The sequence below is a fragment of the Methylobacillus sp. DLP286 genome (assembly GCF_056636515.1).
The window spans coordinates 2,280,442-2,336,858 of sequence record NZ_CM153145.1 but is presented as its reverse complement, the minus strand read 5'-3'; the positions used below and the strand labels follow the sequence as shown (position 1 = coordinate 2,336,858).

Below are 56,417 nucleotides of genomic sequence, written 5' to 3'. Positions count from 1 at the left end.
GCGCTCACCATGAGCTGGCCGACGTCGTCACGCTCTGGCGCAATATGCTGGTCAAGACGCTGGACTTGGTGGTGATACCGCAGCTACAGGAAGTACCCGACGCCCAGGCACGTGCAACCGCCCTTCTGGAAGAAGCACGGCAGGCGCAGAGCCACGAAGAAATACTGGCGCTGGAAACCGCACTGAAAAATATCCTGTTCAGCCTGGAAATGCACCTGGACACCCAGAGCCAGCTGCAATTGCGCCTGCTGCAACTGTTGCGCCTGCTGGTCGTGAGCATGGAGGCCTTAGTGCTGGAAGAGCAGTGGCTGCAGGGCCCGACGGCGGCAGTGCGCGAGATCCTGACCCAGCCATTGAACATGGACTCCTTGTCCAAGGCGGAAGACACGCTCAAGGACCTCATTTTCATGCAGGGCCAACTGCGGCCCGGGCTGATCGAGGCCAAGAAGACCCTGAAGAAAATGGCGGAGATATTCGTGGCGCAGTTGGCGGAAATCACCCTGGCGACCGATGACTACCAAACCAAGCTGAAACATTACCGCGAGGAAATCAGCCATAGCGACGAGATAGAGGACCTTAACCAAGTGTTAAGCCGCTTGCTCGAGGATACCCAGATCGTCAGCAACATCACGCAGCATTCGCGCAACGAGATCATAGAAGCGGAAAACAAGGTGCGGGAGGCGGAAAAGCAAATCTACGAACTGACCTTGCAGCTCGACCACATCAATGAAATCGCGCATGAAGATTACCTGACCGGCACCCTGAACCGCCGCGGGATGGATGAGGCATTGGTCAGGGAGTTCAACCGGGCAGACCGGTTTGGCATGCCGCTCAGCATCGCCATGATGGATATCGACCATTTCAAGCAGATCAATGACAACCTGGGCCATGCCACCGGCGACCAGGCGTTGGCCCACCTCGCCTCCGTCATCAAGGAATCGCTACGCACGACGGACGTGATCGCGCGTTATGGCGGCGAGGAATTCATCATCCTGCTGCCGGGCACCGTGGAACAGGACGCGATCAGCGTCATCACGCGCGCGCAGCGCGAGCTGACACGCAATATCTTCCTGCACAACGACAGCCACATCCTCATTACCTTCAGCGCCGGCGTGGCCGAACGCCGGGAAAGCGAGCCGGCCGACGCCATTATCGGGCGTACCGACCAGGCCTTGTACCGGGCGAAGAACAGCGGACGCAACCGGGTGGTTGGCGCAAGCACGCTGGACCAGCCGGCTGGGCAGTAGGCAACAAACAAGACATGAAAAAGCCCCGCATTGCGGGGCTTTTTGCCAATCGCCAGGCATTTAGAGAGGCTAACAAAACTCAGCGCAGCGATCCTGGCTAGGCGCTCTGCCGCTGACAGTACAACTAGTACGGCAAGGCAGAGCAACGACGGCAGGAGAGTTTTGTTAGCAGCTCTTAGCCGAGCAAGCTCCGGGCACGCCTCAGTGCCTCGCGCACCTGGGCGGGCGCCGTGCCGCCGCGATGGTTGCGGCTTGCCAACGAGCCTTCGAGCGTCAACACCCCGTATACATCCTCGGCAATCTGAGGGCTGAATTTCTGCAGCTGCGGCAAGGAAAGGTCGGCCAGGTCGCAGCCCTGTTCCACGGCATGGCGCACCGCCAGCGCCACCACCTCGTGCGCATCGCGGAATGGCATGCCCTTCTTCACCAGGTAGTCGGCCAGGTCGGTCGCCGTGGCAAACCCCTCTGCCGCCGCCAGGCGCATCGCGTCCTTGTTGACCTTGATACCGCGCAGCATGTCCGCATAGATTTCCAGCGTCACCAGCAATGTATCTACCGTGTCGAACAGAGGCTCCTTGTCCTCTTGGTTGTCCTTGTTGTAGGCCAGCGGCTGGCTCTTCATCAGGGTCAGCAACGCGACCAGGTGCCCGTTGACCCGCCCGGTCTTGCCGCGCACCAGCTCCGGCACGTCCGGGTTCTTCTTCTGCGGCATGATGGATGAGCCGGTGCAGAAGCGGTCGGCAATGTCGACGAAGCCGAAGCGCGGGCTGGACCAGAGTATCAGCTCTTCCGAGAGGCGGGACAAATGCGTCATGATCAATGCCGCCGCCGCGGTGAATTCAATCGCGAAATCGCGGTCGGATACCGCGTCCAGCGAGTTCTCGCACACCGCCTCGAAACCGAGCTCATGCGCGACACGCTCACGGTCTATGGGATAGCTGGTGCCTGCGAGCGCCGCCGCACCCAGCGGCAGGCGGTTGATGCGCTTGCGGGCATCTGCCAGGCGTTCCGCATCGCGCTGCAGCATCTCGAAATAGGCCAGCAGGTGATGGCCGAAGGTCACGGGCTGCGCCACCTGCAAATGCGTGAAGCCGGGCATCACGGTATCGGCATGCTGTTCCGCGAGGTCCACCAGCGAAGCCTGCAATTTGCGCACGCGGCCCAGTGCATCGTCCACCATCGCACGCAGCCAGAGGCGGATATCGGTCGCCACCTGGTCGTTGCGGGAGCGCCCGGTATGCAAGCGCTTACCTGCATCGCCGATCTTGTCCGTCAGGTGCTTCTCGATATTGAGGTGTACATCTTCAAGGTCCAGCAACCAAGTGAACTCGCCATTGCGGATCTCTTCCAGAATCTCGCCCAGGCCCTGTTCTATCTTGGCCACGTCATCCTGGCTGATGATGCCTTGGGCGCCAAGCATGCGGGCATGCGCCAGCGATCCCTGGATGTCGTATTCGGCCAGCCGGTAGTCGAAGCCCACGGAAGCGGTATATTGTTTGACCAGCTCGGCCACAGGCTCGTTGAAGCGGCCGGACCAGGTTTTGGAAGGGGTTTGATTCAAGTGATTGGACTTTTCTGTCATGATGTTGCGTGATGAACTCACGATACCGATAAGTGTGGAAATAGTGCGCTAAACCATGGCTATTATAAAGCAAAACGCCATTCATTCCGCGAAGTCGCCCGACTTCCGCAATCTCGGCATCTGCCTACGCATCCTCGTCGTCGCCAACCTGATGGGCCTGTTCGCCTCATTGGCGGCCACATCCACACTGGCAGACTGGCTGCCAGGCTTCACGCGCTGGTGCGCCTTCATTCAGCCCGTGCTCCTGGCAAGCCTGCTGGCCTTGTACGCGTTGCAGCCATGGCTGGCCCGGCTCGGCGCCGTCGGCAGCTACGCCATTGCATTGTTGCTGCCGGCGGCCTTCAGCCTGCTGGCGCACATGGTGGCCGTCCATGCGCTCGATTTCGACCTGCCGGGCGGCCCCATGCGCAGCATTATGCTTGCTGCAGGCATCGCGTCCATTACCTTGGCCTACCTGCAATTGCGCCAACGCGCCTTGAGCCCAGCGGTGACGGAGGCGCGCTTGCAGGCTTTGCAAGCCAGGATACGCCCGCATTTCCTCTTCAACAGCATCAACGCCGTGCTGTCCATCGTGCGCAGCGACAGCAAGCGGGCGGAAACCGCATTGATGGACATGGCCGACCTGTTCCGCGTATTGATGGCAGACAACCGCGAGCTGGTGCCGCTGGCTCAGGAGTTGGCCTTGTGCAGGCAATACCTGGCGCTGGAGAAACTACGCCTGGAAAACCGCCTCAGCATCGATTGGCAGGTCGACGAGATGCCGCCTGATGCCCTGATTCCCCCGCTTATCCTGCAACCGCTGCTGGAAAACGCGGTTTACCACGGTATTGAACCCCTAGACGAGGGCGGCAGCGTCAGCATCCAGCTCAGCAGCACGCGCGATGAACTGCACATCCGCCTGCGCAACCCATACCAGCCCGGCTCCGGCCATCACCAGGGCAACCGCATGGCGATCGGCAATATCCGGGAACGCCTGCAATTGCATTTCGATGCCGAGGCCGGCCTCAACATCAGCCAGGACGGCAACGAATATGCCGTTCACATCGTCATTCCCTACCGCAAGAGGACCGCATCGTGAGTCATGCCCTGCTCGATGTCGTGATCGCCGACGACGAGCCGCCGGCCCGCAACCGCTTGCGCGAGCTGCTGGCCGATATTCCCGGCGTGACGCTGGTGGGCGAGGCCAGGCAAGGCAATGAGGCGCTGGAGCTGGCGCAACAGCTCCAGCCCCACGTATTGCTGCTCGACATCCGCATGCCCAACATGGATGGCATAGAGGCGGCGGGACATGCGCAAAAACTGCCCCGCCCCCCGGCCATCATTTTCACCACCGCGTTCGACGGCTATGCGATCCAGGCATTCGAAATGAATGCCGTAGACTACCTGCTCAAGCCTATCCGCCAGGAGCGCCTTGAGGCTGCGTTGCACAAGGCGCGCGTATTGTTGCCGGCCCAGGTCGAGGCGCTCAGGCCCCTGCAGCGCGCGCGCACCCATTTCAGCGTCAGCGACCACGGCCGCATCCTGCTCATCCCGGTGCATGAGGTCATCTACCTGCGTGCCGAGCTCAAATACGTCACTTTGCGCACGCAATTCCAGGAATACCTGATCGAAGAGTCGCTCAACAGCCTGGAACAAGAGCTCGGGCACCTTTTTCTGCGCCTGCACCGCAATTGCCTGGTGGCGCAATCCAGCATCAGGGGCTATGAGAAACGCGACACCGATGGCGAAAGCGGCTGGCACGCTATCCTTAAGGACATACCGGAGACGATTGCCGTGAGCCGGCGGCAATACCACCTGCTGCGCAAGCTGGCCTCGCACTAGGTCCTGGTGGTCCTGAGCACGGCACGCCGTATGCTAAAATAGTGCTTTCAATAACAACTGGCCGCTCGGCACAACGCCCGTCGGCCTAATTCGATGAACGCTCCCAAGAAACTGGTGATCGCCTCGCGCGAAAGCGCATTGGCCATGTGGCAGGCGCGACATATCCAAGGCCGACTACAAGCCTTGTATCCAGAAACCGAGGTCAGCATCCTCGGCATGACCACCACCGGCGACCAGATCCTGGATTCGCCCCTGGCCCGCATCGGCGGCAAGGGCCTGTTCGTGAAAGAGCTGGAACAAGCGCTGGCAGACGGCCGCGCCGACCTCGCCGTGCATTCCATGAAGGACGTGCCCATGCATTTGCCGCCCGGCTTCGCCCTGGCCGCGATCGGCGAGCGCGAAGACCCGCGCGATGCGTTCGTCTCCAACGATTATCCAAACCTGGAATCATTGCCCGCAGGCAGCATAGTCGGCACCTCCAGCCTGCGCCGCCAGAGCCAATTGCAGGCGCGCTTTCCCGATCTCAAGGTGGAATCGCTGCGCGGCAACCTGCAGACCCGCTTGCGCAAGCTGGACGAAGGCCAGTACGCCGCCATCATTCTCGCCGCTGCCGGCCTCAAGCGCCTGGGGCTGGAATCCCGCATCCGCGAATCCATCGATCCCGACAACAGCATCCCCGCCGTCGGGCAGGGCGCGCTGGGCATCGAGATCAACGCCGAACGCCTTGACCTGCTGGAGGTGCTGGCGCCGCTCAACCATGCCGCAACTGCCGCCTGCGTGGAAGCGGAACGCGGCATGAGCCGCGCCCTGGCGGGCAGCTGCCAAGTGCCGCTGGGCGCTTTTGCACAGCAACATGGCGATACGCTCCAGATGACCGGTTTTGTTGCCAGCATCGACGGCAAGGACCTATTGCGCGAATCGGCCCAGGGCCCCGCCAACCAGCCCGAAGCCTTGGGCCAGGCGCTGGCTGCCAAATTGGTGGCCCGGGGTGCTGACCGCATTCTTGCCGTGCTTGCGCATGAGTGAGCTCCCACATGGCTGATTGCTCATTGGTCAGTCTGGCACATGGTTAATTTAGCAGGCCGCCATATTGCGATCACGCGGCCGCTCGACCAGGCAACCCGCCTGACCGGCATGATCGAAGCCGCTGGCGGGCATGTCATCGGCTTTCCGCTCATCGCCATTGCCCCGCTGCGGGATTATAGCGGTTTCGAGCAAACCCTGGATGACGCGGCCATGCAGGACTGGCTGATCTTCATCAGCTCCAACGCCGTGCAGCATGCCATGCCAAGGCTGCAGGCAAGGTTCCCTCAATGGCCCGCCAAGCCGCGGTTTGCCGCGATCGGCCCGGTCACCGCGGCAGAGCTCATGCAGTACGGCATCACCAGCGTATTGCAACCCGAGCATCGGTTTGATAGCGAATCCTTGCTGGGCTTGCCCGAGATGCAGGCGGTCAAAGGCCGGCGCATCATGATCGTGCGCGGCGTCGGTGGCCGCGAGCTGATGGCTGACACCTTGCGCGACCGAGGCGCCCAGGTCAGGTTCGCCGAATGCTACCGCCGCATCAATCCGCAAACAGATGCAGGAAAATTGCAGGCGCTATGGCACAATGGGCAATTGGATACTATTGTGGTCACCAGCAGCGAGGCGATGCGCCACTTGCTCGCCATGACCGACAATGGCGACGCGGCATGGCTGCGCGACATCACGATCTGCGTCAACCATGCCCGCATCGCCGAACAGCCATCCAGCCTGGGCCTGCATGTCAGGATCGCTACGGCGCCGGGAGACGACGCCATGCTGCAATGTTTAAGTAAAGCAAACCATGACTGAACAACAACCACCTGAAACCCAGACATCTCCAGCATCGGCCAACACGGCCGGCAAGCCTTCGTTCACAGCCTGGCTCGCCCTGATACTGGCTGTCGGCGCCATTGCCTTCATTTCCTGGCAGTGGCTGAACACGCGCCATCGCTTCAATTCGCTTGAACAGACGCTGACCCAGCGCCTAGAGCAGTTCAATGCCACCAACCAGCAGAGCCTGGCATTGGCCAAGAACGCCGACGAACGCAGCTCCGAGGCCAACAGCCGCCTGATCCGCCTGGAACAGCAGCTCGCAGAATCGCGCGACCAGCAGGAAGCCCTGCAAACGCTCTACCTGGAACTGGTCAATAATCACGACGAACGCGTGATTGCCGAAGTCGAGCAATTATTGGTGATCGCCAACCAGCAATTGCAGCTTGCAGGCAACATCAAGCCTGCGTTGCTGGCACTTCAGACTGCGGATTCGCGCCTGCAGCAGATGGATAGCGTGCCTGCCGTCCAGTTGCGCAAGGCCATCGCCAAGGATATTCAGCGCCTGCAGGAATTGCCGCAGATCGACACCATAGGCATCAGCCTCAAGCTGGAAAACCTCATGGAGAGCATAGGCAATCTCCCGCTGGTGAGCGAGCGCCACCCGAAAACCGCTACCCCTGAGGCCACCATGGCTGAAGAAAACCAGTTCCGCAGGCTATTGCGCGAGATCTGGGACGACCTCAAGCACATGATCCGCCTAGAGCGCGTTGACCGTCCGGAGCCGCCGTTGCTGGCACCCGACCAGACCTTCTTCCTTCGCGAAAACCTCAAGCTGCACCTGCTGACCGCGAGGACAGCCCTGCTGCAGCATGACGAAAGCGCTTACCGCGCCGACCTGCATCAGGCAGAGCACTGGATCCAGAATTATTTCGACCTGCGCGAGCAAAGCACCATTGCAGCATTGGATACGCTGAAGCAGCTGTCGGCCAGCAGCATCGTGATCCAGTTGCCGGATATCTCCGAAACGCTGGGCCTGGCCAGCAAGTACAAACTGACGCTGGAGCGCGCCAACAATTCCGAGCGTGCCACCGACCGTGTCAACCTGGAACGGGGTCAATAAGTGCGCGTACTGATCTGGATTCTGCTGATACTCGCCCTCGCCATCGGCGTGTCGCTGCTGGCGGGCAATAACGCAGGCTATGTGCTCATCGTGCGCCCGCCCTACCGGCTGGAGTTGTCGCTCAACCTGCTGCTCATCCTGGTCGTGATGGCGTTCGCCTCGCTGCACCTGCTGCTGCGCTTCATCCATTACGCACGCGACCTGCCAGCCAACGTCCGCGCCTACAAGGAAAACCGCCGCGTCCGGCTTGGCCATGCCGCCTTGCTCGAGGCCTTGCACGCCATGAGCCAGGGCCGCTACCAGCTTGCCCAGAAAGCGGCCTCCAAGGCGCTCGATTACGGTGAAGACCCTAGCCTGACAGCGCTGCTGGCTGCCCGCGCCTCGCACAAGCTCAAGCAGAAAGGCCAGCGCGACTACTACCTGGCCGAAGCCGAACGCCTGGCTCCCGATGCCGCGGTGGCCAGACTACTATTGCAAGCCGAGCTTCTGCTCGATGACCGCCTCTATAGCCAGGCGCTGGACGTACTGCATAAAATCGAAAAGATAGAGGCTAAATTTGTTCCCGCCATGCGGCTTGAATTGAAGGTGCAGCTGCGCCTCAACAATTGGGAACAAGTGTTGACCCTGCTGCACCAGCTGGAAAAGCACGATGGCATGGAAAGCTGGCAGGCCAGGGAGATCCGCCACCAGGCGCATCAGCACCTGATCGAACGTCACGGCAAGGACTTGAATGCCCTCATGGCCTACTGGAAAAAAGTGCCGGAGGACGACAAACTCAATACGCGTATCGCCACAATGGCGGCCGAAGCCTTGATCGCGCTGAACGCAGGCAACCAGGCGCAGGAAATCATCGAAATGAGCCTGACCAAAAGCTGGGACAGCGAGCTTGCCGGCAAGCTCGGCGACTGTGCCAGCACCAATCCGCATAAGCAGCTGCAACAGGCGGAGCACTGGCTGCTCAGCCACGAGCAGGATGCAAGGCTGCTGCTTTCACTGGGCAAGATGTGCATACGCCTGAGCCTGTGGGGCAAGGCGCAAAGCTACCTCGAGGCCAGTATCAGCGTGCAGCCCTCCGCCGAAGCGCACCTCGCCTTGGCGCGCTTGCTGGAAAGCCGCGGCGAAAGCGATGCGGCCAACTACCACTACCGTCTGAGCGTACAATTCTGCCGCGAAGAAAAATAAAACCGACAAAAGCTGCTAAGGGAAAATCCAACTTTCCTGAAGCAGCCGTTTCTTACTATTGGTCTAGATAGCAGCCTTTGCCGCAGGGTTGGCAAAGGTGAAGGCGTCAGAGAAAAATTCCTGCTCAGGCAAGCCATGGCCCTGGAAATCCCGGTGAGCCGCCTCCACCATTTGCGGGGCTCCGCAGCAATATACTTGGTAGGCTTGCATGTCGGGGTGGTCCTCCAGCACCGCCTGGTGCACCAGCCCCGTACGGCCTTGCCATTCATCCCCCGGTGCCGGGTCGGATAGCACGGGAATATAGCGGAACAATGGGTTTTCTGCCTGCCAGCGCAGCGGCAAACCGTCGAGGTAAAGGTCCTCCCGGGTCCTTGCACCCCAGTAGAGCGTCATCGGGCGCTTCATGCCCAGCTGCAAGGCGTGCTCGACAATACCCTTTACCGGCGCGAACCCTGTACCGCCCGCCACCAGGATGACCGGACGCGTACTATCCTCGCGCAGGAAGAAAGTCCCGAATGGCCCTTCGATGCGCAGGATGGTTTTTTCCTGCATTTCATTGAATACATACTGGGTGAACTGCCCGCCGGGCACCAAACGCATATGCAGTTCGAGGAAACGGTCGCTATGGGGCGCATTGGCAAGCGAGAACGCGCGGCGCCTGCCGTCCTTGAGCAGGAATTCGATATACTGGCCCGCCATGAATTGCATGCGCTCATTGCTCGGCAATTTGAGCGTCATGCCCATGACATCGTGGGAAAACTTCTCGAGCTTCTCCACGCGAACGGGCATGATGCGAGGCGGAATGCCTTCCCCGGCCACCTCGCGGCATTCGATCACCAGGTCGGACAAGGGTTGGGCGCAGCAGAACAGCGCCTTGCCGGTTTTCTTCTCGTCTTCGCTCAACGCGCTGTCGAAATACTCGCCGTAATTGACATCGCCTGCCAGCACTTGTCCCTTGCAGGCGCCGCAAGTGCCGTTGCGGCAGCCGTAAGGCAGGTTGACGCCCGCGTCGATCGCGGCATCCAGCACCGTATCGCCATCTTCTACATTGAATATGCGGTCACTGGGCTTGATAATGACTTGGAAAGACATGGAGAAATCCCGACCTTATGCACCGGCCTCACAATAGGCCGGAAAAAGTTTGCAAGTCTAGCATAGGCTATTCCTCCCGCCGGTACTCCCCTTCGATCACGTCGCCATTGGATTGCCGTTGCCTGCCAGCTTCCTGGCGAGGCTCCTGATAACTGGTTTCACGTGAAACGACGTCATCGTCGTTGGCGGCTTGCTGTAATTTGGCACCGCCGGGCAGCAGAAGCAGGACGACGGCAATCGCGTCGCTGATCACGCCCGGCACGATGAGCAACATCCCCGCAAGCACGTTCTTGGCGCTGCCGAATATGGCGCGCAACGGGGTGCCGCCGGCCTGCAGGGTTTGCGTCATGCGGCCCATCATCGTGAGTTTTTCATCCTGGATCAGGCGCCAACCGAGGATGCCCACCACGATCAAATAAGCCAGCACCAGCCAGCCATATCTTGCAGCCAACTCCACCAGCACCCATACCTCAGCGATAGGGAAAGCGAGTAAAATCAGCAAGAGGAAAAGAAAACGCATGAAACTTCAATCTCCATCATTAGAAAACAGCAGCGCCGTCCTGGTCCTGACCCATATGCCGGACCAGGGCAGTGCCGAAAATATCGCGCGCGAACTCGTCGCTAGAAAACTGGCTGCCTGCGTCAACCTGCTGGCCCCATGCCAGTCGTTCTACCAATGGCAGGGCAAGCTGGAAACCGCAACGGAAATCCCTTTGCTGATCAAGACCACCAGTCTGCGCTATCCCGAGCTCGAGCGAGCCATCCGTGAGCTGCACCCTTACGAACTTCCCGAGATCATCCATGTCCCAGTCATGGGCGGGCTGCCCGCCTATCTTACATGGCTACACCAGGAAACCCGGGATTGAACTCTGCATTACAGCAACGCCTAGCGTCCACACTGGCATCGGTTCTGCTGCTTTGCGCCGCGTTGCTTGCCGGCGCCGTACAGGCCGCGCCCAGCAGCCAATTGGGCGAGTGGCTGAACCAGGGTCGCAGCGCGTTCCTCGGCAACGATACCGATAATATTCTGCCGCCCGAGCAAGCTTTCAAGCTCCAGGTCGAATTAATTGACGCAGACCGCCTGCAGGCGGCATTCAAGATCGCTCCCGGACACTACCTCTACAAGGACAGGATCAAGTTCGAACTGGAGCCTGCCGGGCATGCCGTCAGCGACCTCGACCTGCCGCAAGGCGACTGGAAACAGGACCCCACTTTCGGCCGTACCGAGGTGTTCCACCACGACTTTACCGCGGACATGCGCCTGGCGCCGGCTACCGCTCCTGGCGGAAACCTCAGGCTCAAAGCCACCTATCAAGGCTGCAGCGAGAAAGGGCTGTGCTACCCGCCTACGCATCAAACCATAGCGCTAGGCTCCCTGCATGCGACCACGAGGGATAGCCCAGGTTCCATCGTCCCCGCGCAAGCCGAGCACGACCGGGCTGCCAGCCTGCTCGCAAGCGGCAAGCTCTGGCTGATCGTCGCAGGGTTCTTCGGCTTCGGCCTGCTGCTCTCGCTCACGCCCTGCGTGCTGCCCATGATCCCCATCCTTTCCGGCATCATCGTCGGCAGCCAGCGCAAGCATCGTTTGCACGCCTTCTGGCTCTCGCTGGCATATACATTGGGGATGGCATTGAGCTACACCGCAGCAGGCGTGGCCGCCGGGCTGTCCGGCCAGTTGCTGAGCGCTGCCTTGCAGAACGCCTGGGTGCTGGGCGCAAGTGGGCTGGTCTTCGTCTTGCTGGCGCTATCGATGTTTGGCTTCTATGAACTGAAACTGCCCGATTCCCTCGAAAACCGGCTGGTGAATGCCAGCAACCGCCTGCCGGGCGGGCATCTGCTCGGCGTGTTCGCGATGGGCGTCCTTTCCGCGCTGATCGTCAGCCCCTGCGTCGCCGCGCCGCTGGCGGGCGCCTTGATTTACATCGGGCAAACCCAGGACGTGGCGCTCGGCGCCACCGCCCTGTTCGCCTTATCCATGGGCATGGGCATTCCGCTGCTGCTGGTAGGCGCTTCAGCCGGGACCTTCTTGCCCAAGGCTGGGCCGTGGATGGTGGCCATCCGCCAGGCATTTGGCGTATTCATGCTGGCTGTCGCCGTCTGGATTGTGTCGCCGTTGCTGCCAACCAGCCTGCAACTATTGCTCTGGGCAAGCCTGCTCATCGTGCCAGCCGTATTCATGCGGGCGCTGGACCGCTTGCCCGATAGCGCCACCGCCTGGCACCGCTTCTGGAAAGGCGTTGCCGTGCTCATGCTGCTGGCGGGCACCGCCTTGGTGGTCGGCGCCGCCTCGGGCGCCAAGTCGCCATTGCGGCCGCTGGAAGGCCTGACCCTGGGCCAAGCAGGCTCCAGTTCCGGCCTGCCGTTCCAGCGCATCAAGCGCATCGCCGACCTGGAACAGGTGCTACGACAAAACCCTGGAAAGCCGGTGATGCTGGATTTTTATGCCGACTGGTGCGCAGCCTGCAAGGAGATGGATCAGTTCACCTTCAGCGATGCCGCAGTACGCGCCAACTTGCAGGAATTCGTCCTGCTGCAGGCCGATGTCACTGCCAACGATGTCGAAGACCAGGCATTGCTCAAGCATTTCGGCCTGTTCGGCCCGCCCGGCATCATCTTCTTTGATAGCGCAGGACAGGAAATACCGCATCATAGGGTTATCGGCTATCAAAACAGCAATACATTCCTCGACACGTTGAATGCGGTAAAATCAGTCCATGACACCATCCAATAACAAAGGCTTGAGCAAGCGCGGCTTTTTCGTGCTGGCGTTGGCGCTGGCAGCCGCCATCCTGCTGATCCAGCAATACGCCGGCAAGCCCCGCACCGCGCATCCTGTCGAGACGTTTGCCGCCACCGCGCCATTCTTTGCGGCCCAGGCATCCGACCTTCAGGATACCGAACAGGCACTGTCGCAATGGCAAGGGCAATTGCTGGTGGTGAATTTCTGGGCGACCTGGTGCGCGCCCTGCCGCGAGGAAATGCCAGAGCTCGCGGAACTGGCACGGGAATACGCTGGCAAACTGGTCGTGCTCGGCATCTCCCTGGATAATGTAGAGAAAATGCAGGCTTTCGCCCAAGGCAAGCCCATGCCCTATCCTTTATTGTCAGCCGAGGAAGAAGGCATGAAGCTCAGCGCATCCCTCGGCAACCTGAATAGTGTGGTTCCACATACCGTGATCATCGGTTCCGATGGTAAAATCCTCAAAAGTTATTTCGGTCGGGTGACCAAGGCGCTTTTGCTGGAGACATTGCAGCCAGCGTTCAATTCTTGAGCCTTTCTCCCTAACTGAGCAATATCGAGCAATTTCGCTAAATTTCGTCAATTCTCTAGACAAAATACCCCAAATTACGGCAAACTTGCAGCCATCAAAGTTGCATTGGCGGTCAAACCGCCCCCATTCATGGCCCAACCATCCTCCAAAACCGTACTGGTATTGCACGGACCCAATCTGAACCTGCTGGGATTGCGTGAACCCAACCATTACGGCTCGGACACATTGGAAAGCATCAATCGCCAGCTCGAGCAGCATGCAAACAATGCGGGCATTGCCATTGACACCTTCCAGAGCAACCATGAAGCGGCATTGATAGAAAAAATCCATGCACTGGCGCATGCGCCGGCGGATTTCATCATCATCAACCCCGCAGCTTTCACCCACACTTCCGTGGCTTTGCGCGATGCATTGTCCGCGGTGAAAATCCCGTTTATTGAAGTCCATCTTTCCAATATCTACGCTCGCGAATCCTTCCGGCACCACTCGTATTTCTCCGACCTGGCGGTCGGCGTGATCAGCGGCCTGGGCGCGCATGGATATTCACTGGCGCTGGACTACGCCATCAACCACATTACTCGTGCCTGATCGGCACCCCATATACATCTAGAGGTTAACCATGGATTTACGCAAACTGAAGAAACTGATCGACCTGGTCGAAGAGTCCGGCATCTCCGAGCTGGAACTCACCGAAGGCGAGGAAAAGGTACGCATTTCGCGCCACCTGCCCAGCAGCCAGGCGCCGGTCCAATTTGCCCAGCCTTATATCGCAGCCCCTGCCGCACCGCAGGCAGCACCAGCAGCGCCCGTCGCGGAGGCCAGCGCTGCGCCGGCCATCGAGGGCCATGTCGTCAAGTCTCCCATGGTGGGCACTTTCTACCGCGCGCCTTCCCCTGACGCCAAGTCGTTTGTCGATGTCGGCAGCAATGTCAGCGCAGGCGATACGCTCTGCATCATCGAGGCAATGAAGCTCCTGAACGAGATCGAGGCCGACAAGACCGGCGTGATCAAGGCGATCCTGGTCGAGAACGGCCAGCCCGTGGAATACGGCGAACCGCTGTTCATCATTGGCTAGGAATCAACCCATGTTCGATAAAGTCCTTATTGCCAACCGCGGCGAGATTGCCTTGCGCATCCAGCGGGCATGCCGCGAGCTGGGCATCAAGACAGTCGCCGTCCATTCCGAGGCCGACCGCGAAGCCAAGTACGTCAAGCTTGCCGATGAATCCGTATGTATCGGCCCGGCCCCTTCCGGCCAAAGCTACCTGAACATCCCCGCCGTCATCAGCGCGGCCGAAGTCACCGATGCGGAAGCCATCCATCCCGGCTATGGCTTCCTGTCCGAGAATGCCGACTTCGCAGAGCGCGTCGAGCAAAGCGGCTTCACCTTCATCGGCCCGCGCGCGGAAACCATCCGCCTCATGGGCGACAAGGTCAGCGCCAAGGACACCATGAAGGCTGCTGGCGTGCCTTGCGTCCCCGGTTCCGACGGCGCGTTGACCGACGACAGCGATGAAATCTTACGCATCGCCAGGGATATCGGCTATCCGGTCATCATCAAGGCTGCCGGCGGCGGCGGCGGCCGCGGCATGCGGGTCGTACACACCGAGGCAGCGCTGCTCAACGCGGTCAGCATGACCAAGGCGGAAGCGCAGGCCGCATTCGGCAACCCTATGGTCTACATGGAGAAGTTCCTCGAGCAGCCGCGACATATCGAGATCCAGGTACTGGCCGACCAGCACGGCAATGCCATTTACCTCGGCGAGCGCGATTGCTCCATGCAGCGGCGCCACCAGAAGGTGCTGGAAGAAGCACCGGCCTTCGGCATTACGCCGCAATTGCGTGAAAAGATCGGCACTGCCTGTGCCGAGGCCTGCAAGCGCATCAATTATCGCGGCGCCGGCACGTTCGAGTTTCTCTACGAAAACGGCGAGTTCTATTTCATCGAAATGAACACGCGCGTGCAGGTGGAGCATCCCGTGACGGAAATGGTCACCGGCATCGACATCGTCAAGCAGCAGATCTTGATTGCAGCCGACGAAAAGCTCGGCATCAAGCAGAAGGACGTCAAACTGGCAGGCCATTCGATCGAGTGCCGCATCAATGCGGAAGACCCGTTCAATTTCGTGCCGTCTCCGGGCCGTATCACGACCTTCCATATGCCTGGCGGTCCCGGCATCCGCGTCGATACCCATGCCTATCAAGGCTACATGGTGCCGCCGAACTACGACTCCATGATCGGCAAGCTGATCGCCTACGGCGATACGCGCGAGCAAGCGATTGCGCGCATGCAGATCGCCTTGTCGGAAATGGTGATCGAAGGCATCAAGACCAATGTGGCCCTGCACAAGGAACTGCTCGCTGATGCGGCATTCCATCAGGGCGGCACCAGCATCCACTACCTGGAACACAAACTGGGTATTGCAAGCAAGTAATGGCTTGGATCTCACTCAAAATCGAGGCCCAGGACGACAACGCCGAACTCCTGAGCGACACCCTGATGGAGCTTGGCGCCCTCTCTGCGAGTATTGAGGACGCCAATGCCGAAACACCGGACGAGCAACCCATCTTCGGCGAGCCTGGCGACCCGCCTCCCGGCATCTGGCAGCAAAATGTCGTCAGCGCATTGCTGGATGAGGACGCAGACCTGGATGCCTTGTTAAAGGAACTCAGTGCGGCGACAGGCATCGCGGATTTCCGCTATAGCACGGAGACCATCGCCGAGCAGGACTGGGTGCGCGCGACACAATCGCAGTTCGAGCCCATCCGTATCCGCGATGACTTGTGGATCGTGCCTTCATGGCATGATGCGCCCAACCCGGACGGCCTCAACATCGTGCTGGACCCCGGCTTGGCGTTCGGCACCGGCAGCCACCCGACCACCCATTTGTGCCTGAGCTGGCTTGCCGATACGGTGACGCCGCAGGCCAGCGTGCTGGATTACGGCTGCGGTTCCGGAATTCTCGCCATCGCGGCGCGCAAGCTGGGAGCCGGCAATGTGGTTGGCGTGGATATCGACGCCCAGGCCATCCAGTCCAGCGTGTACAACGCAGGGCAGAATGAGACCGATGCCAGCTTCTACCTGGCCAGCGACCTGCCCGGCGGGCAATTCGACATCGTCGTGGCGAACATCCTTTCCAGCGCGCTCTCGGTGCTTGCGCCTGCCCTTGCACGCACAGCAAAACCTGGTGGCAAAATTGCGCTATCCGGCATCCTGCGTGAACAAGCCGACCAAGTCGGCGCCATCTACCAGGAGTGGTTCGACATGAACCCGCCTGTTTTCATGGATAGCTGGGTGTTGCTCACAGGAAGCAGAAGGTGACCACCTGATATGCGGCTAGTGACCTCCTGCCCAGCGTGCGATACCCGATTCCACGTCAAGCCGGAACAACTGGCGGCCCATGGCGGCGACTTGCGCTGCGGTCAATGCCGGCATCTCTTCAATGCCGGCTCGCGGCTCTATGAAGTCCTGGAGCCGCAAACCCTGGCACCATTGCCGCCCGCTCCTGCAAGCGAGGAATCTGTCCCCGATCAGATTACCGCTGAGGCGGAAGAGGCAAGCCATGCCCTGCCTCACGAAACGAACTTCACCTCCGGCGAAGCGGACAGCGGAACAGCGGAGTCGCCAGGGCCGGAAGACATTCTCCCTACCGAGGAATTAATCACCGCCCCTGAGCCGGAATCGGCGGATACTGTTGAGAGCGACCGCGGGGAATCGATAGATACTGAAACGGAACCCCTCAGTGCAGGTGTATTCAGCGAACAGTATGCAGACGAGCAGGCAGCAGAAATTCCCGAAGCGGATGAGCAACCCGTTGCCGCCAGCTTCCTCGCCCCGGACAAACCCGTGCGTCAACGGCGCTTTCCCCTCTGGCTGACAGTGCCGCTCAGCCTGTTGCTCCTGTTGGCGCTGCTCGCTCAATCGATCTATTTCTTCCGCACCCCGCTGTCGGGATACTGGCCCGCCAGCCGGCCGGCCCTGGAATCCGCCTGCCTATGGCTGGGCTGCACGGTGCCGTTGCCGCGCAACGCGGAATTGCTGGCGCTGGACGATTCCGACCTGCAGGAGGATTTCGAGCATCCCGAGGTCATCCAGCTTTCCACCAAGCTGATCAACAACGCAAGTTATACGCAGGCTTATCCCATGCTGGAGCTGACGCTGACCGATGATGACGACCAGCCCAAGCTGCGCCGTATTTTCAAGCCGGAGGAATACCTGCCATCAGGCATGGATATCCAGGCGGGCTTGGCCGCCAATGGGGAAATCCAGGTCAACCTGGCATTCTCCACCAGCGGCGAAGCGGTATCCGGCTACCGGGTGTTCGTCACTTACTAACCCGGTTTGCCCTTTCAAGGTCGCTTTCAGCGTCTCCATACTAATGAAAATCATGAGGCGCAGATCATGATGCTGCGCATGGCATTAAAAGGCGCGCGCTATATGATGGGAACCATGGATTGCGCGGTAAGGTTGATGACCGTGCGGCCTCTACCCCAAACTTAAAGGAGATACATCATGTGGACCAAGCCAGAAGTCACCGAAATGCGTTTTGGTTTTGAAGTAACCATGTACGTTTGCAACCGTTAAGCTGTTGCTCATCTCCGTACAAGAGGGGCCGCCAGGCCCCTTTGCTTTTTCCGTTTCCAATTCCACCCCCACGCATTGTTTCTCTTGCACTGTCCGCGTTATCGCACCCAGGCTTGCGCTGAATTAAAAACGGATTATTCCGCTATGGATTGCAAACAAGGCGATTTGAGGGCCCTGACCGCCTGCAACAGGCAATCAATGGCTTTCTCCCTGGTGTAGCCCTTGCGCCAGGCTAGTGCCATGCGGCGGGTCGGGACCGGGTCTGCAAACGGGATCGTCCTGATCAGCGGGTTCTGGTAGCGCTCCACCGCCGCGCTGCACGGTAACACGGTAATCCCCAGGTTGGAAGCGACCATATTGCGTATGGTCTCCAGGGAGTTGCCCTGCAGCACCTCGCCATGGCGCGACAGCTCCGGGCACGCCAGCACCACCTGGTTGCTGAAACAATGGCCGCTGTTAAGCAACAACACCTTCTCGTCCGCCAGTTCCTCCGCGTGGATTTCCTTGCGGCCAGCCCAGGGATGGATGTCCGGCACTGCCACAACGAAACTCTCGTCGTACAAAGGCTCGCAGCGTATGCCGGGCACATCGAACGGCAAGGCAATGATGGCGGCGTCAATCACGCGATTGCGCAATTGGGCCTCCAGGTTGGCGGTCAGGTTTTCCTCCACTTCCAGCGGCATTTCCGGCGCGAGATGGCGCAAAGCGGGAATGATCTCGGGCAGCAGGTAAGGGCCGGTGGAATAGATCACGCCCAGCTTGAACGGCCCGGCCAGCTGGTTATTGCCCAGGCGCGCAATTTCCTTGATGCGGTTGGATTCTTCCAGCGTGCGGTTGGCCTGGGCAATGATCTGCTCGCCGATCGGCGTCGTGGCCACGTCCTTGTGGCTGCGCTCGAAAATGGTGACGCCCAGCTCCTCCTCCAGCTTCTTCACAGCCAGGCTCAGGGCCGGCTGGCTCACAAAGCATTTCTCCGCGGCGCGCCTGAAATTGCGTTCTTTCGCCACGGCAACAATAAACTTGAGTTCACTTAACGTCATGTGGAAATAATAATTAATATCAATCGAATGTAATTAATTAATAAGCAGACAATATATCTTATCAAAAAAAACCATCATCTCGAGCATCCCTAAACCATTCCATTAATGATAGATTGCGTGGTTTTACCTTAAGAACCTGCTTGTGTCCGCCGTATTAAACTGGCTCAAGGGCTTGAAACTGCAACAAAGCCCGGTAAACCACCAAGAAAAATTGCGTGCCTGCCTGGGCGCCCTGCTCGGCATCCTGGTGAGCGGTTTCCTGAGCGCCTGGCTGCTAGGGGCAGAAAGCCTGCCGTTCCTGATTGCGCCGTTGGGCGCGTCAGCGGTGTTGCTGTATGCAGTGCCAGCCAGCCCGCTGGCCCAGCCATGGTCCATCATGGGTGGCAACCTGGCTTCCGCATTGGTGGGCATCGCCAGCCTGCACTGGATTGCCAGCATTCCCGTCGCGGCCGCCGTCGCCGTGGCGCTTGCCATCGGCCTGATGTTCGCATTGAGATGCCTGCACCCGCCGGGCGGCGCCGTGGCATTGACCGCCGTGTTATCGGGCCCGCTGGCGTTGGAGCACAGCACTTATTTCCTGCTGCTCGTCGCCACCAATTCAGGCTTGCTGCTGTTGGTGGCGCTGGCCTACAACAATGCCACGAAGCGGCGCTATCCGCACCATGCCAGGCCCGAGCCCAACCTCCATAAAACCCAGGACTTGAGCCCGGCGCACAGGGTGGGGTTCTCGAGCGCCGACCTCGATACCGTGCTCAAGGAATACAACCAGGTGCTGGATATCGCCAGGGACGACTTGGAAAACCTGTTCCTGCAGACCGAGATGCAGGCGTATAAACGCCGCTTCGGGGAAATCACCTGCGGCGACATCATGTCGCGCGATGTGATCAGCGTGGAATACGGCACCTTGCTGGAAGAAGCCTGGCCGCTATTGCTCGACCACCACATCAAGGCCCTGCCCGTGGTGGATCGCGCCCGCCGCGTGATCGGCATCGTCACGCGCTTCGACTTCCTCAAGCATGCCAACCTCGACGCCTATCCCGGCTTCGAGGAGAAGCTCAGGAAATTCGTGCGCCGCACTTTCCTGGTGGAAACCGACCAGCCCGAAGTGGTTGGCCAGATCATGACCAGCAAGGTGCTGACGGCCGATATGGAAACGCACATCGTGCAGCTTGTACCGCTGCTATCAGAGTCTGGCATTCACCATGTACCAGTCCTGGATCACGAACGCCGGCTGGCCGGCATCGTGACCCAGACCGATTTGATTGCCGCCGTCTACCGCGGAAGGCTGGAAGAAAAAAGCGCCTGAAACATCAGGCGCTCATTACTTACATCATCGATGACACGATTTACTGCACGCTCGTCTGGCGCAGCGCCTGGAAATCCGCCCCGCTCGGGTTCTGGAATACACGCAAGCCGAACTCGGGCAGGATTGCCAATAAATGGTCGAAAATATCCGACTGGATCGCTTCGTACTGCACCCAGGCGGTCGTATTGGTAAAGCACCAGATTTCCAGAGGAATGCCCTCCGCAGAAAGGTTCTGCTGGCGTACCACCATCGTCATGCCTTGGTGCACCCTGGGATTATGCTTGAGATATTGCTCCACATATGCACGGAAAGTCCCGATGTTGGTCACGCGGCGGGTATTGATCGGTTGCTTTCCCTTCTCACCCAATGCCTTGTTCCACTCATCCAGCTCATCCTGCTTCTTCTTCAGGTAATCGTCCAGCAAGCTGAATTGCTGCAAATGCGCCAGCTCTTCGTTCGTCAGGAAATGAATGCTGTTCTGGTCGATGAAAATACTGCGCTTGATGCGGCGTCCACCAGACTCGAACATGCCGCGCCAGTTCTTGAACGAATCCGTGATGAAACGCTTGGTCGGGATCGTCGTGATCGTCTTGTCCCAGTTCTGCACCTTGACGGTGTGCAGAGCAATGTCGATCACATCACCATCGGCATTGAGTTGCGGCATCTCCACCCAGTCGCCGACACGGATGATGTCGTTGGAACTGATCTGCACACTCGCCACCAGCGACAGCAAAGTATCCTGAAAAATCAACATCAGCACCGCCGCCATGGCACCAATACCAGACAACAGAATCACGGGAGAACGATCCATCAAGGTCGCTACCACCAGAATTGCTGCCAGAATATAAATGACCAGCTTCACTACCTGCACATAGCCCTTGATCGGCTTGCGGTGTGCATCAGGGCGCTGTTGCCAGACATCGTTGACCACATCCAGCGCCCCGGCAATCGCCAGACCGATAGTCAGCACGATAAAACCATGCGCGACGTTACGTACCACCGTCACCAGCGCCTCGGGCAAACCAGGAATCCAGGCAATGCCCACCGAAATGATCAATGCCGGCACAATATTCGACAGTCGCGCCACCACGCGACTTCTGGCAATCGCCTGCCCCACGGAGGCAGAGCGCAATATCTTATGCAATCCCCGCACCAGGATATGCTTGACAATCCAGTTGGCAACCCATGCGCCAGTCAACAGCAATGCAACGCATACCACACTGAATATTTCCTGATGACCTTGTAGCCAAGCCACCAAATTGCTCCAATCTTCTCTCATTACTTTCCTTCCTGCTTGTAAAACACGTGCGGCCGGGACTTGGCCGGCCACTTCGACATATTCCTCCCCACCAATGCAAAAGCGCCAACAGCCTTGCACGGCAAGGATCAGCGACCAATGGATGAGGTTGGGAATAGCCTGTTAGTACACAGGATATGCGATAGGTTCAGAAAAACGCATTGGCTAGGCTTGAAGAAGAACACAATCCAAAAACATGCATGTCTTAATGTCCAGTCGCTCGGTAAGCGTAACCGAACTAAAGAAAAGCCCTGCGGCAGGCAGAAGGCCATGCAGTAGCCGTACTCAATCACAACTGGCCTGAGGCTTATCTCGTACCGGCAGCGCTGTATCAGCGCATGGTGGAAATGCTCGAAGAGCAGGCAGATGCCAAATTGGTGTTGGAACGCCGGAAAGAACAGGGTATCGAAGTCTCGATTGATGAGCTATAAACTCGCCTTCAAATTGAGTGCAAAAAAGGAATGGGATAAGCTGAACGCCACCATTCGGAAACCATTGAAAAAAAGCTCCAAGAGCGGCTTGAGCAGCCAAGTGCCTTCTGCCGCCTTATCCGGTGTGCCAGATTGCATCGGTTACCGGCTGATTTACGAATTCAGCGATACTACAGCAACGCCAGGCAGTGCGTCATGGCGCGCACCATGTGCTTCTTGATGGTGGTGACGGAGACTTGCTGGCGTTCGGCAATGGCGACATAGCTCGCGCCTTCCAGCTGCGCCATGAGGAAGATGGCGCGGGTGCGCGGCCCCAGGCCATCCAGCATCCGGTCGACTGCGATCAGGGTTTCCAGCACCAGCAGGCGCTGTTCGGGAGAAACCGCCAACGGTTCCGGCCGTGCTTCGAGGGCGTCGAGATAAGCCTGCGCCAGGTCTGCCGCCTGCTCGGCATCCCCCAGCTTGCGGCGGAGAAACTGGAACAGCCAGCCGTGATGGTGGGTATAGAGCTGGTGCAAGCCTGCCTGGGAGGGGTCGGAAATGGTCATGATGATGAAAATTGAGAATTATTCTCATCATATCAGCCGGACATCCCTCGCATCAATCTCCAATATCCGGGTTTGTCTGGCATTGTCCTACATGAAGATCAGCCTCGACCCGATGCCATGCATTATTGTTGAGCTCTATGCTGGAGGCTCAATATCGAAGGAGCAGCGTCATGAAATTCCTGATCAAAGCCGCAGTACTGACTTATGTCGTCAAGCGCATTGCCAAATCCTACCTGAGCAAGGCGTAATTTTCACTGGGAGTCTTGGCTCCCTTTTTCTTGTGCCGTGTCTGGTCAATTGGTAAAGGATCATCATGGATTTCCATCTCAGCCTGGCCCCGCTTGTTTCCCTGATTGCCGGCATCCTGATTCTCGTCATTCCGCGCCTGCTCAACTATATCGTGGCGCTCTACTTGATCATTATCGGCATACTCGGCTTGGTGGGAACCAATACTCTGTAAATCCCGAAAATCGTCCAAAAATGTCTCCAAACGGCGTCACACCGGGCTTTAAATAGAAAAATTTGCTGGATTCCGCGCCAAAAGGGGTTTCATTGAGCACAGGTTGTGATATTTTCTCCCCTGTTACTACTTAACCTGGTAACGAGGCGAAGTATCAGCCTTACCAAAACTAGCTTGATAACCCAATAACACAAGGACTGGACACATATGAACAAGACAGAACTGATCGAAGAAATCGCCAAGGAAGCGGGAATCTCCAAGGCTGCTGCTGGTAAAGCTGTTGATGCATTCACTGCATCCGTAACTGCAGCCCTGAAGGGTGGCGATACAGTAACACTGATCGGCTTCGGTACTTTTGGCGTTTCCGAGCGTGCTGCCCGCACTGGCCGCAATCCTCAAACCGGTAAGGAAATCAAGATTGCTGCCCGCAAGGCCCCTAGCTTCAAGGCTGGCAAGGCACTGAAGGACGCATTGAACTAAGCGGTTGCATTGTTCGATGGACCAATAAAACGCCAGCCGATGCTGGCGTTTTTTATTGGTCAACGGGGTAGCGCCTTCTCGAAGCAGCAACTGACCGGGTTGCCGATATAAGGCCCGAAAGGCGCAATGGGCCGGTAGCCCAGGCCTTGGTAAAGCGAGATGGCAGGTGCCTGCAGATTCCCTGTCTCGACCAGCAGGCGCTTGACTCCCTGCTGCCATGCCCGGCGCTCGAGGTCGGCCAGCAAACGCTTCGCCAGGCCATGGCCGCGTGCGGATGGCGTAACGAACAGGCGCTTGATTTCTGCCGCATCTGCCGCCGAGGGCACCAAGGCGACACAACCCAAGGGCTGGGCTTCGCCGCGCGCAATCAGCGCCAGGGATGGCTGCAGCACTGCAGGCTTGGGCATGCCAGGATATATCTGGAAAAGCTCATGTTCCAGCGCTTGCAATAGCGATCGCATATCGTGGCCGGCGAAATCGCACGCCTCGATCGCGACCTCGCCCAGAGGTTCACTCTTCATCCTGGTCCGGGGAATGGTACTCAAAATCCTCGTAAACCGACTCTGCAATCGGCAACAGCGCTTCGTGCAAAGCCTGTTCCGTCATGACACTATATTGTCGTTGCGCGGTCAAAGCCGGATCGGGTTCCAGCGCCTGCAACAAGGGCTCGTAATCGTCGCCCGAGACGCCGAAATGGTCGTCGCTGCCCACGGGCTTGCTATAGGCCAGTGAATATTGCCGCTGGCGCAATTCAATATCGAATCTGATATTAAAATAGGGGGTTGCAGCGTCATTCTCCCGCGACTCGCCGTAATCGATGTCGAGCAGGATGGCGTTCACTCCCTGGATGCTGATGGCTTTGCCGTGTTGCGTCACTGCAGTTTCCTTACTGACTAAATCCAGCATTGTACTGGTTTTGAACCACGATATAACTCATCAAACATGAGGAGGAAGTAATGGCCAAGGTCTTGAAGACAGACGCCGAATGGCGCGAGCAACTCACCCCGATGCAATATGAAGTCACGCGCCATGCCGCCACCGAGCGCGCCGGCACGGGGGAATATGCCTTTCATTTCGAGCATGGCATTTATTATTGCGTATGCTGCGGTACGCCGCTGTTCGCCTCGGATACCAAGTTTGACGCCGGCTGCGGCTGGCCCAGCTATTTCGAGGCGCTCGACCCGGACAATATCCGTGAGGAGTCGGATACGTCTTACGGCATGGTGCGTACCGAGGTGATCTGCAATGTCTGCGACGCCCACCTCGGGCATGTGTTCCCCGATGGCCCGCCGCCCACCGGCCTGCGCTACTGTATCAATTCCGCATCCCTGCGTTTCGAGCCGCGCTGACCCTATGCGTGAATTGGACGAACTGTTCGCCGCACTGGGACGCTCGCGCTTCCGCAGTTCGTTCAGGCTCAACGCGCACGACCGCAACTATCTGCACGCCAAAGGGCTGCCGGTGATCCATGACCATGCGCGCGACTTCATCGCCAAGCGGCTGGCCCCTGCCGTGATTGCCAACGACGGCAAGCAAACCCCTTACCGCGGCCATCCGGTATTCGTGGCGCAACACGCCACCGCATGCTGTTGCCGGGGCTGCCTGCAGAAATGGCACTTGATCCCCGCAGGGCGCGCGTTGAGCGCCGACGAGCAGGATTATGTCGTGCAGGTGCTGATGCATTGGCTGGAAAATGTTTATTGACATAGAAACAGGGTTTTACAGAAGCGCGGCTTATGCATATCATGGCGACCCAAGACGACAGTAGCGAAACATTCCCAGCCTGACATGAGCACTTCCCTAGACACCGATATCCTGCTGGTTGGCGGCGGCATCATGAGCGCTACCCTGGGCACCCTGCTGCACAAGCTCAGCCCGGACCTGCGCATCACGCTGGTGGAACAGCAGGCGGAAGTGGCGACCGAAAGCAGCGACGGCTGGAACAATGCCGGGACCGGCCATGCCGGGTATTGCGAACTCAACTACACGCCGCAGAACGCGGACGGCAGCGTCTCCATCGCGCGTGCGCTCAAGATCAACGCGGCTTTTGAAGAGTCCCTGCAATTCTGGGCCTGGCTGGTGGAGCAAGGGATACTGCGGGAGCCTGCCAGCTTCATCAACCCCACGCCGCATGCCAGCTTCGTCTGGGGCGAGAAGGACGTGGCCTTTCTGCAGAAGCGCCACCGGGCGCTGAGCGCGCATCACCTGTTTGCCGATATGGAGTACAGCGAAGACCCTGCCGTGCTGCAGCAATGGATGCCGCTGGTGATGGCGGCCCGAAAAGCGGATATTCCGGTGGCGGCGACCCGCGTCGCCTATGGCAGCGACGTCGATTTCGGCTCCCTCACCCGGCAACTGGTGCATCATTTGCAGTCAGCGCCTGGGTTCAAGCTGCTCACCCGCCATGCCGTCACCGGCCTCAAGCAACAGCAGGGCCGTTGGCAGGTGAAGGCGGCCGACTTGTCCAAAGGCAAGCCTTTGGGCATCCGTGCCGGATTCGTCTTCCTGGGCGCCGGCGGCGCCACCCTGCCCCTGCTGCAAAAATCCGCCGTCAAGGAAGCCAAGGGCTACGGCGGCTTCCCGGTCAGCGGGCAATGGCTGGTGTGCCACAACCAGGACGTCATCAACCGGCATCACGCCAAGGTCTATGGCAAGGCGCCCATCGGCGCGCCGCCAATGTCCGTTCCCCACCTGGATACCCGCATCATCAACGGCAAGCCGGCCTTGCTGTTCGGGCCCTTTGCCGGCTTCACCACCCGCTTCCTCAAGCAAGGGTCGTTGCTTGACCTGGTCAGCTCGGTCAAACGAGGGAACCTGAAATCCATGCTGGGGGCTGGACGCCACAATATGGACCTGACGCGCTACCTGGTCGGGGAAGTGTTCCAGACCCATAAACAGCGCGTGGCGGCGTTGAGGAATTTCTATCCCCAGGCAAAAGAAAGTGAATGGTCACTTGTCTCCGCGGGCCAGCGCGTGCAGATCATTAAGGAATGCGACCAGAAAGGCGGCAGGCTGGAGTTCGGCACCGAGATCGTGTCTGCCGGGGATGGCAGCCTGGCGGCATTGCTGGGCGCTTCCCCCGGCGCCTCCACCTCGGTGCCGGCCATGCTGGAAGTATTGCAGCGCTGCTTCGGCCAGCAATTGCAAAGCGCCTCCTGGCAAGAGCGCATGCGCGAGATGCTGCCATCCTACGGGCAATCCCTCATAGAAGACGCCGAATTGCTGCGCACGGTGCGGCGCCGTACCCTTACGAGCCTGAAGCTGGCGTAGAGCCAGCCTCATCCGCTCCCCCAACAGCTCTAGCTCAACCATTTCCGTTTGTCCTACACGCATATCAGAGTTTTTCAGATAACGCTGGCTTCGAGCACACGTTATAGTGGTTCCACAATTTCAGTTACATAAAGGAAACCATCATGCATGCCTTATTGAATCTGGTGCTGGTAACCGTCATGTTTGGCCCGATTGCGCTGGGCTTCATTTTTGGTTAAGCCCAATCAAGTTTTGCAAGCCGCTGGCATTTGTCAGGATTAGCGACTATCCGTCCCTCCCCTATCGAACTAATCCGGGTCGCTTCACAGATAAAAGGCGTCTTGAGCGCCGAAGCCTCCCAGGCAAATGCCAGCAAGCGCTGCTTGCCCCCAGGTCTGAGACCGCCCACTATCTTCAGTCCGTTTCGCCCCCCATCCTCATTTTGTAGCCGGTTTGTCTGCTCTTCACAAAAAATCTTCTGATGGCGACGGTCAGCCCATTCCTACATTTCTTTCAGTGACATGCCGATTAATGCTGTCAGCCTACCTTTCTAGAATGCATACGTGTTCTCTATAACTAAATCCAAAAAGGAGTCTTAAATGAAAGCGAATTTGAAAAGCCTAGTCCTGATCAGTGCCCTGATGATGCCAGTTGCCAGCTTCGCTGCTGAAGGCGACAGCATTGAAACCAAGCTGAGCGACTCTGTCGTCACCACCAAGGTGAAGGCTGCTTTCGCCAAGGACAAGCTGGTCAGCGCTACGGACATCAAGGTTGAGACCGATAGCGACGGCTTGGTGCAGCTGAGCGGCACAGCCAAGAGCAAGGCGGAAGCTGAGCATGCCGTGAAGCTGGCTAAGAGCGTCAAGGGCGTGACCGGCGTCAAGGACGATATCGTCGTTCCTTAAGCTGTCGATGCGTTGAAATCAAATGCATTGAAACCAAAATGGGGCTGATGCCCCATTTTTGCGTTCATGCCATCTTGAACCTGAGATTGAGGTAAGCCAGGATTTCCTGCTTGAGCTGCTCGTGGAACCGCTCCCGGTCGAACCCTGCAGGATCGACAGTCGGCAACGCCCCTCCCTGCTTGATCTTGGGCGGAAATGGGCTGAGAAAAGAGAAATGCCCGGCGTTCTTCACGCAACGGCTGGTGATGTTGGCGGGATCGCGCACGCCCTTCAGCACAATGTCGTTGTGCCACGCTGGGGTGTAAGGATCATGCTCGGCGCTGAGCATGAGAATAGGCACGTTGACGCCTTCGAGCGCATGCTCTGGCACGAACCATACCGTGGCAGGCGCCAACAACACCAGCGCCTTGACCCTGTCGTCGTGCTCCACTTCGACAATCGCGGGTTCGGGCCCGTGATAATCCGGCTTGAACGCTTCAGGCGGATACCATGGCGTCCCCCCGGCCAACGCCAAAGCGGCATAGCCGCCCATGGAATGCCCGATGACGCCGAGCTGGCCCGCCTGCAGGTGCGAGCCGAGGAAGGCATCCCGGTAGAGCGCGTCGGCGGCGAGCTTGAGGTGGCGCGGGCGGTATTGCAGGTTTTCCACCTTGCCCATGAATTGATTGTCGACCCGGTTGTTGCCGGGATGCTCGATCATCGCCACGACATACCCGTGCTGCGCAAGATGGGCGGTGATGGTCCGGTACAACAGGTGGGAGCCGCCGCTGCCGTGCGAGACCAGGATCAAGGGATATTGCCCGGGGGCCACGGGAGCATCTGGGCCGACATCCATGACATAAGGGCCAAACGCATGACTGACAGGCACCTGCCGCGTGGGATACATCGCCAATGCGGGAAACGAGAGCCCATGCTCTTCATCCGCCAACCTGAATTCTTTCACGCCAACAAACATATTGAAATCAATCAGTTGATCCGATGTAACAGGCAAAATAAAAGCAGACGCTCAAGGTCTGCTTTTATTGGAATTGGCGTCCCCACGGGGATTCGAACCCCGGTTACCGCCGTGAAAGGGCGATGTCCTAGGCCTCTAGACGATGGGGACATGAAACATAATGTTTCTAGAGGGTGCGAATTCTAACCAAAAACCCTGATGAACACCAGCTTATTTTGAAAAAATATTACGCTAAACAAAAATCCACGATTTGATGCAGACCTGCACAATCATTGCTAGCATAGCGCCCAGATGAAAGACCCCCGTTTCCCCGACCGGCGTATCGCCCATCTCGACATGGACATGTTCTTTGCCGGGGTGGAATTGCTGCGCTATCCGGAACTGCGCGGCCAAGCCGTGGTGGTAGGCGGCCGTTCGGCTTACCAGCCAAGGCAGTTGGCCGACGGCAGCATCCAATTCTTCCGCTTGCGCGAATACAACGGACGCGGCGTGGTGACCACCTCGACCTATGAGGCCAGGGCCTTCGGCGTGTTTTCTGCCATGGGCCTGATGAAATCCGCGCAACTGGCGCCGGACGCCATCCTGCTGCCCGCTGATTTCGAGTCCTACCGCCATTATTCCAGGCTGTTCAAGGCCGCGGTCGCCGCCATTGCGCCGCAGATCGAGAACCGCGGCATCGACGAAATCTATCTCGACCTCAGCGCCCACGAGGAAGACACCGCCGCCCTCGCCCAACGCTTGAAGAACGCCGTGTTTGAGGCTACCGGCCTTTCCTGCTCGATCGGCATTGCGGCCAACAAGCTGCTGGCCAAGATCGCCTCCGACCTCGACAAGCCCGACGGGCTCACTATCATCGACGACCAGGCTTTCCGCGAGCGCATCTGGCCGCTGCCCGCCAAGAAGATCAACGGCATAGGCCCCAAGGCGGCGGTCAAGCTGGAAAAGCTCGGCATCCACACCATCGCCGACCTCGCGTCAGCCGACCTCGCCCTGCTGCAGGAAAACTTCGGCCAGAGCTATTCGCACTGGCTGATGCGCGTAGCCCGGGGAGAGGACGACAGGCCCGTGGTCACCACCTCGACGCCCAAGTCCATGAGCCGTGAAACCACCTTCGAGCGCGACATGCACGCCCAACAGGACAAGCGCCTGCTCGGCACGGCCTTTACCTCGCTGTGCGAGCGCGTCGCCGGCGACCTGCAACACAAAGGCTATCTCGGCCACACGGTGGGCATCAAGATCAAGTACCAGGATTTCCGCACGGCCACCCGCGACCTTACCCTGCCCGCTCCCGTCAACGACGCCGCCGCCATCCGCCGCGCTGCGGGCGCCTGCCTGAAGCGCGTATCGCTGGATCAGCGTTTCCGTTTGCTGGGCGTGAAGGTCAGCAACCTGGTGCGCGCAGACGAAATCGAACCGGACCCGCCGGAACAGGCCAGCCTGTTCGGCTGAAACTGCTTGATGCTGAGACGGTCAGGCCTGCCATTGCGCCGGAATATGGGCCACGAGGAAGTCGATCAGCAGCCTGAGCTTGCCGGCAGCGGCCTGGCGATCGCGGTAGCAGGCATAGAAATCCAGGGGCTCGATCTCGACGGCGGGCGCTTTTTCGCCACCCGGTTCGAACAAGGGCACCAAGCGGCCCTGCGCAATCAGGCGGTCGGCAACAAACGCTCCAATGCGCGCAATCCCGGCACCGGCCGCCGCCATGACCGCCAGGGAGTCGATATCGTTGCAAACCAGGGTATCGTTAAGCTTGGCCTCGAAGCTCAGGCCATCCCTGGCAAACCTCCACCCCAGCAAACGCCCGTCCAGGGGCACGCGCAGCACCAGGCATTGGTGATGAACCAGCTCGTCCGGGTCATGCGGGACGCCGTGCTGGGCGAGATATGCCGGGGAGGCGCAGAAGCGCAACGGCACCCGTGCGATCCGCCGCGCCACAAGGCCCGGCTCCAATTGCTGGGAGAACCGGATGCTGAGGTCGATCTCCTCGCGGATATGGTCGACGTAATGGTCCGCCAGCACCAGCTCCACCTTGAGCCTGGGATAGCGGATCGCAAACGCTGCCACTATGGGAGCCAGCACGTTGCGCCCGAAAGCGGCGGAACAGGCGATACGCAACTTGCCGCGCGGCTCGCCGGCAAGCTCGTGCAGCTCTGCCTGGGCATGCGCGAGCTCCTCGATCACCGATTGCACGCGCTGGTAATAAAGCTGGCCGCTTTCGGTCAAGGCGAGGCTGCGCGTGGTCCTGGCCAGCAATCGCGTACCCAGCTGCTGTTCCAGCCGGGCAATGTTCTGGCTAGCGGCAGCGGCTGAAATTCCCAGCCTTCTGGCCCCGGCGGCAATACTGCCCTCTTCCACCGCCTTGACGAAGCTGCTGATGCCTTTCAGGTTATCCACAAGACCGCCTTTTTTGTATATTGCGATTAATTCGTAAGTTTAACTTGAAAATAAATTTAGGGTTTTGCTACTACTGGCTTACGAACAACCTGGATACAGTGGCGCCAATGATATCCATTGGAACAACAAATTATGCGTCGCTTATCCAACTTTAACCTCGGCCTGCCCAAGCGATATACCCCTGTCGCATTCGCGTTTTTCATGTCCGGCATCATGGCCATGCTGATGTGCCTGGTCATCGTGGGCGCCAACAGCGGCCTTGGGCCAGGCTATCTTGAAAAGGTGGTGAAATCCTACGAACTGGCCATGCCAGTGGCTTTTGTATGCGTGTTAATGGTGCGACCGATCGTCATGCGGCTGGTCGCGGTGACAATCCGGCCTTGAATCTGTGTGCATTCACTTTCTCTGACAGCCTTATCGGAACCCGGACTATGCACGCGAATCGGCGCTATCGTTACACTGAGCCTCAGGATATCTGCTGAGGAAAGCCGATTTCAGCGGAACTGTTTAGCCTGGAAACCATCCATATTGATAGGAGGGCGTCATGCCAGTGATCGAAAAATCCATACAAGTGAACGTACCAGACCAAGTGGCCTATGACCAATGGACGCAATTTGAGGATTTTCCATTATTCATGGAAGGCATTATCGAAGTTACCCAGTTGGACGACACCCATTTGCACTGGAAGGCTGAAATTGCCGGGCAACGCAAGGAATGGGATGCGGAAATCACAGAGCAGATTCCCGGCAAGCGCATCGCTTGGCACAGTCTCTCCGGCGCGCGTAATGCCGGCGTCGTGACTTTCCACCACATCGACGATTCTACTTCGCGCATTATGCTGCAAATGGATTACGACCCGGAAGGCTTGCTGGAAAACGCCGGTGACGCCATCGGAGTGCTCAGCCACCGCGTGACAGGCGATCTGGAGCGCTTCAAGGGATTCATCGAATCACGCGGCGCGGCTACCGGTGCCTGGCGCGGCCAAGTCGACCAAGGCACTCAGCGAGTAACGACGCCCCGTCATTAGCATCATTCACATCCACGTTAGGAGGTTGTTCATGAAACTACTACTCAAGACCCTGATCGCAGGCTACGTCGCGAAGAAGCTGACACACTATTACCTCAATCATAAAAAGCCGAAAACCGTAGAAGTCTGACCCCAAGCCGGGCATGCCCGGCTTGTTTTTTTGTGAAATCCCGCCATGCGCCATCTTTCCCGCCTGCTCACGCTGCCGATGCTGTGCCTCACGCTCAATGCCTTGCCGTCACATGCGCAAGAATCCAACCAATCCTTGAATGGCAGCTGGCAATTCCAGCCTGTCGCCGATCCAGGCAATGTCACGCCTCAACTGCAGGCGCCCGCGCTCGGCTGGAAGAAGATCAACGTCCCGGACAATTGGTATCGGCAAGGCCATAACATCAGCGGTTTTGCCTGGTACCAGACCCAGTTCAAGCTGAACGCGCAGAATGCCTCCCGGGTGGCCCACCTGGTATTCAACGGCGTGGACTATGCCGCCGACGTATGGCTGAACGGCCGCTACCTCGGGCATCATACCGGCTACTTCCAGGCATTCGAGTTCGATGTCACCGGCCTGGTGAAGCCTGGAGATAACCAGTTGCGCGTGTTGGTGAACAGCCCCTTGGAAAAACCCGAGGATTGGTCCTTGCACAAACGTCTGGTGAAAGGCATTTTCAGCCATCACGATACCCGGCCCGGCGGCGCTTGGTCCGAGCGCGGGCAGGAAAAGAACACCGGCGGCATCTGGGCGCCAGTCGAATTGCAGTTTGCCGACCAGGCCGCAGTGCGCCAATTGCAAGCCACCCCCCGCAAGCAGGCAACGCAAGCAAAACCCCAGCATTGGGAGATCAAGACGGAAGCCGTGATCCGCCAACATGTTTCACATGAAACACCCGTGACTGTGGAAGCCAGCATCAGCCCGGAAAACTTCAATGGGCCGGCAGTGCATTTTTCGCAGCAGCAAATCTTGAAAACAGGGAACAACCGCCTAGACCTCAGCTTCCCCTTGGACAATCCTGCCCTGTGGTGGCCCTACGAACATGGCAAGCCTAATCTGTACAAGCTGGAACTCAGCCTCAAGGACGCCTCGGGCAAGCTGCTGGACCGGCAGCAACAGGTATTCGGCGTGCGGGAAGTCAAAGCGGATGAGAGCCTGCAATGGTTCGTCAACGGCCGCCGCATGTTCCTCAGGGGCACCAACTATATCGCCAGCCAATGGCTGGCCGAGATGACGCCGACGCGCTACCGGCAGGACCTGGAAATGATGCAGGCGGCCCATATCAACGCCGTGCGCGTGCACGCGCATGTCACCGGAAAGGATTTCTACGAACTATGCGACCGCATGGGCATATTGGTCACGCAGGATTTCCCGTTGTTGTGGGGCTATAGCGACGACCCGGCCTTTGTCATAGAGGCGCGCAGCCAGGCGAAAGACATGGTGCAATCCCTGCAGCGTCATCCATCCATCATTTCCTGGACCATGCACAACGAGCCGCCGTGGGATTCGCCCTGGATGGCGCAGAAATATCCGGACTATCAACCCGACCTCAACCGCAAGCTGGACGAATTGCTCTACGAAGATGCCCGCAAGCTGGATACGTTGCGCGTGGTGCGCAAGGAATCAGCCACCAAGGAGCATGAATGGATGGGCTGGTACTTCGACCATTGGCTCGCCTTTGCGCGCCCTGCCCCTACGCCTTGGAGCACGGAATTCGGCGCCCAGGCGCTGCCCAACCTCAAGGGCCTGAAACGCATGTTCAGCGAAGAGCTGCTTTGGCCCGATAGTGAGGACAAATGGCGCGAGTGGGAATATCACAACTTCCAGCGCAAGGAGACGTTCGAGTTTGCCGGGGTGAAACAAGGCCGCAATATCGAGGAATTCATCGCCAACAGCCAGCATTACCAGGCGCGCTTGATCCAGTTCGCGGTGGAGAACTACCGCCGCCAGCGCTATAGCCCGGTCTCTGCGGTATTCCAGTTCATGTTCGTGGAAAACTGGCCCTCCATCAACTGGGGCATCGTCGATTACTGGCGCGACCCCAAGGCGGGCTACGAAGCATTGCGCACGGCCTACCAACCCGTGCTGCCCAGCCTGGAATGGAAGCAGGACGAGTACGAGGCGGGCGCATCGCCCCAGGTCGGCCTATGGGCAATCAACGATACCTGGCAGGGCTTCGAGCACGCCAGCTATACGGTGACCTTGTACCGGGAGGGCAAGCAATTGGATACGCTCAAACTGCCGCTGGAAATGCTGCCTGATTCCGGCCACAAGCTACGCGACTACCCGCTGCCGGTGCTGGAGAAAGGGCAATATGAGCTCAAGGCCGAGATCACCGGGCAGGATGGCAAATCCATGGGGCGCAACCAGTACCGTTTCAGCGTGAAGTAGCCTTGCAAAGGTAGCGCGAGCCACCTGAAAACGCTATCCCAGCTTGTCGTCCGCTACCGGATAGGTCGGATCTTCGAGCAGGTTGACCTCGACCAGGTCGCGTGCACGACCGAGCAGGGCCCGGCAATCAGGGCTCAGGTGCTTGAGCGATAGCTGCTTGCCCTGCTGGGCGTAACGCTCGGCCAAGGCATCGATCGCGGCCAGCGCCGAGTGGTCCACCACCTTGGCCTGCTTGAAATCCACCACCACCTGCACCGGATCGTCCTGCGGGCTGAACAGCGCCTGGAAATTGGCAATCGAGGCAAAGAACACGCTGCCCTTGAGCATATAGACCTTGCGCCCTGCCTCGTCGACATAGGCGCTGGCCGAGACTTCCTTGGCATGCTCCCAGGCAAACACCAGCGCCGAGACGATCACGCCGACCAGCACCGCCACCGCCAGGTCACTAACCACCGTGATGAGCGCCACCAGGATGCCAACGAAGATATCCGCCTTGGGCACCCTGCCGAACAGCCGGAAGCTGCCCCACTCGAAGGTCTTGATCGCCATGACGAAAATCACCCCGATCAATGCCGCCAGCGGGATCATCTCGATCCAGTGCGAGGCAAACAAGATGAACGAAAGCAGGAACGCCGACATGGCAATGCCGGACAGGCGCTTCAGGCCGCCCGCGTTCATGTTGATCATGCTCTGCCCTATCATGGCGCAGCCGCCCATGCCGCCGAAGAACCCGGTCACCACGTTGGCCGCGCCTTGCGCCATCGATTCGCGGTTGGGCTGGCCGCGCGTATTGGTCATCTCGTCGATCAGGTTGAGCGTAAGCAAGGTCTCGATCAGGCCGATTGCGGCCAGAATCAGGGAATAAGGGAAGACGATCTTCAGGGTTTCCAGGTTGAACGGCACTTGCGGCACATGCAAGCTGGGCAACCCTCCCGCAATCGAACCCAAGTCTCCCACAGTCTTGGTTTCCAGCCCCATCGCCGCGACCGCTGCCGACACCGCTACAATCGCGGCCAATGCGGAAGGCACGATCTTGGTCAGTCGCGGCAGCAGGTAGATCACCAGCATCGTCAGCGCTACCAGTGCCAGCATGGTGTAGAGCAACGGCCCGCTCATCCATTGCATGCTGCCGTCTTCCGACGCCACCTTGAAATGGTTGAACTGGGCTAAGAAGATCACCATGGCCAGGCCATTCACGAAGCCGAGCATCACCGGATACGGCACCATGCGGATGTACTTGCCCATCTTCGCCGCCGCGAACAATATTTGCAGCACCCCCATGAGCACCACGGTCGCGAACAGGTATTCCACCCCGTGCTGCACCACCAGGGCCGTCATCACCACCGCCAGCGAACCCGCCGCGCCGGAAATCATGCCGGGACGCCCGCCAAAGGCGGCGGTAATGAACGAGACGATGACCGCGGCATACAAACCGGTTAATGGCGAGACGTGCGCCACAAAGGCAAACGCAATGGTCTCCGGCACCATCGCCAGTGCCACGGTCAGGCCGCTCAATACATTGGTCTTGATCTGGGCAGGGTTCAGCCCCCTGGATACTGCATTCGACATCATATGCTCCTGTTTGCTGCGCAATCGCACCCTTCATGCGCAGAATGGTTCAGCCATACACGACTCATGGGCGTGGAAATCCCGGTTAAATTATCGCTGAATCAATGGATTACATCGGTCTGATACAGTATGAAACGGATAACAACAGCATGTATTATTTCATCAATGGCAGATCGGACCAAATGAACACAGGCAAAAACCGTTAATACGCTGGATATTTTTCAGCGACAACCGCGCTTAGGAGCACCCAGCATGGAAAACCAATGGAGTGTCTACAAAATCGCCCCGATCGACCACGGCTGGCATTACCTCAAGACCGTGAACGAAACTGCGCGCCTGCTGGGCGGCAACTGGGCTGAGGCAGAAATCGACGGCTTGGTGGCAGACCAGCCGACAGTGGAAGCATTCCTCGCGGCGTACCGCTTTGCGCGCGATGCCGCGATCGCCTATGGCTATGACGGCATCAACCGTCAAGAACCGGTGGTATTCTGGCTTCCCGATGCCGCAGTGTTCAGCTACGGGTTTGTTTTCAAGTCGGATATCGGCGGGGTGACATACGTGGTATCCCCCAATCCGCTGCCTTGGGTGGGAGCATTGGCACAAAAGGAATAAGCAAGCAGGCTCGAACCTGCCTGTCAGTGAAATTGCCCTATGCCTGCATGCGAGAGCTGGCAGGAACAAAGGCTGCCATTCAAGCCAGGCGTTTGCCCTCGCGCAGCATTGCCTCGAACTGCGCCGGAGCCACGGGTTGGCTGAAATAGAATCCCTGGATCTCGTCGCAATGGTTCAGGCGCAGGAAATGATAGTGCTGCTCCGTCTCCACGCCTTCGGCAATCACCTTGAAATTCAGGTTGTGGGCAAGTGAGATGACGGCGAGCACGATCGTTGCGTCTTCGGTTTCCGTCAGCATGTTGCGCACGAACGACTGATCGATCTTCAGCGTATCCACGCGGAACTGCCTCAGGTAGCTCAGGCTGGAATACCCCGTGCCGAAATCGTCGATCGACAGTTTCACCCCGATTGCCTGGAGCTGGTCGATGGTATGGATCACTTTCTCGATATCCTGGGCAATCACGCTTTCTGTCAGCTCGAGCTCCAGCCAGTCGGGCGGCAGGCCAGTTTCCTCCAACGTACGCTTGACCCAAGCGACCATGTCCTGTTGCAGGAACTGGCGGACGGAGATATTCACCGCAACACGGACTGGAGGCAGTCCCTCGTCCATCCATCGTCGCGCCTGCATGCAGGCAGTACGCAACACCCAGTCGCCGATCGACACGATCAGGCCCGAATCTTCCGCAATCGGGATGAAATCGCTGGGAGAAACCATCCCCAGTTCCGGGTGATTCCAGCGCAGCAATGCCTCGCAGCCGATGATGCCGCCGTTTTCCAGGTTCACCTTGGGCTGGTAGACCAGCCGGAACTGCCCGGCCGCAGCAGCGCCCCGCAGCTTGGTTTCGATGTCAACGCGGCGCTGCGTATCCTCGCTCATCTCGTGCGTGAAGAACTGGTAGGTGTTGCGCCCCAGCTCCTTGGCGCGGTACATCGCCATGTCCGCATTGTCGATCAGGACGTTTGCAGCCTCGCCGTCGTGCGGGAACATGCTCACACCGACGCTGCCGGACAGGTAGATTTCGCGTCCCTCCACGACCACCGGGCTATCCAGGCTCTCGACGATCTTGCGCGCGACGATGTCGGCATCGGCTGGCTGGCGCAAGTCGGCAAGCAGGACCAGGAATTCGTCGCCGCCGAGGCGGGCCACGGTGTCTCCCTCGCGTACCAGTCCGCACAGGCGTTCGCCCGCGGCCTTCAATACCCTGTCCCCGAACAGGTGGCCGTATCCATCGTTGACCACCTTGAAACGGTCCAGGTCGAGATAGAGCAATGCAAGCATGCAACTGGTGCGGCGGGCATGCGCAATCGCTTTCCCTATGTCCTCCTGGATCAGGTTGCGGTTCGGCAGGCCGGTCAGGCCGTCGTACATGGCCAGGTAGCGGATGTGCTGCTCGGCCTGCCTGCGCTTGGTGACGTCGCGATGAATCCAGATGCGCCCGTAGTAACGCCCTTCCTTGTCGAGCACGGGCGCGGAATAGCGGTCCAGGATAGTGCCGTCGATAAGCTCGAGCTCGTCATGGGCGGTTTCCTCGGGATGGTCACGGAGCCAGAGTACCTTGGCAAGAAACTTTGCAGGGGATGTCGTGCGCTGTGCGGCAAACTCGAGCGGCGGCTCGCTCCCCAGCTTGGCGGCCATATGCGGCGGTATTTTCCATAATTCGCGCATGCGCTGATTTTCGATGACCATTTTCCCCTGCGTATTCACCACAATGATACCGTCGGGAGAGCTTTCCACCTGGGCGTCGAACAGCGCGGTCTTTTCGCGCAGGCTTTCCTCCATGCGCTTGCGCTCGGAAATATCGCGGCTGATCCCCAGCAGGCCCAGCAATTCGCCACCCGGACCGTAGAAAGGCGCCTTGATGGTATCGAAGATGCCGATGCGTCCCCCGCTGCCCGGAATCTCCTCCTCGGTGCGCTGCATTTGGCCCGAGGCAAACAATTTCTGGTCCTCTCCCCGGTAATATTGGGCCCAGGCCTCAGGCAAGAGGTCGAAATCGGTCATGCCGGTAAGCTCGGCTTCGGCAATGCCGAGGTAATGCTCGAAGGCGCGGTTGCAGCCCCTGAAGGTGAAATCCGTATCCTTGAAGAACACCAGGTCGGGAATGCTGTCGATCAGGGCGCGCAGCAAGGCGCGCTCGTGGCGGATGTTCTCTTCGCTGCTGCGCAGGGCCTCCTCCATCTGCTTGCGCTCGGTGATGTCATGGCCGATGCCGACGACCACGCCGTCCGCTCTGGAAAATGCGGCCGACCAGAGCATGTATACGACGTTGCCGGACTTATGCAGGCAGCGTTTCTCGAAATTCTTCGAGTTCCTGCCCTGCAGGACGGCCTGAAACTCTTTCCTGATGCGCGCCAAGTCGTCCGGATGGGCCAGCTTGTCGAAATAGTGGCCTTCCAGCTCGCCAGGATTGTAGCCCAGCATGCCTTTCGAGGCGCTGCTGACCTCCAGGAACCGCCCTTGCTGGTCGAATACGCAGATCAGGTCTGGCGAACTGTCGAGTATGATGGTCTTCATGCGCTCGAGCCGCTGGCGCTGGCGCCTGATTTCAGCCGCGTCAAGCGCATGCTGAACCGCTGGCACCAGGCGGATCAGGTTCTGCTTGAGCAAGTAGTCGTCGGCCCCGTGCTTGATGGTCTGGACCGCGACATCCTCCCCTATCGTGCCGGAAACAATGATGGCGGGAATATCGCAGCCGGTTTCGCGCAGCACCCGCAATGTTCCCTCGGCATCGAACGACGGCAGGCAATAATCGCTCAGCACGATGTCCCACTGCTTGTCGCACAGCGCCTGACGCAGGCCGGCTTCGGTCTCGACGCGCAAATGGCGCACATCAAAACCGCCGCGATGCAGGGTTTCCAGGATGAGTACCTCATCGTCGCCGTTATCCTCGACCATGAGCACGCGCAAAACGGTAATCATGGCCCTAACCCCCGTGACGGCGTTTCGTTGAGCAGCAGCCAGTACAGGCCAAGCTGGCGCACCGCCTCGAGGAACTCGGCAAAATTGACCGGCTTGCGCACATAGCTGTTGCAGCCCAGGCTATAGCTGCTGACCAGATCCTGCTCCTCGCGCGAAGACGTCAGGACCACGACCGGCAGGAATTTCGTGCGCTCGTCGCCGCGGATGCGGCGCAATACTTCGAGTCCATCCACCTTGGGCAGCTTGAGGTCGAGCAGGATGACGGCGGGGTCGATGCTTCCTCCTTGGCCGTCGGGGCCGAACAACAGCTCCAGCGCCTCCACGCCGTCCCGTGCCACGGTAATGGTATTGAAGATATGGTTTTGCTCGAAAGCAAGCAGCGTCAGCTCCTCGTCATCCGGATTGTCTTCAACGAGAAGAATGGTCTTGCCGTTTTTGATGCTCATGATGCAGGTTGTCCCAAGGAAAAATGGAAGGTCGCGCCCTTGCCGGGCTCCGCGTGTACCCAGATCCGCCCGCCGTGGCGGCTGACGATGCGCTTCACGGTGGCAAGGCCGATGCCGGTGCCGGGAAACTCAGCCTCGCGGTGCAAGCGCTGAAAAGGGCTGAAAAGCTTGTTTGCATAGCGCATGTCGAAACCATCGCCATTGTCGCTGATGAAAAATCCAGCCATGCCAGCCTCCCCTTGCTCCGCCGCGAAAACGATGCGGGCATCAGGGATTTTGGAAGTGAATTTCCATGCATTGTCCAGCAGATTCTGCAGCATGATGCGCAGCAGATTGGGATCGCCCTCTGCGCACAGCCCGGCTTCGACGGCGATTTCCACCTGGCGTTCCGGGTGGCTCTCCCGCAGGTCGGCGACGATGCTGTCGGCGATCGCGCTCAGGCCCACGGTCTCGCGGCGCATTTCCTCGCGCGAAATACGCGAAAGCTGGAGCAAGTCGTCGATCAACGCCTCCATGCGGTGCGTGGCCGCCAGCACGCGCCCCAGGTAATTCTTGGCTTTTTCATCGAGATTGCCGCCATGACGCTGCACCAGGATTTCGGCGAAGCCGGCAATGCCGCGCAGCGGCGCGCGCAGATCGTGCGAGACGGAATGACAGAACGAGTCCAGCTCCTGGTTGGAAGCGACGAGCTCCGCAGTGCGGCCGGCAACGCGCTTTTCCAGCTCGACGTTGAACGCAAGCAATTTGGCCTGGGCACGCTTGCGCTCGGTGATGTCCTGCATGGCGCCGACCATGCGCATGCCGCGCCCGGAACCATCGCGCAGCACATGGCCGCGGTCGAACAGCTCGGCGTAGGTGCCGTCCTGGCGGCGGAAGCGGTATTCATCTTTCCAAGCGTCCTCCGCCCCATCGATGACGGCATGGATATGGGCTACGACGCGATCGTGGTCCTCGGGATGTATGCGGGTGGTCCATGAAGCGATCGTGGGTTCGATCTCCTGCTCGGCATAGCCGAACAGGGTCTGGAAGTTTTCGTTCCACCAGATATTGCCGGTGGCGAGATCCCAGTCCCAGATCACGTCGCCAGTGGCTTGCGCGGCGGCATGGAAGCGGGCCAGGCTGTCGCGCAAGGCTGCGTCGACGCGCTTGCGTTCTGAAATGTCGTTGATAACGAGCGTATGGACTTCTGCGCCGTCCTGGGTGAAAACCACCAGACGCAGCTCCGCATCGAACGCTCCCTCCCTTCCCATGAAGCGGAACGTTCCGGTGCCTTTCGTGTTCATGATAGCAACCCAATCGGCAGGGCCATCGGGAGCCAATACGATTTCACTGACCGCCCGGCCAAGCACTTGGCTATGCTCCAGCCCAAACAAGCGTTCCGCAGCCGTATTCCACTCAATCACCTTCAGTTGGCGGTTAATGCTGAAGATCGCTGCCGAAGTAAAGTCAAAAATGGCTCCCTTGAGCGCGAGCGAAGCCACTTGTTGCTCCTTGGCAAGCACTTGCTGGCCGATCGCCAGGGTCATGCGGTCAAGGGCACTGGCCAGGAGCTGGGTTTCGCGAAACTCTCCCGCGGTGGCGGCGCTGCCCATAACCGGCATGTCCAGCTTGTTCTGCTCGATACGGACCACGCGTTGCTCGAGCTCGGCAAGCGGCCTGCCAAAGCGGCGTGCCATGCGGACCAAGGCCAGCACCAACCCGGCCGCGATGATCAAGCCTATGCCGAGCAGCTGATACAACTGGTTGCGCAACGCAGCTTCAATGAAAGGCGCTGGCCGTGACGCGACAACCAGCCATGAAAGCCCTCCCTGGAGCTCAATGCGCTTGGCGGCGACCCAGCGGCGTTTTCCTTCCAGTTCCATCCGTTTCACGAAGATATTGCCGGGGAAGTCCGTCAAGACAGCAAACTCTGCAGGCACGGCAAGCGGTATCCGCCCGGCTTCGGGTCCTCCAATCAAGCTGGGGGTTTCGCCCAGCTCCACAATTTGCAGCTGGGCGCGGTATTCCGCACTCAAAGAGCCGAGGAAACGGTTCAATGCCGGCATGTCGAAGTCGGTATCCAGCACGCTGATCAGCTGCCCTGCACCGTCCCTGAGCGCCTTGACATAGCTGAAGCCCCAGAGCGGCCCGTTGTCCGAGAAATGCGTAATCCATTGATATGCCGGTATCCAGGTGCCGCCATGCGGATTGCTCAACGCTGCCTGGTAAAATGGCCGTGTTCGTGGATCATAGCCGTCGGTGGGATTGGCTTCATGCAGGACGAAGCCCTTTTCAGTCAGGGAGAAGCTTCGTATCACAGCATCATCGTGGCGCGTGCCGGGAAAAATCCTGAGCTGGATCGCGCTGTCGGCAGTTCGCTCCAGGGTTCCATATTCTCCCGTCTTGGGGAGGACGATACCGAGGTAGCTCAGCTCCGGCCGTTGCTCAAACGCAGCCAGCGAACTTTCCAGGATGGGTTGTATCGTTGCCCCGTCTACCCCGGACGCCCGCACAATGCGTTCGGCGGATTCCACCGTCATTTCTGCGGCGCGGATAAGAAGTTGCAGACGGCTTACCGCCGAGTTGAGCGTATCGCTGATTTCCTGCCGCGCTTCTTTTTCGGTGCTGACAATGGCCTGCCAGGCCATCGCCCCAAGCAAGACCAGGCCGAGGACAATCACCAGCCCGGCGACATTGGAAATGAGGGAATAGGTAAATGAGGGTGCCGGCTGATCCTGGACGTTCCGTGCGCGAAACACGTCCTGGATGTCCCGGCCGTATGCCATCTCAGCTGATCCAGTTCAGCTCGCGAAGCTTGGGCCAAAAAACTGCTATCCGACCAGCCCCGGCAAACCGGTGAATCACAGTTGGCGCTGCCGGTTTCCGGCAGGCAACGCCAATTGCCACATACCATGACGGCACTATGCTGATCATGCTGCATCCTCCCCAGGATAGTAGAAAACGCTACCTCGGCAATAGTATTCCAAGATGCAGCCTTTGGGTAGGTTCTCGGGAATACCGAAAACCTACAGCGCACTAGACGTCCAAATTGCTGACGCCCAATGCATTTCCTTCGATAAAGGCCCTTCTCGGTTCCACTTGGTCGCCCATCAAGGTAGTGAAGATTTCATCCGCGGCGATCGCGTCGTCGATCTGCACCTTGAGCAGGCGGCGCACGGTGGGATCCATGGTGGTTTCCCACAGCTGTTCCGGGTTCATCTCGCCCAGGCCTTTATAGCGTTGGATGTTGAGGCCGTGCTTGGCTTCGCCCATGAGCCAGTCGAGGGCCGCCTTGAAGCTGCTGACCGGTTGTTGTTTCTCGCCGCGCTTGATGACGGCGCCCTCGCCCACCAACCCTTGCAAGGTCAGGGAGGTCGAGAGGATTTGCTGGTAGTCGCCGCTTCTGATGAAATCGTTGTCGATCACGCTGGCTTGCAGGTTGCCGTGGACGTACTTGTTGATTTCCAGGCGGTAGTCGCCGCTTTCCTGGTTTTGTGCGACCAGCACTTCGCTGCCGGTATGGCCCAGCAACGGGCGGAGTTTGGCGGCAGTGGCCTCGGCTTGGGCTTCGCTGTCCAGTTCCAGCTTGCCCAGATCAAGTAGCGCGCGCAGGATGCTCTCGTCATAGAGCGGGCTTAGGCGGCGGATAATGGCTTCGGTCAGCACCATCTGCTTGGCAATGGCTGCCAGCGCTTCGCCGCTGATGGTTTCGCCGTCAGTCTGCTTGAGCAGTTCCGCTCCCCTGAGCGCGGATTGCAGCAAATACTGGTCCATTTCCTGTTCGTCCTTGAGGTAGCGCTCGTCGCGGCCTTGCTTGACCTTGTACAAAGGCGGCTGGGCGATATAGACATGGCCGCGCTCGACCAATTCGCCCATCTGGCGGTAGAAAAAGGTTAGCAGTAAGGTACGGATGTGGGCGCCGTCGACATCCGCATCGGTCATGATGATGATGCGGTGATAGCGCAGCTTTTCCGCGTTGAAATCGGTCTTGCCGATGCCGGTGCCCAGCGCGGTGATCAGGGTGGCGATTTCCTGCGAGGACAAGAGCTTGTCGAAACGGGCTTTTTCCACGTTCAGGATCTTGCCCTTCAATGGCAGGATGGCCTGGAATTTGCGGTCGCGGCCTTGTTTGGCGGAACCGCCCGCGGAATCGCCCTCGACGAGGTAGAGTTCGCTCAGGGCCGGGTCTTTTTCCTGGCAGTCCGCAAGCTTGCCGGGCAATCCCATGGTATCCATGGCACCTTTGCGGCGTGTCATTTCACGCGCCTTGCGGGCTGCATCGCGTGCGCGTGCAGCCTCGATGATCTTGTTGCAGATGATCTTGGCTTCGTTCGGGTTTTCCAGCAGGAATTCAGCCAGCTTGGCAGAGACCACTTCTTGCACGACAGGCTGCACTTCGCTGGAAACCAGCTTGTCCTTGGTCTGTGAGGAGAATTTCGGCTCGGGGACCTTCACGGAAAGCACGCAGGTCAGGCCTTCGCGCATGTCATCGCCGCTGGTGTCGATCTTGGCCTTTTTCGCCAGTTCGTTCTGCTCGATATAGCTATTGAGCGTACGAGTCATTGCCGTACGCAAGCCAGTCAGGTGGGTACCGCCGTCGCGCTGCGGAATGTTATTGGTAAAGCACTGCACGCTCTCACTGTAGGAATCGTTCCATTGCATGGACACTTCCACGGTCATGCCGTCTTTTTCGCCCGAGGCGTAGAAAGGCTTGGGATGCAGCACAGTCTTGCTGCGGTTCATGTATTCGACGAAGCCCTTGACCCCGCCGGAATGGGCGAAATTCTCAGACTTTCCATTGCGCTGGTCGATCAGCTCGATCTTGACGCCGTTGTTAAGGAAGGAAAGTTCACGGATGCGTTTTGCAAGGATTTCGAAATGGAATTCCACATTGGTGAAAGTCTCGACTGACGCGAGGAAATGGACTTCCGTACCGCGCCGCTCGGTAGTGCCCGTGACAGCCAGCGGTGCCACGGCCACGCCGCGGCGGAATTCCATTTGGTGCACCTGTCCGTTGCGGCAGATCCGCAACCGCAGCCAGTCTGAGAGCGCGTTTACAACAGAAACGCCCACTCCGTGCAATCCACCGGAAACCTTGTAGGAGTTCTGGTCAAACTTGCCGCCAGCATGCAGCTCGGTCATGACGATTTCTGCCGCGGAGCGCTTGGGATCGTGCTTGTCGTCCTCCTTGACGTCGGTAGGAATGCCGCGGCCATTATCGGAAATGCTGATGGAGTTGTCCGGATGAATAATGACCTTGATGTCATCACAGTGGCCCGCCAGGGCTTCGTCAATTGCGTTATCCAGCACCTCGAACACCATGTGGTGCAAACCGCTGCCGTCGGAGGTATCGCCAATATACATGCCGGGGCGTTTACGGACTGCGTCTAGGCCTTCGAGGATTTTAATACTGTCGGAATTGTAATCAGTCATAGTCCTGTGGGTTTCACGTGAAACAATCGGTTATTATTGAATATTCAATCAGTTAAATACGCATTGGCATCACGACATACTTGTAGCTGCTGTCGTTTTCCACGGTAACCAGGCAGCTGCTGTTGGCATCTGCAAATGAGAAAGTCACGCTTTCGCTATCTGAATTGTTCAATACGTCAATCATGTAGGTAACATTGAAGCCAATATCAAGGCCGCTACCGCCATAACTGATTTCGAGCTCTTCTTCTGCTTCTTCCTGTTCGCTGTTGGTACTGATCAGCTTCAAGCTATTGGCCGAAAGCACCATACGGATGCCACGGTATTTTTCGTTGGACAGGATAGAGGCGCGTTGCATGGACAGCAGGATCATGGTGCGATCCACGGTGAAACTGTTCTGGTGCCCTGTCGGGATCACGCGGGTGTAGTCAGGAAATTTTCCATCAATTACCTTTGAAATCAACCGGATATCGCCAAAAGCGAAATTAGCCTGTCCATTGGCAACCTCTATTGTGACTTCATCTTCGCTTTCGTCCAACAGTTTTATCAATTCAATGACGGTTTTACGCGGCAGGATGATCTCCTGTTTTTCGTAGCTGTTGGCCAGCTCGGTGGAGGTAAAACTCAGCCTGTGGCCGTCCGTACCTACGACATTCAGGCGATTGCCGTTGACTTCGAACAGCAAGCCGTTGAGGTAATAGCGAATGTCTTGTTGCGCCATGGCGAACTCGACCTGCTTGAACAGGCGCTTCAGCGATTTCTGCCCGATCTTGATCACGGTGTTGCCTGCGTCGGCGGTCTTGGTCATCATCGGATAGTCGTTGGCAGGCAATGTCTGCAGATTGAAGCGGCTCTTGCCGGTCTTTACCTGGATGCGGCTGTCCTGGGTGGCCATGGTGATCTCGGCGTTTTCAGGCAGCGAGCGGCAGATGTCGAGCAACTTCTTGGCTGAGATGGTGGTCGAGAGCTCCCCTCCTACGGCAGTTTCCACGGAAAGCGAAATCTGCATCTCGAGATCCGTTGCGGTCAGAACGATCTTGTCTTGTTTGGCTTCCAACAGCAGGTTGGAAAGAATAGGCAAAGTATGACGTCTTTCAACAATACTGCTTACGGATGAAAGAGGTTTTAGCAGCGTATCGCGATTGATTTTAATGTTCATATCTTTAAAACCTAATATATAAAAAATAAATTGATAATAACAATAAAGCTAGTAACTTCTGTTGATAACTCTAATTTTCAATTTAAATTCAATTACCTGTTTGAAAATAAACTATCTTGAAACTTTTATAGACTGCTGTGGATAGAATGTTGGTCATTTTACTGTTTTCTCAAAAACGCGCTTAAACTGCATTTCTGCCCACAGTTTTTCCATAAGCGTACATTCATCCTTAAATCGCCTCAGTCCCGGATGACCTGGATCAATACCGAGATATCCCGGGCAAGGTTTTGGTCGTTCTGGCGCAATTGCTCGATTTCATCACAGGCATGCATGACCGTGGTGTGATGCCTGCCGCCGAAAGCTTCGCCGATTTCCGGGAAGCTGTGGTTGGTGAGCTCGCGCGCCAGCGTCATGGCGATCTGCCTCGGGCGCGCAAAGTTGCGCGAGCGTTTCTTGCTGTACATCTCGGCGACCTTGATCTTGTAATAGTCCGCGACGGTTTTCTGGATGTTCTCGATGGTGATCTGTCGGCCGCGCACGGCGATCAGGTCCTTCAAGGCTTCCTTGGCCAGGTTGACATCGATGGCATGCCCGGTGAAGTTGGCCATGGCGATGATGCGGTTCAACGCGCCTTCCAGTTCCCGGACGCTGGAGCGCACCTGTTTGGCGATAAAGAACGCGACGTCTTCATCCAGCGTGACGCGGGCGGCTTCCGCTTTCTTGAGTAGGATCGCGACGCGCATTTCCAGCTCGGGCGGTTCCACTGCCACGGTCAGGCCCCAGCTGAAGCGTGTACGCAGGCGTTCATCGACGTCGGCGATTTCCTTGGGATAGGTATCGCAGGTGATGATGATTTGCTTCTTGGCCTCGATCAGCGAATTGAAGGCGTAGAAAAACTCTTCCTGGGTACGGCTTTTCTTGGCGAAGAATTGGATGTCGTCGATCAGCAATAGGTCCAAGGAATGGTATTGGCGCTTGAACTCGTCAAAAGCCTTGTGCTCGTAGGCTTTCACGACGTCAGACACATAGCGTTCGGCATGCAGATAGCGGATCTTGGCGTCGGGCCGCTGCGCCTTCAAGTGGTTGCCGATGGCTTGCAGCACATGGGTCTTGCCCAACCCTACTCCGCCGTAAATGAACAAGGGGTTGTAGGCCGTGCCCGGATTTTCCGCGACCTGGATGGCAGCGGCGCGCGCCAATTGGTTGGCCTTGCCCGTGACGAAATTGTCAAAGCGGAATGCCGGGTTGAGGCCGTTGCTCTCCGCCGCCGGCTTGGTTTTCTTGACCGCGGCAGAGGCGGATTTGGCAGGCGTGACCGTTTTCGTGACCTTGCTGATTTCAGTTTCGATTTTTTTTGCTGCCGGAGCGGGCTCTGCCGCCGGCTTGGGCTTGGCGATGGTTTTGCTGACGGGCGCCTTGTCGCTGGCGTCGTAAAGGGCCAGTTCAATCTGCATGGGCGTAGGGAACGCTTCTTCGGCCAAGGCGGCGATCTTTTGCAGGAAGCGGTCCTTCACCCATTGCTGCACGAAACGGTTGGGCGCCAGCAGGCGCAATGCGCCTTCGTGCGCTTCAAAGCGCAGCGGCTTGATCCAGGTGTTGAATTGCTGCGTTGACAACTCTTCTTCAAAGCGACCGAGACAAAGTGACCAAAAATTTTCCATCGGTTGCCCGAAACTCCGCAGTGAAAATGAAATGATGAGGTAAGGACGGATGCCTGCCTGTTTGTTATTATCGAACAGATGCCGGTTTCAGCGGGTTTAACCCCATCGCCGGATAGGTGATTCTAGCCTGTTTGCCACAACTTATCCACAGGCAGCGCACAATCATTTTCACAATGGCTAGGTTTTCCCAAATAAACATTGACATAGGGCGGTGTTTTCAGGTTAAATTACGCGTTTTTGATTCGCAACATCTAGAAGTCAACCGGAGATTCCCATGAAACGCACTTACCAGCCTTCTAAAATCCGCCGTGCCCGTACGCACGGTTTCCTGGTGCGTATGAAGACCCGTGGCGGTCGCGCTGTTATCGCTGCGCGCCGTGCCAAGGGCCGTGCTCGCCTGGCTGTTTAATCGGCCATTCGCCGTCAAGGCGATCTCAGCTATACATGGTTTTGCCAACTTATGCGTTTAAGCGCCAGGCAAAATTGTTAAAAACGGATGAATTTTCATCCGTTTTTAATTTCCGCAAACGAGTTTCAGGCCGTTATCTTGTACTGCACTATCGCTATAACGAGATGGCTTATGCAAGACTGGGATTGGTGGTCGGCAAGAAAATTGCCCGCCGCGCCGTGGACCGCAATTACATCAAACGCGTCATGCGGGAACTGTTCAGGGTGAGCCAGCATCAATTACCAGGCCTGGATCTGGTCGCCAGGCCGCATGTGCTGTTTGGCAGGCCGCAGTTTGCCGAAATCGAACAAGAGTTTGCCGAACTGGTCGCCAAGCTGCAGCGCAAGCTGGCAAGCCGGCAGGAAGCGGTCTGAATGCTTGCCAGGCTGATGGTGGGGTTGATCAGGCTATATCAATGGACCTTGAGTCCCTTGCTGGGCCAGCGGTGCCGCTTTTACCCGACCTGCTCGCAATATGCCGTCGAAGCCATACAAAAGCATGGCGCATGGCGCGGAGCCTTTTATACAATACGCCGTTTGTCCAAGTGTCACCCATGGCATGACGGCGGTCATGATCCTGTGCCATGAGGTTGTGGCCCATTAAATAGATTAAGAGATTTATGGATACCAAGCGCCTGATTCTGTTTGTTGTTTTTTCATTTTCCATCCTCATGCTATGGGATTCGTGGCAGCGCGATCAAAAGCCTGCTACCGTGCCTGCGACGCAGACAGCCCAACATGCCGAAGATGGCAGCGTTCCCCAGGCCGCCAAATCCGCTACGCCAGCTGCAGGCCAGGCGAGCCTTCCTGTCGAAACCGGGTTCCGCCTGCAGTCCGCAGAGCGCATCAATGTAGAGACCGACCTCTACAAGGCCAGTATCGACACGATCGGGGGCGACCTGCGCCGCCTGCAATTGCGCGAGCACAAGGACGACGAGGACCTGACCAAGGACTTCGTGCTCATGGACGACCAGTCGGCCCCTATGCTTTATGTCGCGCAGACCGGCCTCATCGGCAACGACCTGCCTACCCACAAGGCGACATTCACGAGCGAATCTACAAGTTACCAACTTGCCCAAGGCGCTGACAAGCTGGATGTGCGCCTGTCCTGGAAAGGCGATAACGGGGTGGAGGTCGACAAGATCTATACCTTCCGCCGCGACAGCTATGCGATTGAGGTCAGCTATGAAATCCGCAACAACGGCGAAGCTGCGATCGATCCTTCCGTGTACTACCAGATCGTGCATGACAACCAGTCGCACCAGGGCTCGTACATGATGCCGACCTTCACCGGCGGCGCTTATTACACCGAGGCTGACAAGTACAAGAAGCTGAGCTTCTCCGACATGTCCAAGACCAACCTTTCCAAGAACGCGAGTGACGGCTGGGTCGGCTTGGTGCAGCATTATTTCGTCAGCGCCTGGATTCCCAAGGACGGCCTGGCGCGCGAGTTCTACTCCAAGAAGCTCTCAGATAACATCTATTCGATCGGCAGCGTCAGCCACCTCGGGAACATCGAGCCCGGCCAATCCGTGGAATTAAAGTCGCGCCTGTATGCCGGCCCGCAGACGCAAAGTGAACTGAAGAGCGTCGCGCCCGGCCTGGAATACACTGTGGATTACGGCTGGCTCACCGTGATTGCCTCGCCGTTGTTCTGGATCCTGTCTTCGATCCAGAAACTGGTGCATAACTGGGGCGTTGCGATCATCCTGCTGACTATCCTCATCAAGCTGGCTTTCTACCCGTTGTCGGCGGCCAGCTATCGTTCCATGGCCAACATGCGCGAACTGGCTCCTCGTCTGCAGCGTTTGAAGGAACAATACGGCGACGACAGGCAGAAGCTGCACCAGGCCATGATGGAAATGTACAAGACAGAGAAGATCAACCCGATGGGCGGCTGCCTGCCCATCCTGGTGCAGATCCCGGTATTCATTGCGCTCTATTGGGTATTGCTCGGCAGCGTGGAAATGCGCCATGCGCCGTTCATGCTGTGGATACAGGACTTGTCCGCGGTCGATCCCTATTATGTGCTGCCTATCCTCATGGGCGCTACCATGATCATTCAGACCAGGCTGAACCCCAAGCCTGCCGACCCGGTGCAGGCCAAGGTCATGACCATCATGCCTATCGTGTTCAGCGTGTTCTTCTTCTTCTTCCCCGCCGGCTTGGTGCTGTACTGGCTGGTCAACAACATCCTCTCCATTGCACAGCAATGGCAGATCAACCGCACCATCCACAATGCGGCGGTGAAAAAGAAGGGAAATGCGCGTCGTTGATACCATTGCCGCCATTGCCACTGCTCCCGGGTCCGGGGGCATTGGCGTGGTGCGTATCTCCGGCCCTTCCAGCCAATCCATCGCCGAGGCGGTGCTAGGCCACTGCCCTGCCCCGCGCCATGCCGCGTATCTTGCCTTCCGTGACGAACACCATGCCCTGATCGACCAGGGCATTGCCATTTACTACCCGGGACCGCACTCCTACACCGGCGAGGATGTGCTCGAGCTGCAGGCGCATGGTGGCCCGGCCCTGATGCAGATCTTGCTCAAGCGTTGCCTTGCACTGGGCGCGCGGCAGGCGGAGCCCGGGGAATTCACACGGCGCGCTTATTTGAACGACAAGCTGGATCTGGCCCAGGCCGAGGCCGTGGCCGACGTGATCAATGCCGCAACCGAAGCTGCGGCACGCAGCGCCGTCAAATCCTTGTCCGGTGAGTTTTCTGCCAGAATTCACGGCCTGCTGCAACAGTTGATCGATTTGCGGCTCTATGTCGAGGCATGCCTGGATTTCCCCGAGGAAGACATCGATTTCATCAGTCAGGGGCGCGTCGCTGAAAAACTGGCAAATGTGGCGGCAGGATTGGATGCCGTATTTCGCGAGGCCAAGCAAGGCAATTTATTGCGCGAGGGTTTGCAGGTCGTATTGGTCGGCCAGCCCAACGTCGGCAAATCCAGCCTGATGAACCAGCTGGCGGGCGAAGAAGTGGCGATTGTAACCCCGATTGCCGGCACCACACGCGACACGATTAAAAATTCTATACAAATCAATGGTATACCTTTGCATATCATTGATACTGCCGGTCTGCGCGAGACGACGGACGAAGTCGAACAACATGGCATCGCCCGAACATGGCGAGCTCTAGAAAGCGCCGGTGTTGTATTATTATTGATTGATGCAGCTCATGGTATTGGAAATGTGGAAAAATCGATCCTGGAGCGATTGCCGCAGTTTTTGCCCAAAATCTGGGTTCACAACAAAATAGACCTCGAATCGACAACGCCAAAAATCGAATACAAGGATGGCGAATCCCATATTTATCTTTCCGCCAAGACCGGCGCTGGTGTGCAATTATTGCGCCAGCGCCTGCTGGAAATTGCAGGCTGGCAGCCCAGCGGCGAAGGGGTGTTCATGGCAAGAAGCCGGCACCTGGTGGCCTTGAATACGGTACATGACCATCTTGAAACTGCCTCGGGGCTGCTCATGCAGCCGGAATTGTTTGCAGAAGAGTTGCGGTTGGCGCAGGACGCATTGAATACCATTACCGGCGAATTTACCCCGGATGACCTGCTTGGGGAGATATTCAGCCGCTTCTGCATCGGCAAGTGATCAACCAATAAAAAAGCCCGGATGACCGGGCTTTTTTATTATTGAGACAATACTGCTTATGCGCGGCGGCGTGCGGCAAAACCCAGCAATCCCAGGCCCAGCAGGAACATGGCGTAGCTGGAAGGTTCCGGTACCGCAGTTACCGGAATGTCGCCAGTGAACGCATATTGATGGATCTGGCCGCGTTGGACCAGGTTGTTGACGTATACATTGCCTTCGATATCCGCCCAGTTGGTCAGGGTGGCATCAACCGCCAGGATGGAGCCTCCAAACTGGCGTCCCAGATCCACAGTCTCGGCATTGTAGAAGTTCCAGATGACATTGCTGGCAATCTGTTGTGCCGAGCCGCCGAGGAAGTTGGCGGAAATATCGATGTCCTTCAAGCCGGAATTGATGACTACCGTGGTGGCGCCATTCAGGATGAAGTCGAATTCGCCCAGGCCGAAAATAGCCAATGCGTCTGCGTCGCTCAGGTTGAAAACCGCCAGGCCGGTGCTGTCCGCCGTGGCGGTGAAGGTGGCCTTCTGCGAAGTCCAGGCGACGCTGCTGTTGTCGTCCAATGACTTCAGGCTGTCAGAGGCGTTGCTGAGCACGCTGTAAAAGTCGGTGGAGCTTGCAGCAGCAATATTGGTATTCAGTTGCGAGTTGGGAGTCGCTAATTGGCCGCCATTGAAATTGATGTTGCTAGCAGTACCCGCAACATAGGCTGGGCCATTCAGGTATCCATTAGCTGCATTGCCAAGAATGGCTGTACTGCCTCCATCCACATTAGTGTTCGCCGAATTGCCGTTAATCACGGCACCTTGTGCGAGTACTTTTGCATTGGCGATATTGCCCTGTACTGTGAGGCCTGCATAGTCAGAAGCAGGAAGTGGACGATGCACATATTCACCTCCCGTTACATTGCCGCCTACCCAGGCGCGGCCATGCAAATGGGAGGTGGAATCGATATTGCCAAGCACGACAGCATTGAATTGTTGGAAGGTTTGGTTGGCATCAAGTGCAGCATGGACGCTGGCACTGAACAAAGCGGTTGCCGCGATTGCGGGCAACACAAAAGCACGAATTAACATAACAATCCCCGATAGTTTAATGAATGCTGCTATTTAAATAATTGCGACGCTGGTAGCGCCTGCTTATTCTCTGATTGCAGAGCAATACAGATTTGTATGGGCAGTAAAATATCACGCGGTGCCAAACAATTATATAGTCCGAATGGGTAGAAAAGACTCACAAAAACTCAGCAATTGTCAATTGTTCCACGTGAAACATTCATTGCTGTTGGTAAAACGTCGTCATTAGGCATGTTTCACGTGGAACAATGACTATTGTCACTGACAGAGCATGGCTTAATGCAGTATCATTCGAATAATTCTATATAAGTGCTTGTCATGCAATATCCCGAAAAATTTGATGTGATCGTTGTCGGCGGCGGCCATGCTGGAACGGAAGCGGCGCTAGCGAGTGCTCGCATGGGGCGAAAAACCCTGTTGCTGACGCATAATATCGAGACGCTTGGACAGATGTCCTGTAACCCGTCCATCGGCGGCATCGGCAAGGGTCACTTGGTCAAGGAAGTGGATGCGCTCGGGGGCGCCATGGCGGCGGCAACCGACGAGGGCGGCATCCAGTTCCGCATCTTGAATTCCAGTAAAGGGCCTGCTGTACGGGCAACGCGTGCGCAAGCCGACCGGGTGCTTTACAAGGCTGCCATCCGGCGCCGCTTGGAGAACCAGCCCAACTTGTGGCTGTTCCAGCAGGCGGTGGACGATATTATTCTCGAAGGCGAACGTGTCGCCGGCGTGGTGACGCAATTAGGCCTCAGGTTCGAGTCCAAGGCTGTCGTACTGACCGCAGGGACTTTCCTGGCAGGGTTGGTGCATGTCGGCTTGGCGAATTACCAGGCAGGACGGGCCGGCGACCCGCCAGCGGTGTCGCTCGCAGCGCGATTGCGAGAGATCGGCCTGCCAGCCGGACGCCTCAAGACCGGCACGCCGCCGCGCATTGACGGCCGCACCATCGATTACAGCGTCATGGCCGAGCAGCCTGGGGATACCCCTGTGCCGGTATTTTCCTTCCTTGGAAGCGCCGAGCAGCATCCAGCCCAGCTGCCGTGCTGGATCACATTCACCAACGAAAAAACCCACGACATCATCCGCAGCGGCCTTGACCGCTCGCCTATGTATACCGGTGTGATTGAAGGCGTGGGACCGCGCTATTGTCCTTCAGTCGAAGACAAGATACACCGCTTTGCCGACAAGGATTCGCACCAGGTGTTCCTTGAGCCGGAAGGCTTGACCACCAATGAAATCTATCCCAACGGCATATCCACCAGCCTGCCGTTCGATATCCAGTACCAATTGGTGCGTTCGATCAAGGGGCTGGAGAACGCGCATATCCTGCGTCCGGGCTATGCGATCGAGTACGATTACTATGATCCACGCGGGTTGAAAGCCTCGCTGGAAACCAAGGCGGTTCGAGGCTTGTTTTTTGCCGGCCAGATCAACGGCACCACCGGTTATGAAGAGGCCGCCGCGCAGGGCTTGCTGGCAGGCGCGAACGCGGCCCTGTACGCACAGGATAAAGAAGCCTGGTGGCCTACGCGCGACCAGGCTTATCTTGGCGTATTGGTCGATGATTTGATTACGAGAGGTGTGAGCGAGCCATATCGCATGTTTACCAGCCGGGCCGAATACCGTCTGATGCTGCGCGAGGACAATGCCGATATGCGGTTGACCGAGGCTGGCCGCAAACTCGGCTTGGTCGACGATGTGCGCTGGGAAGCCTTCCAGCGCAAGCAGGAGGCTATCGAGCGCGAGCAGCAGCGCCTGCGTCGCACGTTCATCCATCCGCAACATGTGCCGCAGGAACAGTTGCAGCAGGTGTTCGGCAAAGTGCTGGAGCGCGAATATTCCATGTTCGAATTGTTGCGCCGCCCGGAGGTGAGCTACGACGCATTGCTCACCCTGCCCCAGGCCGGCGAAGGCGAGACGGATCCGCAAGTGCGTCAGCAACTGGAAATCGCAGCAAAGTATCAAGGCTATATAGACAGGCAAGCCGAGGAAATCGAGCGCCTCAAGGATAGTGAGCACTATAAGCTGTCGCCGGATATGGACTACAGCGAAGTGCACGGGCTCTCGATCGAGGTGCAGCAAAAGCTCAACAAGCAAAAACCGGAAACTATCGGCCAGGCCGGGCGTATTTCCGGCGTCACTCCGGCGGCGGTTTCATTGTTGTTGGTACACCTAAAGCGCAAGAGCCGCAAAACAAGCAATACCGCGGACCAGGTGGCATGAGTTTGCAGGAAAAGCTGGAAGCCGGCATCCGGCAGCTGGGGCTTGAGCTATCTGCAGAAGTGGTCGAAAAACTGCTCGCCTATCTTGCCTTGCTGGCGAAATGGAACAAGGTGCACAACCTGACCGCAGTGCGCGATCCGGAGGAAATGGTCACGCTGCATTTGCTGGATAGCCTATCGGTATTGCCGCATGTGCCGCCGGGGCGGTTGTTGGATGTGGGTAGCGGCGCCGGCCTGCCGGGGATTGTCTTGGCGATCTGCCGGCCGGATTTGCAGGTGACCACCATAGATGCGGTGCAAAAGAAGGCCAGCTTCATGCGCCAGGCCAAGGCGGAGCTGCAGATCGACAATCTGCAAGTGGTGGCTGGACGGGTCGAGCAGCTCAAGCCGGAAGCGCTTTTTGATACCGTAATCTCGAGGGCGTTTTCCGAGATCGCCTTGTTCGTCAAGCTGACGAAGCACTTGATTGCCGAAGATGGGCTATGGCTGGCGATGAAGGGACAGATGCCGCAGGAAGAGCTGGAGGCGGTTGCGCTCAAGCCCTCGAAGATAACGTCGTTGACGGTGCCAGGGCTGGATGCCCAGCGTCACCTGGTTTTCCTGCCGGTGCGGCAGCTTTGATGCATTCAATACTAGTGGGATGGCTTAAATCATGAGGATTCTGGCAATTACCAATCAAAAAGGCGGTGTGGGTAAGACCACGACATGCGTGAACCTGGCAGCCAGCCTGGCGGCGACCAAGCGCAAGGTGCTCGTGATCGACCTCGATCCACAGGGCAACGCCACCACGGGCTGCGGCATAGACAAATCCAAGATGCAGCACACCATCTACCATGTGCTGATCGGCGAAAAGAGCCTGCGCGATGTCATGCAGCGCTCGGAGCGCGGGCGCTTCGATGTGGTGCCGGCGAACCGCGAACTCGCAGGCGCCGAGGTGGAGCTGGTCAACGAGTTTGCGCGCGAGACGCGCCTCAAATCGGCATTGGCGGAACTGGGCGATGCATATGATTACGTGCTGATCGATTGCCCCCCTGCCCTCAACCTCACCACGGTCAACGCGTTGACCGCGGCTCATGCGGTCATGATTCCCATGCAGTGCGAATACTACGCGCTCGAAGGCCTGTCC

At 58.2% G+C, this 56,417-nt stretch carries 54 protein-coding genes and 1 tRNA gene (2 of these 55 only partly in view); 36 read left to right on the top strand and 19 right to left on the bottom strand.

What is annotated here, in order from left to right; genetic code table 11:
• Positions 1 to 1,247 carry the 3' portion of a GGDEF domain-containing protein gene (locus ACWXTG_RS11060; RefSeq protein WP_480219922.1) on the top strand. Its footprint begins 334 nt before the window's first position, so 1,247 of the gene's 1,581 nt are visible here — the last part of the coding sequence; the start codon falls outside the window, past its left edge; it ends in the stop codon at positions 1,245 to 1,247.
• A gap of 175 nt (positions 1,248 to 1,422) precedes the next feature.
• On the opposite strand, the gene argH is transcribed toward ACWXTG_RS11060, so the two are convergent.
• Positions 1,423 to 2,829 carry an argininosuccinate lyase gene (gene argH, locus ACWXTG_RS11055; protein ID WP_480219921.1) on the bottom strand — a complete coding sequence of 469 codons (1,407 nt, stop codon included), beginning with the start codon at positions 2,827 to 2,829 and terminating at the stop codon, positions 1,423 to 1,425.
• Positions 2,830 to 2,884: 55 nt separating this feature from the next.
• Here argH and ACWXTG_RS11050 point away from each other — a divergent pair, with 55 nt between their 5' ends.
• The 6 genes from ACWXTG_RS11050 (at position 2,885) to ACWXTG_RS11025 (ending at position 8,749) form a co-directional block, all read left to right on the top strand.
• On the top strand, positions 2,885 to 3,907 hold the full coding sequence (locus tag ACWXTG_RS11050; RefSeq protein ID WP_480219920.1) for a sensor histidine kinase: 1,023 nt from the start codon (positions 2,885 to 2,887) through the stop codon (positions 3,905 to 3,907).
• Positions 3,904 to 4,650: a LytR/AlgR family response regulator transcription factor gene (locus ACWXTG_RS11045; protein WP_480219919.1), complete on the top strand. Its 747-nt coding sequence runs from the start codon at positions 3,904 to 3,906 to the stop codon at positions 4,648 to 4,650. Before ACWXTG_RS11050 ends, ACWXTG_RS11045 begins: the two co-directional genes overlap by 4 nt.
• A gap of 93 nt (positions 4,651 to 4,743) precedes the next feature.
• Positions 4,744 to 5,676 (top strand): hydroxymethylbilane synthase, encoded by a 933-nt coding sequence (hemC, locus tag ACWXTG_RS11040; RefSeq protein WP_480219918.1) that lies wholly within the window; start codon positions 4,744 to 4,746, stop codon positions 5,674 to 5,676.
• A 39-nt stretch (positions 5,677 to 5,715) separates the two neighbouring features.
• Complete coding sequence (locus ACWXTG_RS11035) at positions 5,716 to 6,483, top strand: uroporphyrinogen-III synthase (RefSeq protein WP_480219917.1); 768 nt, start codon at positions 5,716 to 5,718, stop codon at positions 6,481 to 6,483.
• Positions 6,476 to 7,567, top strand: a complete 1,092-nt coding sequence (locus ACWXTG_RS11030; protein ID WP_480219916.1) for a uroporphyrinogen-III C-methyltransferase — start codon at positions 6,476 to 6,478, stop codon at positions 7,565 to 7,567. Before ACWXTG_RS11035 ends, ACWXTG_RS11030 begins: the two co-directional genes overlap by 8 nt.
• A complete protein-coding gene (locus ACWXTG_RS11025) occupies positions 7,568 to 8,749 on the top strand; it encodes a heme biosynthesis HemY N-terminal domain-containing protein (RefSeq protein ID WP_407993516.1) in 1,182 nt (393 codons plus the stop codon).
• 63 nt (positions 8,750 to 8,812) lie between these two features.
• Here ACWXTG_RS11025 and ACWXTG_RS11020 read toward each other — a convergent pair whose 3' ends face one another.
• Both ACWXTG_RS11020 and ACWXTG_RS11015 read right to left on the bottom strand, forming a co-directional pair.
• The gene (locus ACWXTG_RS11020) at positions 8,813 to 9,841 is read right to left on the bottom strand and encodes a CDP-6-deoxy-delta-3,4-glucoseen reductase (RefSeq protein ID WP_480219915.1); all 1,029 of its coding nucleotides are present in this window, start codon (positions 9,839 to 9,841) and stop codon (positions 8,813 to 8,815) included.
• A 67-nt stretch (positions 9,842 to 9,908) separates the two neighbouring features.
• Positions 9,909 to 10,361, bottom strand: coding sequence for an FxsA family protein (locus ACWXTG_RS11015; RefSeq protein WP_480219914.1), 453 nt, complete (start codon positions 10,359 to 10,361; stop codon positions 9,909 to 9,911).
• Here ACWXTG_RS11015 and cutA point away from each other — a divergent pair.
• The 9 genes from cutA (at position 10,360) to pqqA (ending at position 17,698) form a co-directional block, all read left to right on the top strand.
• On the top strand, positions 10,360 to 10,707 hold the full coding sequence (cutA, locus tag ACWXTG_RS11010; protein WP_480219913.1) for a divalent-cation tolerance protein CutA: 348 nt from the start codon (positions 10,360 to 10,362) through the stop codon (positions 10,705 to 10,707). The genes ACWXTG_RS11015 and cutA overlap by 2 nt on opposite strands.
• Positions 10,704 to 12,572: a protein-disulfide reductase DsbD gene (gene dsbD / locus ACWXTG_RS11005; protein WP_480219912.1), complete on the top strand. Its 1,869-nt coding sequence runs from the start codon at positions 10,704 to 10,706 to the stop codon at positions 12,570 to 12,572. Before cutA ends, dsbD begins: the two co-directional genes overlap by 4 nt.
• A complete protein-coding gene (locus ACWXTG_RS11000) occupies positions 12,556 to 13,113 on the top strand; it encodes a TlpA family protein disulfide reductase (RefSeq protein WP_480219911.1) in 558 nt (185 codons plus the stop codon). Before dsbD ends, ACWXTG_RS11000 begins: the two co-directional genes overlap by 17 nt.
• Positions 13,114 to 13,242: 129 nt before the next feature.
• Positions 13,243 to 13,701, top strand: coding sequence for a type II 3-dehydroquinate dehydratase (gene aroQ, locus ACWXTG_RS10995; protein ID WP_309566016.1), 459 nt, complete (start codon positions 13,243 to 13,245; stop codon positions 13,699 to 13,701).
• A gap of 31 nt (positions 13,702 to 13,732) precedes the next feature.
• The gene (accB, locus tag ACWXTG_RS10990; RefSeq protein WP_480219910.1) at positions 13,733 to 14,188 is read left to right on the top strand and encodes an acetyl-CoA carboxylase biotin carboxyl carrier protein; all 456 of its coding nucleotides are present in this window, start codon (positions 13,733 to 13,735) and stop codon (positions 14,186 to 14,188) included.
• Between the two features lie 10 nt (positions 14,189 to 14,198).
• Complete coding sequence (gene accC, locus ACWXTG_RS10985; RefSeq protein WP_480219909.1) at positions 14,199 to 15,548, top strand: acetyl-CoA carboxylase biotin carboxylase subunit; 1,350 nt, start codon at positions 14,199 to 14,201, stop codon at positions 15,546 to 15,548.
• Positions 15,548 to 16,435 (top strand): 50S ribosomal protein L11 methyltransferase, encoded by an 888-nt coding sequence (gene prmA / locus ACWXTG_RS10980; RefSeq protein ID WP_480219908.1) that lies wholly within the window; start codon positions 15,548 to 15,550, stop codon positions 16,433 to 16,435. Before accC ends, prmA begins: the two co-directional genes overlap by 1 nt.
• Positions 16,436 to 16,444: 9 nt before the next feature.
• Complete coding sequence (locus ACWXTG_RS10975) at positions 16,445 to 17,449, top strand: zinc-ribbon and DUF3426 domain-containing protein (protein ID WP_480219907.1); 1,005 nt, start codon at positions 16,445 to 16,447, stop codon at positions 17,447 to 17,449.
• Between the two features lie 177 nt (positions 17,450 to 17,626).
• The gene (gene pqqA, locus ACWXTG_RS10970; protein WP_081774944.1) at positions 17,627 to 17,698 is read left to right on the top strand and encodes a pyrroloquinoline quinone precursor peptide PqqA; all 72 of its coding nucleotides are present in this window, start codon (positions 17,627 to 17,629) and stop codon (positions 17,696 to 17,698) included.
• Positions 17,699 to 17,832: 134 nt separating this feature from the next.
• Here pqqA and ACWXTG_RS10965 read toward each other — a convergent pair whose 3' ends face one another.
• A complete protein-coding gene (locus ACWXTG_RS10965) occupies positions 17,833 to 18,738 on the bottom strand; it encodes a hydrogen peroxide-inducible genes activator (protein ID WP_309566011.1) in 906 nt (301 codons plus the stop codon).
• A 142-nt stretch (positions 18,739 to 18,880) separates the two neighbouring features.
• Here ACWXTG_RS10965 and ACWXTG_RS10960 point away from each other — a divergent pair, with 142 nt between their 5' ends.
• Positions 18,881 to 20,044, top strand: coding sequence for an HPP family protein (locus tag ACWXTG_RS10960; protein ID WP_480219906.1), 1,164 nt, complete (start codon positions 18,881 to 18,883; stop codon positions 20,042 to 20,044).
• A 40-nt stretch (positions 20,045 to 20,084) separates the two neighbouring features.
• On the opposite strand, the gene ACWXTG_RS10955 is transcribed toward ACWXTG_RS10960, so the two are convergent.
• Both ACWXTG_RS10955 and ACWXTG_RS10950 read right to left on the bottom strand, forming a co-directional pair.
• Entirely contained in the window at positions 20,085 to 21,299 is a 1,215-nt protein-coding gene (locus ACWXTG_RS10955; RefSeq protein ID WP_309566009.1) for a mechanosensitive ion channel family protein, read from the bottom strand.
• 643 nt (positions 21,300 to 21,942) lie between these two features.
• On the bottom strand, positions 21,943 to 22,320 hold the full coding sequence (locus ACWXTG_RS10950; RefSeq protein WP_480219905.1) for a sigma factor-like helix-turn-helix DNA-binding protein: 378 nt from the start codon (positions 22,318 to 22,320) through the stop codon (positions 21,943 to 21,945).
• A 313-nt stretch (positions 22,321 to 22,633) separates the two neighbouring features.
• Between ACWXTG_RS10950 and ACWXTG_RS10945 the strand changes: the two genes are divergently transcribed.
• Together ACWXTG_RS10945 and ACWXTG_RS10940 are read left to right on the top strand one after the other, a co-directional pair.
• Positions 22,634 to 22,780 carry a DUF3096 domain-containing protein gene (locus ACWXTG_RS10945; protein WP_309566005.1) on the top strand — a complete coding sequence of 49 codons (147 nt, stop codon included), beginning with the start codon at positions 22,634 to 22,636 and terminating at the stop codon, positions 22,778 to 22,780.
• A gap of 207 nt (positions 22,781 to 22,987) precedes the next feature.
• Entirely contained in the window at positions 22,988 to 23,260 is a 273-nt protein-coding gene (locus tag ACWXTG_RS10940; RefSeq protein WP_230342959.1) for an HU family DNA-binding protein, read from the top strand.
• 59 nt (positions 23,261 to 23,319) lie between these two features.
• Here the strand turns inward: ACWXTG_RS10940 and ACWXTG_RS10935 are convergent, their stop codons facing one another.
• Together ACWXTG_RS10935 and ACWXTG_RS10930 are read right to left on the bottom strand one after the other, a co-directional pair.
• Positions 23,320 to 23,781, bottom strand: a complete 462-nt coding sequence (locus ACWXTG_RS10935) for a GNAT family N-acetyltransferase (RefSeq protein ID WP_407996358.1) — start codon at positions 23,779 to 23,781, stop codon at positions 23,320 to 23,322.
• Positions 23,771 to 24,136, bottom strand: coding sequence for a hypothetical protein (locus tag ACWXTG_RS10930; protein WP_309566003.1), 366 nt, complete (start codon positions 24,134 to 24,136; stop codon positions 23,771 to 23,773). Before ACWXTG_RS10930 ends, ACWXTG_RS10935 begins: the two co-directional genes overlap by 11 nt.
• A gap of 80 nt (positions 24,137 to 24,216) precedes the next feature.
• On the opposite strand from ACWXTG_RS10930, the gene msrB reads away from it, so the two are divergent.
• From msrB to ACWXTG_RS10910, 4 genes are all read left to right on the top strand, one after another.
• On the top strand, positions 24,217 to 24,609 hold the full coding sequence (gene msrB / locus ACWXTG_RS10925; RefSeq protein WP_309566002.1) for a peptide-methionine (R)-S-oxide reductase MsrB: 393 nt from the start codon (positions 24,217 to 24,219) through the stop codon (positions 24,607 to 24,609).
• Positions 24,610 to 24,613: 4 nt separating this feature from the next.
• On the top strand, positions 24,614 to 24,964 hold the full coding sequence (locus ACWXTG_RS10920) for a DUF4186 domain-containing protein (RefSeq protein ID WP_309566001.1): 351 nt from the start codon (positions 24,614 to 24,616) through the stop codon (positions 24,962 to 24,964).
• A gap of 36 nt (positions 24,965 to 25,000) precedes the next feature.
• Entirely contained in the window at positions 25,001 to 26,530 is a 1,530-nt protein-coding gene (gene mqo / locus ACWXTG_RS10915; RefSeq protein ID WP_480221231.1) for a malate dehydrogenase (quinone), read from the top strand.
• A gap of 578 nt (positions 26,531 to 27,108) precedes the next feature.
• On the top strand, positions 27,109 to 27,414 hold the full coding sequence (locus ACWXTG_RS10910; protein ID WP_309565999.1) for a BON domain-containing protein: 306 nt from the start codon (positions 27,109 to 27,111) through the stop codon (positions 27,412 to 27,414).
• 64 nt (positions 27,415 to 27,478) lie between these two features.
• Here ACWXTG_RS10910 and ACWXTG_RS10905 read toward each other — a convergent pair whose 3' ends face one another.
• Positions 27,479 to 28,357, bottom strand: coding sequence for an alpha/beta hydrolase family protein (locus ACWXTG_RS10905; RefSeq protein ID WP_480219904.1), 879 nt, complete (start codon positions 28,355 to 28,357; stop codon positions 27,479 to 27,481).
• Between the two features lie 86 nt (positions 28,358 to 28,443).
• Positions 28,444 to 28,519: transfer RNA gene (locus ACWXTG_RS10900), tRNA-Glu, on the bottom strand.
• A gap of 141 nt (positions 28,520 to 28,660) precedes the next feature.
• Between ACWXTG_RS10900 and dinB the strand changes: the two genes are divergently transcribed.
• On the top strand, positions 28,661 to 29,818 hold the full coding sequence (dinB, locus tag ACWXTG_RS10895) for a DNA polymerase IV (protein ID WP_309565997.1): 1,158 nt from the start codon (positions 28,661 to 28,663) through the stop codon (positions 29,816 to 29,818).
• 21 nt (positions 29,819 to 29,839) lie between these two features.
• On the opposite strand, the gene ACWXTG_RS10890 is transcribed toward dinB, so the two are convergent.
• Complete coding sequence (locus ACWXTG_RS10890; RefSeq protein ID WP_309565996.1) at positions 29,840 to 30,763, bottom strand: LysR family transcriptional regulator; 924 nt, start codon at positions 30,761 to 30,763, stop codon at positions 29,840 to 29,842.
• A gap of 132 nt (positions 30,764 to 30,895) precedes the next feature.
• On the opposite strand from ACWXTG_RS10890, the gene ACWXTG_RS10885 reads away from it, so the two are divergent.
• The 3 genes from ACWXTG_RS10885 (at position 30,896) to ACWXTG_RS10875 (ending at position 34,170) form a co-directional block, all read left to right on the top strand.
• A complete protein-coding gene (locus tag ACWXTG_RS10885; protein ID WP_309565995.1) occupies positions 30,896 to 31,147 on the top strand; it encodes a DUF2798 domain-containing protein in 252 nt (83 codons plus the stop codon).
• 160 nt (positions 31,148 to 31,307) lie between these two features.
• Positions 31,308 to 31,790 (top strand): SRPBCC family protein, encoded by a 483-nt coding sequence (locus ACWXTG_RS10880; protein WP_309565994.1) that lies wholly within the window; start codon positions 31,308 to 31,310, stop codon positions 31,788 to 31,790.
• A 175-nt stretch (positions 31,791 to 31,965) separates the two neighbouring features.
• Positions 31,966 to 34,170: a glycoside hydrolase family 2 protein gene (locus ACWXTG_RS10875; protein WP_480219903.1), complete on the top strand. Its 2,205-nt coding sequence runs from the start codon at positions 31,966 to 31,968 to the stop codon at positions 34,168 to 34,170.
• Positions 34,171 to 34,203: 33 nt separating this feature from the next.
• Here ACWXTG_RS10875 and ACWXTG_RS10870 read toward each other — a convergent pair whose 3' ends face one another.
• Positions 34,204 to 35,742: a SulP family inorganic anion transporter gene (locus ACWXTG_RS10870; RefSeq protein ID WP_480219902.1), complete on the bottom strand. Its 1,539-nt coding sequence runs from the start codon at positions 35,740 to 35,742 to the stop codon at positions 34,204 to 34,206.
• Positions 35,743 to 35,991: 249 nt separating this feature from the next.
• Between ACWXTG_RS10870 and ACWXTG_RS10865 the strand changes: the two genes are divergently transcribed.
• Complete coding sequence (locus ACWXTG_RS10865) at positions 35,992 to 36,351, top strand: hypothetical protein (RefSeq protein ID WP_480219901.1); 360 nt, start codon at positions 35,992 to 35,994, stop codon at positions 36,349 to 36,351.
• A 79-nt stretch (positions 36,352 to 36,430) separates the two neighbouring features.
• Here the strand turns inward: ACWXTG_RS10865 and ACWXTG_RS10860 are convergent, their stop codons facing one another.
• From ACWXTG_RS10860 to dnaA, 6 genes are all read right to left on the bottom strand, one after another.
• Positions 36,431 to 39,271, bottom strand: a complete 2,841-nt coding sequence (locus ACWXTG_RS10860; RefSeq protein WP_480219900.1) for a sensor domain-containing protein — start codon at positions 39,269 to 39,271, stop codon at positions 36,431 to 36,433.
• Positions 39,268 to 39,717, bottom strand: coding sequence for a response regulator (locus ACWXTG_RS10855; protein WP_405029511.1), 450 nt, complete (start codon positions 39,715 to 39,717; stop codon positions 39,268 to 39,270). Before ACWXTG_RS10855 ends, ACWXTG_RS10860 begins: the two co-directional genes overlap by 4 nt.
• Positions 39,714 to 42,482 (bottom strand): PAS domain S-box protein, encoded by a 2,769-nt coding sequence (locus ACWXTG_RS10850; protein ID WP_480219899.1) that lies wholly within the window; start codon positions 42,480 to 42,482, stop codon positions 39,714 to 39,716. The genes ACWXTG_RS10855 and ACWXTG_RS10850 overlap by 4 nt, the downstream gene beginning before the upstream one ends.
• Before the next feature lie 250 nt (positions 42,483 to 42,732).
• Positions 42,733 to 45,129, bottom strand: coding sequence for a DNA topoisomerase (ATP-hydrolyzing) subunit B (gene gyrB, locus ACWXTG_RS10845; protein WP_480219898.1), 2,397 nt, complete (start codon positions 45,127 to 45,129; stop codon positions 42,733 to 42,735).
• Between the two features lie 52 nt (positions 45,130 to 45,181).
• Complete coding sequence (gene dnaN / locus ACWXTG_RS10840; protein WP_480219897.1) at positions 45,182 to 46,285, bottom strand: DNA polymerase III subunit beta; 1,104 nt, start codon at positions 46,283 to 46,285, stop codon at positions 45,182 to 45,184.
• Between the two features lie 239 nt (positions 46,286 to 46,524).
• Positions 46,525 to 47,946 (bottom strand): chromosomal replication initiator protein DnaA, encoded by a 1,422-nt coding sequence (dnaA, locus tag ACWXTG_RS10835; protein WP_309565987.1) that lies wholly within the window; start codon positions 47,944 to 47,946, stop codon positions 46,525 to 46,527.
• A gap of 274 nt (positions 47,947 to 48,220) precedes the next feature.
• Between dnaA and rpmH the strand changes: the two genes are divergently transcribed.
• From rpmH to mnmE, 5 genes are read left to right on the top strand one after another with little or no spacing between them, the layout of a single operon-like run.
• Positions 48,221 to 48,355 carry a 50S ribosomal protein L34 gene (gene rpmH, locus ACWXTG_RS10830; protein WP_230348357.1) on the top strand — a complete coding sequence of 45 codons (135 nt, stop codon included), beginning with the start codon at positions 48,221 to 48,223 and terminating at the stop codon, positions 48,353 to 48,355.
• Positions 48,356 to 48,390: 35 nt separating this feature from the next.
• Positions 48,391 to 48,768 (top strand): ribonuclease P protein component, encoded by a 378-nt coding sequence (gene rnpA, locus ACWXTG_RS10825; RefSeq protein WP_309565986.1) that lies wholly within the window; start codon positions 48,391 to 48,393, stop codon positions 48,766 to 48,768.
• Positions 48,769 to 48,981: a membrane protein insertion efficiency factor YidD gene (yidD, locus tag ACWXTG_RS10820; RefSeq protein WP_309565985.1), complete on the top strand. Its 213-nt coding sequence runs from the start codon at positions 48,769 to 48,771 to the stop codon at positions 48,979 to 48,981.
• 32 nt (positions 48,982 to 49,013) lie between these two features.
• Positions 49,014 to 50,669 carry a membrane protein insertase YidC gene (yidC, locus tag ACWXTG_RS10815; protein ID WP_480219896.1) on the top strand — a complete coding sequence of 552 codons (1,656 nt, stop codon included), beginning with the start codon at positions 49,014 to 49,016 and terminating at the stop codon, positions 50,667 to 50,669.
• Positions 50,656 to 51,996 carry a tRNA uridine-5-carboxymethylaminomethyl(34) synthesis GTPase MnmE gene (gene mnmE / locus ACWXTG_RS10810; protein WP_309565983.1) on the top strand — a complete coding sequence of 447 codons (1,341 nt, stop codon included), beginning with the start codon at positions 50,656 to 50,658 and terminating at the stop codon, positions 51,994 to 51,996. The genes yidC and mnmE overlap by 14 nt, the downstream gene beginning before the upstream one ends.
• A 56-nt stretch (positions 51,997 to 52,052) precedes the next feature.
• Here mnmE and ACWXTG_RS10805 read toward each other — a convergent pair whose 3' ends face one another.
• Positions 52,053 to 53,069, bottom strand: a complete 1,017-nt coding sequence (locus ACWXTG_RS10805) for a choice-of-anchor A family protein (protein ID WP_309565982.1) — start codon at positions 53,067 to 53,069, stop codon at positions 52,053 to 52,055.
• 318 nt (positions 53,070 to 53,387) lie between these two features.
• Between ACWXTG_RS10805 and mnmG the strand changes: the two genes are divergently transcribed.
• The 3 genes in view from mnmG to ACWXTG_RS10790 are tightly spaced (at most 31 nt apart) and all read left to right on the top strand, a layout consistent with a single transcriptional unit that may run on beyond the window.
• Entirely contained in the window at positions 53,388 to 55,292 is a 1,905-nt protein-coding gene (gene mnmG / locus ACWXTG_RS10800; RefSeq protein WP_480219895.1) for a tRNA uridine-5-carboxymethylaminomethyl(34) synthesis enzyme MnmG, read from the top strand.
• The gene (gene rsmG, locus ACWXTG_RS10795) at positions 55,289 to 55,912 is read left to right on the top strand and encodes a 16S rRNA (guanine(527)-N(7))-methyltransferase RsmG (protein ID WP_309565980.1); all 624 of its coding nucleotides are present in this window, start codon (positions 55,289 to 55,291) and stop codon (positions 55,910 to 55,912) included. Before mnmG ends, rsmG begins: the two co-directional genes overlap by 4 nt.
• 31 nt (positions 55,913 to 55,943) lie before the next feature.
• Positions 55,944 to 56,417, top strand: partial view of a ParA family protein gene (locus tag ACWXTG_RS10790; protein WP_309565979.1) — the 5' portion only. The gene runs 315 nt beyond the window's last position; only the first 474 of its 789 coding nucleotides appear in the window; it begins with the start codon at positions 55,944 to 55,946; its stop codon lies beyond the right edge, outside the window.

Excerpts from the sequence above, each read along its gene's own strand:
- ACWXTG_RS10870 (WP_480219902.1), bottom strand. The coding sequence starts at position 35,742 with ATGATGTCGAATGCAGTATCCAGGGGGCTGAACCCTGCCCAGATCAAG.
- ACWXTG_RS10910 (WP_309565999.1), top strand. The coding sequence starts at position 27,109 with ATGAAAGCGAATTTGAAAAGCCTAGTCCTGATCAGTGCCCTGATGATG.
- ACWXTG_RS10920 (WP_309566001.1), top strand. The coding sequence starts at position 24,614 with ATGCGTGAATTGGACGAACTGTTCGCCGCACTGGGACGCTCGCGCTTC.
- ACWXTG_RS10875 (WP_480219903.1), top strand. The coding sequence starts at position 31,966 with ATGCGCCATCTTTCCCGCCTGCTCACGCTGCCGATGCTGTGCCTCACG.
- gyrB (WP_480219898.1), bottom strand. The coding sequence starts at position 45,129 with ATGACTGATTACAATTCCGACAGTATTAAAATCCTCGAAGGCCTAGAC.
- ACWXTG_RS10975 (WP_480219907.1), top strand. The coding sequence starts at position 16,445 with ATGCGGCTAGTGACCTCCTGCCCAGCGTGCGATACCCGATTCCACGTC.
- dinB (WP_309565997.1), top strand. The coding sequence starts at position 28,661 with ATGAAAGACCCCCGTTTCCCCGACCGGCGTATCGCCCATCTCGACATG.
- accC (WP_480219909.1), top strand. The coding sequence starts at position 14,199 with ATGTTCGATAAAGTCCTTATTGCCAACCGCGGCGAGATTGCCTTGCGC.
- ACWXTG_RS10880 (WP_309565994.1), top strand. The coding sequence starts at position 31,308 with ATGCCAGTGATCGAAAAATCCATACAAGTGAACGTACCAGACCAAGTG.
- ACWXTG_RS11030 (WP_480219916.1), top strand. The coding sequence starts at position 6,476 with ATGACTGAACAACAACCACCTGAAACCCAGACATCTCCAGCATCGGCC.
- ACWXTG_RS10850 (WP_480219899.1), bottom strand. The coding sequence starts at position 42,482 with ATGGCATACGGCCGGGACATCCAGGACGTGTTTCGCGCACGGAACGTC.
- argH (WP_480219921.1), bottom strand. The coding sequence starts at position 2,829 with ATGACAGAAAAGTCCAATCACTTGAATCAAACCCCTTCCAAAACCTGG.
- mnmG (WP_480219895.1), top strand. The coding sequence starts at position 53,388 with ATGCAATATCCCGAAAAATTTGATGTGATCGTTGTCGGCGGCGGCCAT.
- rnpA (WP_309565986.1), top strand. The coding sequence starts at position 48,391 with ATGGTTTTGCCAACTTATGCGTTTAAGCGCCAGGCAAAATTGTTAAAA.
- hemC (WP_480219918.1), top strand. The coding sequence starts at position 4,744 with ATGAACGCTCCCAAGAAACTGGTGATCGCCTCGCGCGAAAGCGCATTG.
- ACWXTG_RS10865 (WP_480219901.1), top strand. The coding sequence starts at position 35,992 with ATGGAAAACCAATGGAGTGTCTACAAAATCGCCCCGATCGACCACGGC.
- rsmG (WP_309565980.1), top strand. The coding sequence starts at position 55,289 with ATGAGTTTGCAGGAAAAGCTGGAAGCCGGCATCCGGCAGCTGGGGCTT.
- ACWXTG_RS10965 (WP_309566011.1), bottom strand. The coding sequence starts at position 18,738 with ATGACGTTAAGTGAACTCAAGTTTATTGTTGCCGTGGCGAAAGAACGC.
- ACWXTG_RS10935 (WP_407996358.1), bottom strand. The coding sequence starts at position 23,781 with ATGAAGAGTGAACCTCTGGGCGAGGTCGCGATCGAGGCGTGCGATTTC.
- ACWXTG_RS10945 (WP_309566005.1), top strand. The coding sequence starts at position 22,634 with ATGGATTTCCATCTCAGCCTGGCCCCGCTTGTTTCCCTGATTGCCGGC.
- ACWXTG_RS11020 (WP_480219915.1), bottom strand. The coding sequence starts at position 9,841 with ATGTCTTTCCAAGTCATTATCAAGCCCAGTGACCGCATATTCAATGTA.
- ACWXTG_RS10950 (WP_480219905.1), bottom strand. The coding sequence starts at position 22,320 with ATGACCATTTCCGACCCCTCCCAGGCAGGCTTGCACCAGCTCTATACC.
- accB (WP_480219910.1), top strand. The coding sequence starts at position 13,733 with ATGGATTTACGCAAACTGAAGAAACTGATCGACCTGGTCGAAGAGTCC.
- rpmH (WP_230348357.1), top strand. The coding sequence starts at position 48,221 with ATGAAACGCACTTACCAGCCTTCTAAAATCCGCCGTGCCCGTACGCAC.
- yidC (WP_480219896.1), top strand. The coding sequence starts at position 49,014 with ATGGATACCAAGCGCCTGATTCTGTTTGTTGTTTTTTCATTTTCCATC.
- msrB (WP_309566002.1), top strand. The coding sequence starts at position 24,217 with ATGGCCAAGGTCTTGAAGACAGACGCCGAATGGCGCGAGCAACTCACC.
- mnmE (WP_309565983.1), top strand. The coding sequence starts at position 50,656 with ATGCGCGTCGTTGATACCATTGCCGCCATTGCCACTGCTCCCGGGTCC.
- cutA (WP_480219913.1), top strand. The coding sequence starts at position 10,360 with ATGAAACTTCAATCTCCATCATTAGAAAACAGCAGCGCCGTCCTGGTC.
- ACWXTG_RS10855 (WP_405029511.1), bottom strand. The coding sequence starts at position 39,717 with ATGAGCATCAAAAACGGCAAGACCATTCTTCTCGTTGAAGACAATCCG.
- ACWXTG_RS10885 (WP_309565995.1), top strand. The coding sequence starts at position 30,896 with ATGCGTCGCTTATCCAACTTTAACCTCGGCCTGCCCAAGCGATATACC.
- dnaN (WP_480219897.1), bottom strand. The coding sequence starts at position 46,285 with ATGAACATTAAAATCAATCGCGATACGCTGCTAAAACCTCTTTCATCC.
- aroQ (WP_309566016.1), top strand. The coding sequence starts at position 13,243 with ATGGCCCAACCATCCTCCAAAACCGTACTGGTATTGCACGGACCCAAT.
- dnaA (WP_309565987.1), bottom strand. The coding sequence starts at position 47,946 with ATGGAAAATTTTTGGTCACTTTGTCTCGGTCGCTTTGAAGAAGAGTTG.
- ACWXTG_RS10860 (WP_480219900.1), bottom strand. The coding sequence starts at position 39,271 with ATGATTACCGTTTTGCGCGTGCTCATGGTCGAGGATAACGGCGACGAT.
- ACWXTG_RS11035 (WP_480219917.1), top strand. The coding sequence starts at position 5,716 with ATGGTTAATTTAGCAGGCCGCCATATTGCGATCACGCGGCCGCTCGAC.
- prmA (WP_480219908.1), top strand. The coding sequence starts at position 15,548 with ATGGCTTGGATCTCACTCAAAATCGAGGCCCAGGACGACAACGCCGAA.
- yidD (WP_309565985.1), top strand. The coding sequence starts at position 48,769 with ATGCTTGCCAGGCTGATGGTGGGGTTGATCAGGCTATATCAATGGACC.
- ACWXTG_RS10940 (WP_230342959.1), top strand. The coding sequence starts at position 22,988 with ATGAACAAGACAGAACTGATCGAAGAAATCGCCAAGGAAGCGGGAATC.
- ACWXTG_RS11015 (WP_480219914.1), bottom strand. The coding sequence starts at position 10,361 with ATGCGTTTTCTTTTCCTCTTGCTGATTTTACTCGCTTTCCCTATCGCT.
- ACWXTG_RS11000 (WP_480219911.1), top strand. The coding sequence starts at position 12,556 with ATGACACCATCCAATAACAAAGGCTTGAGCAAGCGCGGCTTTTTCGTG.
- ACWXTG_RS10805 (WP_309565982.1), bottom strand. The coding sequence starts at position 53,069 with ATGTTAATTCGTGCTTTTGTGTTGCCCGCAATCGCGGCAACCGCTTTG.
- ACWXTG_RS11050 (WP_480219920.1), top strand. The coding sequence starts at position 2,885 with ATGGCTATTATAAAGCAAAACGCCATTCATTCCGCGAAGTCGCCCGAC.